Source organism: Klebsiella sp. H-Nf2 (genome assembly GCF_002806645.1).
GTDB classification, from domain to species: Bacteria; Pseudomonadota; Gammaproteobacteria; order Enterobacterales; family Enterobacteriaceae; genus Klebsiella; species Klebsiella variicola.
Window position 1 is genome coordinate 1 of record NZ_PIBL01000015.1, and the last position, 57671, is coordinate 57671.

Genomic DNA, 57671 nt, shown 5'->3' on the forward strand with positions numbered 1-57671 from the left:
TGAGACTTTAAGTCTCCTGAAGGAACGTTGAAGACGACGACGTTGATAGGCCGGGTGTGTAAGCGCAGCGATGCGTTGAGCTAACCGGTACTAATGAACCGTGAGGCTTAACCTTACAACGCCGAAGATGTTTTGGCGATTTGAGAGAAGATTTTCAGCGTGATACAGATTAATCGATGCGTCCGGGTGGCGTGTTGATAAAACAGAATTTGCCTGGCGGCAATAGCGCGGTGGTCCCACCTGACCCCATGCCGAACTCAGAAGTGAAACGCCGTAGCGCCGATGGTAGTGTGGGGTCTCCCCATGTGAGAGTAGGGAACTGCCAGGCATCAAATAAAGCAGAAAGCTCAGTCGAAAGACTGAGCTTTTTGTTTTGCGTTAAAAAAGAACCCCGTGCCGAAAGGTGCGGGGTTTTTTGCTGTGTGGGGTATATCTCCCCGGTGGCGCTGCGCTGACCTGGGCTACAAACCGGGGCTGACTGGTAGCCCGGATAAGGTGCGCAGCACCGCCTCCGGGGAGGCCCCTGTCTGCCGATGCCATTCATTAAAGTCTGTGTTAAGAAGCAATCCCTACCGATAAACTGCTAATGCCTCTCTAACCAACTTGCAATAAATGTCGCGATCTGTGGAACATCATTTAAATCCAACTGCGGAAGTGATGTCGCGATCGGCACATCGCTGGCCACGGCGATGGTATGCTCATCAATCACCAACTCTTCTACACAATGGCCGCTGTTTTGCCGAAAAAGTAGGATCTTCGGCACGGGTTCATGTTTAAACCCCTCCACTAAAACCAGGTCCAGTTTGCTGGCATCCATTCGACTGACAAGCCACGTGAGATCTAATTCCGGCGTCTCTGGCGTCTCCGTCATCAACGCCCAACGCTGTTCGCTGGCGACAATGGTCTGCGCAGCGCCCGCCTTACGTAATTCATAGCTATCTTTGCCGGGTTTATCGACGTCCATATCATGATGGGTATGTTTTATCAGCCCGGGACGCAGACCTCTGACGCACAGCTCAGGGATAAGACGCTTTAATAATGTTGTTTTTCCGGTACCGCTCCATGCGGCGATCGCCAGTAATGGGATCATGATGGCTCCTGCATCTGCTGCAAATCATCAAGCGTATTTACATTGATGAACGCTGATTTCACATCGCTGAAATTCACCGGGCGCCCACCCACTTGACGCATAAAGACCATTACCCGGCGTTCTCCACTGGTAAGGTAGGCCTCGAGGTCCGGGATGATTTGTCGATGCACGAGCGCAACGGCGGGATGATCCCGTTCGCCGTCATGGGCCCAAACGACCGGCGCAGCATCTTTCTGCTGTGCAAAGCGCTCCACCAAAAAGGACGGAATGAACGGCGTGTCGCAGGGGCAAAAAACAAACCATGGACTTGTAACCTGCTGCATCACAGCAAGCATTCCGGCCAGTGGTCCCTGATAATCCTCCTGTATATCTCTAAAGACCGGATATCCACTGGCACGCCACTGTTCAAGATGACGGTTGGCGCTAATGACTAACGCATCAACCTGCGGGGCTAATGCCTCTGCGACGTGACGCCAGAGAGGGCGTCCATTGAGCAGCTGTAATCCTTTATCAATGCCGCCCATTCGCGTGGCTCTGCCGCCCGCCAGCACGACGCCGGTTATCGCCTCGCTTTGCATATGAATATCGCCTCTTTCATTGTGGGATTGACCCTGTTAACTTGTCCCTATCAAGAGTAAGGAGCATGACCATGAAATGTAAACGTCTGAATGAAGTAATTGAACTCCTCCAGCCTGCCTGGCAGAAAGAGCCTGAACTGAATCTGATGCAATTTTTGCAGAAACTGGCGAAAGAGGCTGGCTATGATGGCGAACTGAGCGATCTTTCCGACGATATTCTGATCTATCACCTGAAGATGCGTGACTCTTCTAAAGATGCCATCATCCCAGGTATTCAGAAGGATTATGAAGAGGACTTTAAAACCGCACTGCTGCGCGCCCGCGGGGTAATAAAAGAGTAAAAGGTTGTAAGCGCTGCCGCGTAAAGTGCAATGAGATGATATCCTGAACTATTCGTACGATTATCGGATGTCAGGATGCACGGTAAGGCTTTTACTTTTCAGACGCTTCGCCCGGATACCATTATCGATGGGTTATTCGATCTGGGTATGCGGGTGGATTCCGGTCTCACTCCGCTAAACAGCTATGAGAACCGCGTTTATCAGTTCCAGGACGAAGAGCGCCATCGCTATGTGGTAAAGTTCTATCGTCCTGAGCGCTGGTCCGCAGAACAGATCCTTGAAGAACACCAGTTTGCGCTTCAGCTTGTAGAAGATGAAGTGCCTGTTGCTGCGCCGCTCTTATTTAACGACAGCACGCTTCATCAGCATCAGGGATTCTACTTTGCCGTTTTCCCAAGCCTTGGCGGTCGTCAGTTCGAAGCGGATAACCTTGATCAGATGGAATGGGTTGGCCGCTATCTGGGGCGCCTGCACCAGACTGGCCGCAAACAGCGCTTTACTGCCCGCCCGGAAATTGGCGTGCAGGAGTACCTGCTGGAACCGCGCCAGGTGTTTGAACAGGCGACGCTTATCCCCTCTGGCCTGAAGGCCGATTTTCTGAAGGCGACCGATAAACTCATTGCTGCCGTCATGGAGCAATGGCACGGCTGTGGGAACACGTTACGCCTGCACGGTGACTGCCATGCGGGTAATATCCTCTGGCGCGACGGGCCACTGTTTGTCGACTTAGACGATGCGCGAACCGGCCCGGCGATTCAGGATCTGTGGATGCTGCTTATCGGCGATAAGGCTGAACAGCGTATGCAGCTAGAGACCATCGTCGAGGCCTATGAGGAATTCAGCCCCTTTAACAGCGATGAAATCGCGCTAATTGAACCTTTACGCGCTATGCGGCTGGTTTATTATCTGGCGTGGTTGCTCAGACGCTGGGACGATCCCGCTTTCCCGGTCAATTTCCCCTGGTTAACCGGGGAGGATTACTGGCGGGGGCAGACGTCGACTTTTCTTGAGCAGGTGAAGGTTCTACAGGAACCCCCGCTTCAGTTAACGCCAATGTATTAATGTGATATATCCAGGAGAGAGTAAATCATGAAAAAAGTTTGGCTGGCGCTGGCTGGTATGATTCTGGCTTTTAGTGCATCCGCTGCCCAGATCACCGATGGCAAGCAGTACATCACCCTTGATAAGCCGATTGCTGGCGAGCCGCAGGTGCTCGAGTTCTTTTCATTCTATTGCCCGCACTGCTACCAGTTTGAAGAAGTGCTGCATGTTTCTGACAATGTGCGTCAGAAACTGCCGGAAGGCACCAAAATGACCAAATACCACGTTGAGTTCCTGGGCCCTCTGGGCAAGGATCTGACGCAGGCATGGGCGGTGGCCATCGCTCTGGGCGTTGAAGATAAAATTACTGCGCCGATGTTCGAAGCCGTGCAGAAAACCCAGACCGTGCAGAGCGTGGCTGACATTCGTAAGGTGTTCGTCGATGCTGGCGTGAAAGGGGAAGACTACGATGCCGCTTGGAATAGCTTCGTGGTGAAATCTCTGGTCGCTCAGCAAGAGAAAGCGGCAGCCGATCTGCAGTTGCAGGGGGTACCGGCTATGTATGTTAATGGTAAATACCAGCTGAACCCGCAGGGGATGGACACCAGCAATATGGATGTCTTCGTCGCTCAGTATGCGGATACCGTGAAGCAACTGGTAGAGAAGAAATAAAAAAAACGCCGGTCACTGACCGGCGTTACTTTAGCTGTTCTGGCAGTGACTACCTTTCTTTGTCCCGCATGATGTCAGTCAACTGACGGTCTTTCTCTTCCCATAGCCCATTCAGCCAGCGCTGGAAGCCGCGCTTAAAGTTCTTATCGTTAACGTAATCACCGTGCAGCTCTTCACCAATAGGGACCAGATTGATTCGTACTACAATGCGCGTCAGGCGGCCGCTCAGCATGTCGTAAAATGGCCTTGTATTGTTCTCCGGGTAGCACAGCGTGACATTCAGTAGTTTATCGAACTGCGAACCGAGTACGTTGAGCGCCATGGCGATGCCTGCCGCTTTAGGTGGTAGCAGGTTATCGTAAGGCGAGCGCGTCTCGCGTTTTTTGGCTTCGGTAAAACGCGAGCCTTCCACGAAATTGACGATAGTCGTCGGATGCGCGCGGAATTTTTCACACGAACGGCGGGTGGTTTCGACATCTTTACCGCGGCGTTCTGGATGTCTAATAAGGTAACTGCGCGAATAGCGGCGCATAAAGGGCATATCCAGCGCCCAGCAGGCGAGGCCGATGAAGGGTACCCATGCCAGCTGCTGTTTAAGGAAGTACTTATTCATCGGAATATGCTTGCGGAACAGCACGCACAACACCACGATGTCTGCCCAGCTATGGTGGTTACTGATCAGCAGATACCAGTTCTTTTTATTTAAGCCTTCCAGACCCTCGACGTCCCATTTAAGCCAGGGATTGAGATACAACAGCAGCGCCAGCCCTTCGCACCAGCAATACATCATAAAATTGCAAAAAACAGATATAGATCGCCATACCGCTGGAATGGGAACCAGCAGTTTAATCAGCCCGGCGACGATGATCGGTACAGAGCAGATAATGGTGACTAAGATGGTTAAGGCGATACTCAGCGGAAGTGTTATCGCAGCGAGTAATCTCGACATAGTTAGTTTATTCAGAAAGTTAGGCTGACAAAGAGCGCCTTTAAGCTGCGCAAGAGGCTGATTTTACCAGAAAACGCGGTAAATAACGGATCTTACGAGAACAGAAAAAAACAAGGATCTTCTATCCACATGGAACATTGGGTCATCAAATTGATGCCATGATCACCGATATGTTTTTAATTGTCTGATATATAAAGAGTAATACTATTTATTCGTTTTTTTTCAGGGGCGGATAAGCTGACGTTGTAAAACTATGCACAAAGTTATCCACAAACAAAGTTGTCCGGCGATCGCGACGATCGTCGAATCTTTTCCACGAAATGTGGGAAAAATTCAGGATTTCATGCCCGTCTGTGGCATCCTTTATCCATAATCTGATAAACAGGCACGGAAATTATGGTTCAGATCCCAGAAAACCCTCTCATCCTCGTTGACGGCTCCTCCTATCTTTATCGGGCGTATCATGCGTTTCCGCCGCTGACTAACAGCGCAGGGGAGCCGACCGGGGCTATGTACGGCGTACTGAATATGCTGCGCAGTTTGATCCTGCAGTATCAGCCGTCTCATGCCGTCGTGGTCTTTGATGCGAAAGGGAAAACCTTCCGTGATGAATTGTTCGAACACTACAAGTCCCACCGCCCGCCGATGCCGGACGATCTGCGTGCGCAGATCGAGCCTTTGCATAAGATGGTGAAAGCGATGGGGCTGCCGCTGATGGCGGTTCCGGGCGTCGAAGCCGACGATGTGATAGGCACCCTGGCACGGGAAGCAGAAAGGGCGGGCCGTCCGGTGCTGATCAGCACCGGTGATAAAGACATGGCTCAGCTGGTGACGCCGGGGATCACCCTGATCAATACTATGACTAACACTATCCTCGGACCGGATGAGGTCGTCACCAAGTATGGCGTCCCGCCGGAGCTGATTATCGATTTCCTGGCACTGATGGGCGATTCCTCGGATAACATTCCCGGCGTGCCGGGCGTGGGTGAGAAGACCGCCCAGGCGCTGCTGCAAGGCCTTGGCGGCCTTGATACGCTGTATGCGGAACCGGAGAAAATTGCTGAACTGAGCTTCCGCGGCGCGAAAACGATGGCGGCGAAGCTGGAACAGAACAAGGACGTGGCTTATCTCTCTTATCAGCTGGCGACCATTAAAACCGACGTCGAGCTGGAGCTCACGTGCGAAGAGCTGGAGGTGCAGCCGCCGGCGGCTGATGATCTGCTGGCGCTGTTCAGGCAGTACGAATTTAAGCGCTGGACAACCGACGTTGAGGCCGGGAAATGGCTGCAGGCCAAGGGCGGCAAACCGGCCGCGAAACCTGCAGAGCCTGCGGCAGCGGCACAAGCAGAAGCAGAGGATGAACCGGCCTCCGCCCTTTCAGCAGAGCACTATGTCACTATCCTTGATGAGGCCACGCTGGTCACCTGGATCGATAAGCTGAAGCAGGCGCCGCTCTTTGCCTTTGATACGGAAACCGACAGCCTGGATAACATCTCCGCCAATATGGTCGGTCTTTCATTCGCGGTTGAGCCGGGCGTGGCCGCCTATGTTCCCGTGGCGCATGATTATCTTGATGCACCGGATCAGATCCCCCGCGAGCGCGTACTGGCGTTGCTTAAACCGCTGTTGGAGGATGAGAAGCTGCTCAAGGTCGGGCAAAATCTCAAATACGATCGTGGTATTTTGGCCAACTACGACATTGAGCTGCGCGGGATTGCGTTCGATACCATGCTGGAATCCTACATTCTCGACAGCGTGGCGGGCCGTCACGATATGGACAGTCTTTCCGACCGCTGGCTGAAGCATAAAACCATTACCTTTGAAGAGATCGCCGGTAAAGGTAAGAACCAGCTCACCTTTAACCAGATTGCACTGGAGGAGGCTGGCCGCTACGCGGCGGAAGATGCCGACGTCACGCTCCAGCTGCATCTGAAGATGTGGCCGAAGCTGCAGCAGCATGAAGGTCCGCTGAATATCTTTAAGCATATCGAAATGCCGCTGGTGCCGGTGCTGTCACGTGTTGAACGCAATGGCGTGAAAATCGATCCCGCTGTGCTGCATGCGCATTCGCAGGAGATCGCTCTGCGTCTGGTAGAGCTGGAGCAGCGCGCGCATGATATTGCCGGGGAAGTGTTCAATCTCTCTTCCACCAAGCAGTTGCAAACGATTCTGTTTGAGAAACAGGGCATCAAGCCGCTGAAGAAGACGCCGGGCGGCGCGCCGTCCACGTCTGAAGAGGTCCTGGAAGAGCTGGCGCTGGATTATCCGTTGCCGAAAGTGATTCTGGAATATCGCGGGCTGGCGAAACTGAAATCGACCTATACCGATAAACTGCCGCTGATGATTAACCCCAAAACGGGGCGCGTGCATACCTCCTATCATCAGGCGGTCACTGCTACCGGCCGTTTATCGTCTACCGATCCAAACCTGCAAAATATCCCAGTGCGTAACGAAGAAGGACGGCGTATTCGCCAGGCGTTTATCGCGCCGGAAGATTACGTCATTGTCTCAGCGGACTACTCGCAAATCGAACTGCGTATTATGGCGCACCTGTCGCGGGATAAAGGCCTGCTGACCGCTTTCGCAGAAGGGAAGGATATTCACCGGGCGACGGCGGCTGAAGTGTTTGGCTTACCACTGGACAGCGTCAGCAGCGAACAACGCCGCAGTGCGAAAGCCATCAACTTCGGTCTCATCTATGGTATGAGCGCCTTCGGCCTGGCCCGCCAGCTGAACATCCCGCGTAAAGAAGCACAGAAGTATATGGATCTTTATTTCGAGCGTTATCCGGGCGTCCTGGAGTATATGGAGCGCACCCGCGCTCAGGCGAAAGAGCAAGGGTACGTTGAAACGCTGGATGGCCGTCGACTCTATCTGCCGGATATCAAATCCAGCAATGGTGCCCGTCGCGCCGGCGCGGAACGTGCGGCGATCAACGCCCCGATGCAGGGGACGGCGGCGGACATTATCAAGCGGGCGATGATTGCTGTTGATGAATGGCTGCGGAAGGAGCAACCTCGCGTGCGGATGATCATGCAGGTTCACGATGAACTGGTCTTTGAAGTGCATAAAGATGAGCTCGATGCCGTGTCGAAAAAGATCCATGAACTGATGGAGAACAGCACTACGCTGGCGGTACCGCTGCTGGTGGAAGTCGGTAGTGGTGAAAACTGGGATCAAGCGCACTAAGTATACAAAGTGCAAAGCGATTTTCTGTAAGTAAGCAACATAACTTATAGCGTTTTGTGAGGATCATTTGAATTTGCTATGTAAATAGTGAAAAAAAACTACAAAAAATGCTTTATCCGTGAGCGAAAGAAGAGTAGAGTTAATCGCGTAGGGTACAGAGGTAAGATGTTCTATCTTTCAGACCTTTTACTTCACGTAATCGGATTTGGCTGAATATTTTAGCCGCCCCGGTCATTTATGACCGGGGCGTTTTTTATTGCGCGAAAGAAAAGTTTGATGCAGTTAAAACCGCGTAATATGAACGTCCGGATAGGGCGCTACGCGCCGTTATCCGGAAAAAGCGGGGGTTACTCGGCGTCTTCGACGGCTTCTTGCGGCGGGATTTCGTTAAACCAGCTATCCAGCTTCTGTCGCAGCTTATCCACGCCAGATTTTTTCAGCGAGGAGAAGGGTTCAACCTGGACATCGCCATTGAAGGCCAGTACCGCTTCTCGCACCATATTCACTTGCGCTTTACGCGCGCCGCTGGCGAGCTTATCGGCTTTGGTCAGCAGGACCAGAACCTGAATATCACTTTCTACCGCCCATTCGATCATTTGTTGATCGAGATCTTTAAGGGGGTGGCGAATATCCATCAGCACCACCAGGCCTTTCAGGCACAGACGTTTTTCCAGGTACTCTCCCAGCGCACGCTGCCACTTGATCTTCATCTCTTCGGGTACTTGCGCATAACCATAGCCGGGCAGGTCAACCAGGCGTTTGCCATCGGCGACTTCGAACAGGTTAATCAGCTGCGTACGTCCAGGAGTCTTGGAGGTCCGCGCCAGGCTCTTCTGGTTGGTCAGCGTATTCAGCGCGCTGGATTTTCCCGCGTTGGAGCGGCCGGCGAACGCCACTTCAATACCGGTATCGGCAGGAAGATGGCGGATATCTGGCGCGCTAGTGACAAAGTGCGTCAGTTGATAATTCCAGTTGGTCAAGACGGTCGTCTCCGTTAAAACAGGCTATGGCAGGGATTATACCTGAACAGCAGAAAAAGGCTGTTTTTACCGCACGCCGTTCCTGTAAGTAAAAACCATATGGTTTGTGAGACATTGACTATTCTTCGTATAGGACATACCTGAGAATAATAAGACGATAAAGATATAATTCATTGAAAATAAAAGAGTTATAAAAATAGAGAAATCTGAAAATGTTTTTTTAACGGCCTGGCTGGTTGTCGATTTTTGTCAACAGGGTAAAGTAATACACAACGGCGGGGATGCTGAAAGGATTAAGACTCAGGACGAGGGGTCAGGAAGCGCCAGGAGGCGAAGACCACAGGATAGTCAGGATGACGCGCGTCTTGGAGACGTTTCAAAGGGAAAAGGAAGAAACAGGGACCGTTGGACGCTAAGGGAAAGACAGGGTAAGTCGTTAGCGAACAGGGAAAGAAGAAGCCCGTTAAGGGTGGTCAGTGAGGAAAAAGGCGACAGAGTAATCTGTCGCCTTTTTTCTTTGCTTGCTTTCTGCTAGATTCCGCCTCAATTCTATACTGAATAATACTGTCTGAAGATTACATACCATGAAAAAACCGACATCCGCCACCCGTGGCAAATCCGGCCGCAAGTCGCGTGAAGAAATAAATCAGGAAGCTCGCGATCGCAAACGGCAAAAGAAACATCGTGGCCACGCGGCGGGAAGTCGCGCGAACGGCGGCGATGCGGCTTCAGCGGGCAAAAAACAGAGCCAGACGCAAGACCCACGCGTCGGTAGTAAAAAACCGATCCCGCTGGGCGTGAGCGAAAGCAGCACCCCGGCCCCCAAGCAGCATAAACCAAAGAGCGAGAAACCTATGCTTTCACCGCAGGCTGAGCTGGAGTTGCTGGAGAATGATGAGCGCCTGGATGCGCTGCTGGAACGTCTGGAAGAGGGCGGCACCCTGAATGCTGAAGAGCAGAGCTGGGTGGACGCCAAACTGGATCGCATTGATGAGCTGATGCAGCAGCTCGGCCTCTCTTACGATGACGAAGATGAAGAAGAGGAAGAACGTCAGGAAGATATGATGCGTCTGCTGAAGGGTGGAAACTAACATTTGCATCCCATCGGATTCCCGGTACTGCTTATAACCCTTCTGGTTATATGTTATCTGCTGTGGTTATTCGTTAAACTACGACGGTTGTCGCGGCGTCAGAAATGGCTGCGCAACCGGCTCATGACCCGCGGTGCGGTGAGGCCGGGACGGCGTACCCGTCGGCGGCACCATCGGAAGGAGTGAGCATGTCTGAGCAGATAATCGACTGGGATCTGGCCCTGATCCAGAAATATAACTATTCCGGGCCGCGCTATACCTCGTATCCCACCGCGCTGGAGTTTTCACCGCAATTCGGCGCGGCGGAATTCGAAGCCGCTGTGGCCCGTTATCCACAGCGGCCCCTGTCGCTGTACGTGCATATCCCTTTTTGCCATAAGCTGTGTTATTTCTGCGGCTGCAATAAGATAGTCACCCGCCAGCAGCATAAGGCCGATCAATATCTCGATGTCCTTGAACAGGAGATCATCCGCCGCGCGCCGCTGTTTGCCTGTCGCCAGGTTAAACAACTGCACTGGGGTGGCGGCACGCCAACCTATCTCAATAAGGCGCAAATCAGTCGCCTGATGAATCTGTTGCGCAGCCACTTCCATTTCAGCGCGGAAGCCGAGATCTCCATTGAGGTCGATCCACGTGAGATCGAGCTGGATGTCCTCGATCATTTACGCACCGAGGGTTTCAACCGCCTGAGTATGGGCGTGCAGGACTTCAATAAAGAGGTTCAGCGTCTGGTTAACCGTGAGCAGGATGAAGCGTTCATCTTTGATTTGCTCAACCATGCGCGGGAGATTGGTTTTACCTCGACCAATATCGACCTCATCTACGGCCTGCCGAAGCAAACGCCTGAGAGCTTTGCCTTTACCCTGCAAAAGGTCGCTGAGCTCAATCCTGACCGCCTGAGCGTGTTTAACTATGCGCATCTGCCCACGCTCTTTGCCGCACAGCGGAAAATTAAAGATGCCGATCTGCCCTCCGCTGAACAGAAGCTGGAGATCCTGCAGGAGACCATCGGTTCACTGACGGCGGCAGGCTATCAGTTTATCGGCATGGACCACTTTGCTCGCCCAGACGATGAATTAGCGGTCGCGCAACGTCACGGCATACTGCACCGCAATTTCCAGGGCTACACCACCCAGGGGGATACCGATCTGCTGGGAATGGGCGTTTCGGCGATCAGCATGATTGGCGACAGCTACGCTCAGAACCAAAAAGAGCTGAAGCAATACTACCAGCAGGTGGCAGAGCAAGGGGACGCCCTGTGGCGCGGGATCGCGTTAACCCGTGATGACTGTTTACGTCGTGACGTGATTAAGGCGTTGATCTGTAATTTCCGTCTGGATATTGAGGCAGTAGAGGCGCAGTGGGATGTGGATTTTCAGTCTTATTTTGCGGAAGACCTGAAGCTACTGGCGCCGTTGGCACATGACGGGCTGGTGGCTGTGGATGATAAGGCCATTCAGGTGACGGCGAAAGGCCGCCTGCTGATCCGCAATATCTGTATGTGCTTTGACGCGTATCTACGGCAAAAGGCTCGGATGCAGCAGTTCTCACGGGTCATTTAATGTTTTCCCCCTCTCCGACGGAAGAGGGGGAACAATTAGCTGAACAGCCCGACCAGCGCAGCGCACAGAACGGCTGCGACTGCCGTCTGTGGCGTGTGACTCGCAGCGGCGCCGCTCGATATCATACTCACCAGTGATTCAAACATGATGCTCTCCCGTAATGCCGGGCACGATCATACTCAACTCATCGGAACAGTAAAGTACAAAATAGCAGCACTTTGCGCTGAACGGCTAATTTTCATCATGCCGTTAATCACTACTCCATTCCCAGCTCTTTTAGCTTACGCGTCAGGGTATTACGACCCCATCCCAGCAGGCGTGCGGCTTCCTGCTTGTGACCTTGCGTGTGGCGCAGGGCGGTTGTCAGCAGCGTGCGTTCCATTTCAGGTTGCGCTTCTGAGAGCAGGTTTTGATGACCGGAGCGCAGCGCCCGATCGGCCCACTGACCCAGCAGCGTCGCCCAGCTATCGGGCTGCATCTGCGTCGGGCTGTCCGGAACCGTGGTCTCAAACAGTTCGCTCGGCAGATCCTGCGTCAGCACTTCCTGGCCGGCGGCCATCACGGTGAGCCAGCGACAGGTATTTTCCAGCTGACGGACGTTGCCAGGCCACGCCAGGCGAGTCAGCGCTGTCTCCGTTTCCGGATGCAGCTGTTTGGCTTCAACGCCGAGCTCGCGGGCGGCTATCTGCAGAAAATGGCGAGCCAGACGTGGAATATCTTCCCGGCGCTCGCGCAGCGGCGGTAAATGTACCCGGATCACGTTCAGGCGGTGGAATAAATCTTCACGGAATTTCCCCTCCTGCACGCGCTGTTCCAGGTTCTGGTGGGTGGCGGCGATAATCCGCACATCAACCTTCACCGGCGCGTAGCCGCCCACGCGATAAAACTGGCCATCCGCCAGCACGCGCAGCAGACGAGTCTGCACATCAAGCGGCATATCGCCAATTTCATCCAGGAATAGCGTGCCGCCGTCAGCCTGTTCGAAGCGTCCCTGGCGGACGGTATTGGCGCCGGTAAAGGCCCCTTTTTCATGACCGAACAGCTCGGACTCAATCAGGTCCTTGGGGATTGCTGCCATATTGAGCGCGATAAACGGCGCTTTTGAACGTGGACTATGACGATGCAGGGCGTGAGCGACGAGCTCTTTACCGGTACCGGATTCGCCATTGATCAGCACGCTGATGGATGAGCGCGACAAGCGGCCAATAATGCGAAAGACATCCTGCATTGCCGGCGCTTCGCCGATGATGTCCGCAGTTGGGCTGCTTATCGGCGCATTTCGCGGCTGTTGCTGCTCCTGGTAGTGGCTTATCGCCCGATCGACCAGGGCGACGGCTTCATCAATATCAAAAGGTTTGGGCAGATAATCAAACGCGCCTTGCTGATAGGCGCTAACCGCAGCGTCCAGATCGGAATGTGCGGTCATTATGATGACCGGAAGCATTGGATGACGCTGCTTAATCTGTTTGAGCAGCGCCAGACCATCCATTCCCGGCATACGGATATCTGACAGCAGTACATCCGGGGTTTTGGTGGTGAGGGCATCTAGCACCTCATTGCCGCTTTCGAACGTTGTGCAGCTCAAGCCGGCTCCGGTGAGCGCGCGTTCAAGCACCCAGCGGATGGAGCTATCGTCATCAACGATCCAGGCTATCCCTCGTTGCATAAACACCTCTACTTCCGAATAGGCAGGTATACCGAAAATTCGGTATGACCCGGCCAGCTGGTGAATTCAATTTTGCCGGAGTGCTGATCGATAAGGCTGCGGGCAATAGATAAGCCCAGGCCGGTACCGCCTTCGCGGCCGCTGACCATCGGATAAAACAGCGTATCCTGGAGATGGGGCGGAATACCCGGGCCATTATCTTCAACGTCAATACGTGCGGCGAGGCGATAACGCACCCCGTGCAGCGTCAGCTGGAAAGCGGTGCGGGTGCGGAGAACAATTTCGCCCCCTTCCGGCCCCAGCGCCTGCAGCGCATTACGGACGATGTTCAGCAACACCTGTTCAATTTGATCCGGGTCGTGGGGCAGCTCTGGTAGGCTGGGGTCGTAATCACGGATTAACTTCACGTTGTCCGGTAACTCCATGGAGACCAGTTTCACTACCCGCTCGGCGACTTTATGGATACTTTCAGTAACGTGCATGCCCGGATGCTGTGGCCCAAGCAGGCGATCGACCAGATTTCTCAGCCGGTCAGCCTGCTCGATGATCACTTTGGTATATTCCGTTAGCGCCGGGTCGGGCAGGGCTTTGCTGAGCAGCTGTGCCGCGCCGCGCAGGCCACCTAACGGGTTTTTTATCTCATGTGCCAGGCCGCGGACCAGATCGCGGGCGGCGACCTGCTGTGCGTGCTGCAGTTGCTCCTGGCTCAGGCGGCGCTGGTTATCCATTGGCGCCATTTCCAGCAAAATAAAGCCTTCCGGTAGCCGCTGGGCGGTCAGAGACAGGATGTGTGAGCGGCCATCGATAACCAGCGTGACTTCGTTATCGGTAAAACCCTGGCCCGCCTGCAGACTCTCCTGCATCAGCCCAATATTCAATGAGAAATAGCTCAACAGCTCAGGTAACGGGGTGCCAAACAGCTTGCGTGAACTCTGCGCCAGCAGCTGCTGCGCCGCAGGGTTGGCAAAGTGCACCGCCAGGTCATCATCGACCAGTAAAATACTGTTGATTAGAGAGTTAAGGATCTGCCCAGCATCGGGCAGTGTGCCTGTTGCCATTCGACAGTCTCCTGAAAATGAGTGCACCAATTTAGTGCAGTATAGCTTTTTATCGGTAAAAAGCTCGCGAGATCAGCGTGTTGGTGGAGAAAAAAGCCCATCCTGAGATGGGCTGAAAGTTTCCACGGCAACAAAATATCCCGGGCATCCCGCGCCACAACACGACATACCCTGGATTTACAGCAAAATTAGACGCTGTAGTACAGTTCGAACTCAACCGGATGCGGAGTCATGCGTACGCGGTCGTTCTCTTCCAGACGCAGGGCGATGTAAGCATCGATAGCGTCATTGGTGAACACGCCGCCAGCCGTCAGGAACTCGCGGTCAGCATCCAGGGCCTGCAGGGCTTCTTCCAGAGAACCAGCAACCTGCGGGATCTCTTTCGCTTCTTCCGGCGGCAGGTCGTACAGGTTTTTGTCCATTGCTTCGCCCGGATGGATTTTGTTCTTGATACCATCAAGGCCAGCCATCAGCAGCGCTGCAAAGCACAGGTACGGGTTGGCAGCCGGGTCCGGGAAGCGCACTTCGATACGACGCGCTTTCGGAGAGGTCACCACCGGAATACGGATGGAGGCAGAGCGGTTACGCGCAGAGTAAGCCAGCATAACCGGCGCTTCGTAACCCGGGACCAGACGCTTGTAGGAGTTGGTGGTCGGGTTCGCCAGGGCGTTAATCGCTTTAGCGTGTTTGATTACGCCGCCGATGTAGAACAGCGCCTGCTCAGACAGACCTGCGTATTTGTCGCCGGAGAACAGGTTAGTCCCGTTTTTCGCCAGAGACATATGGCAGTGCATGCCGGAGCCGTTGTCGCCGAACATTGGTTTCGGCATAAAGGTCGCGGTTTTACCGAAGCGGTGAGCGACGTTGTGAACAACGTATTTGTAAATCTGAATTTCATCCGCTTTTTTGGTCATGGTGTTGAAGCGAGTTGCCACTTCGTTCTGACCTGCGGTTGCCACTTCGTGGTGGTGAGCTTCAACAACCAGACCCATCTCTTCCATGATCATACACATGGTGGAGCGGATATCCTGTGAAGAGTCTACTGGCGGAACCGGGAAGTAACCCCCTTTCACGCCCGGACGGTGACCTTTGTTACCGCCTTCGTATTTGGTGGAGGAGTTCCACGCACCTTCGATGTCATCGATCGCGACATGGGAGCCAGAGATAGAGGCGCCGAAGCGGACGTCGTCGAACAGGAAGAATTCTGGTTCTGGCCCGAACAGGACGGTATCAGCGATGCCGGTGGCGCGCAGGTACTCTTCAGCGCGTTTCGCGATGGAGCGCGGGTCGCGGTCATAGCCCTGCAGGGTGCCTGGTTCGAGGATATCGCAGCGGATGATCAGCGTCGGTTCTTCGAAGAACGGGTCAATGACCGCGGTGGAGGCGTCTGGCATCAGGACCATGTCAGATTCGTTGATACCTTTCCAGCCACCAATCGAGGAGCCATCAAACATTTTGCCTTCTTCGAAGAATTCGGCATTTACCTGATGAGACGGAATCGTGACGTGCTGTTCTTTACCTTTGGTATCGGTGAAGCGCAGATCGACAAACTTCACTTCGTGCTCGTTCAGCATCGTCAAAACGTGTTCAGCGGACATACTTAAACTCTCCCGGATTGGTCATTGTCGTCGTGGTAACGAAAACTTCATACTGCTTAAAAGTGGCGTTGTTGCCTTAAAAAATATAAAGCGAAATCTGTGCCAACTTTTAAATGCCCTATAAAACGCTGTATCATGCGCACCATAGTGCAAAAGGACTGCACCATGATGGAGATAATGCACCAAAATAGTGCCTCGGTGTGAACATTGAGCACCATTTTGGTGCAGTTTTTGTTACGGTGCCCTTTTATCGCTCCGTGAAAGCGGTCACAAAGAAACTCTGCAATACTTGTTTGCGGAGGATGTTTGTGATCCTGTTCAGTCCTTCGCTTAATACGTGTACAATAACGCGCTATTTCTAATGCCTGAGGCAAAGTTGTGATCGAAAATCTGCGTAATATCGCCATCATCGCGCACGTTGACCATGGTAAAACTACCCTGGTTGACAAGCTGCTACAGCAATCCGGTACGTTCGACGCACGTACTGAAGCACAAGAACGTGTGATGGACTCCAACGATTTGGAGAAAGAGCGTGGGATTACCATCCTCGCTAAAAACACCGCAATCAAATGGAATGATTACCGTATCAACATCGTTGATACCCCAGGGCACGCCGACTTCGGAGGTGAGGTTGAGCGTGTTATGTCCATGGTTGACTCTGTGCTGCTGGTGGTCGATGCCTTTGATGGCCCGATGCCGCAAACGCGCTTCGTGACCAAAAAAGCTTTTGCCCACGGCCTGAAGCCGATCGTGGTCATCAACAAAGTTGACCGCCCGGGCGCCCGTCCGGACTGGGTTGTCGATCAGGTGTTCGACCTGTTCGTTAACCTTGATGCGACCGACGAACAGCTGGACTTCCCGATCGTTTACGCGTCCGCGCTGAACGGTATCGCGGGTCTGGACCACGAAGACATGGCTGACGACATGACCCCGCTGTATCAGGCGATTGTTGATCGCGTGCCGGCGCCGGACGTTGACCTTGACGGTCCGCTGCAGATGCAGATTTCCCAGCTGGACTACAACAACTATGTTGGCGTCATCGGTATCGGCCGCATCAAACGCGGTAAAGTGAAGCCGAACCAGCAGGTCACTATCATCGATAGCGAAGGCAAAACCCGTAACGGTAAAGTCGGTAAAGTTCTGACTCACCTGGGTCTGGAGCGTATCGAGAGCGACGTAGCCGAAGCTGGCGACATCATCGCGATCACCGGTCTGGGCGAGCTGAACATCTCCGACACCATCTGCGATCCGCAGAATGTTGAAGCGCTGCCGGCACTGTCCGTTGATGAACCGACCGTAACCATGTTCTTCAACGTCAACACCTCTCCGTTCTGTGGTAAAGAAGGTAAGTTCGTTACCTCTCGCCAGATTCTGGACCGTCTGAACAAAGAGCTGGTGCACAACGTGGCGCTGCGCGTCGAAGAGACTCAGGACGCTGATGCATTCCGCGTTTCTGGTCGTGGCGAACTGCACCTGTCCGTTCTGATTGAAAACATGCGTCGTGAAGGTTTCGAGATGGCGGTTTCCCGTCCGAAAGTTATCTTCCGCGAAATCGACGGCCGTAAACAAGAGCCGTTCGAAAACGTGACGCTGGACGTCGAAGAGCAGCACCAGGGTTCTGTCATGCAGGCGCTGGGCGAGCGTAAAGGCGACCTGAAAAACATGAATCCAGACGGTAAAGGCCGCGTACGTCTCGACTACGTGATCCCAAGCCGTGGTCTGATCGGCTTCCGTTCAGAGTTCATGACCATGACTTCTGGTACCGGTCTGCTGTACTCCACCTTCAGCCACTACGACGACGTTCGTCCGGGCGAAGTGGGCCAGCGTAACAACGGCGTACTGATCTCTAACGGTCAGGGTAAAGCGGTTGCGTTCGCCCTGTTCGGTCTGCAGGATCGCGGTAAGCTGTTCCTCGGCCACGGTGCTGAAGTTTACGAAGGCCAGATCATCGGTATTCACAGTCGTTCTAACGACCTGACGGTAAACTGCCTGACCGGTAAGAAACTGACCAACATGCGTGCGTCCGGTACTGACGAAGCAACGGTTCTGGTTCCGCCGATTAAGATGACCCTGGAGCAGGCTCTGGAGTTCATCGATGACGACGAACTGGTAGAAGTGACCCCTACGTCTATCCGTATCCGTAAACGTCACCTGACTGAGAACGACCGTAAACGCGCGATGCGCGGTGCAAAAGAAGAGTAATTTTTCTTCTTGTTGTTCGCTAAACCCCGCCTCTTCGGCGGGGTTTTTTTATGGGCGGTCTCTGCCTGTCGTCGCGCTATTTCCGAGTTGCCGAGAGAGATCGGTCACATTTATACCTAAAGTTTGTGTGAGGAATTGCTTTCTTTTTTTGCGGAAGAGTAAGATGAGTTATCTGGTTTAAACCAAATGGATTAAACAATGACTGAAAATATCTCCACTGTTGAAAATGCGAAAGAGAAACTGGATCTGTGGCTTAAGCAAGGGCTGACGGCTGCGGGGGGAAAACTCCCTTCAGAAAGAGAGCTTGGTGAGCTACTGGGCATCAAACGGATGACGCTGCGTCAGGCGCTGCTTAGCCTGGAAGCGGAATCGAGGATTTTTCGTAAAGACCGTAAAGGATGGTTTGTCGCCCAGTCGCGTTTTAACTATAGCCCAGAGCTCTCAGCGAGCTTTCAGCGAGCCGCCATTGAGCAGGGCAGAGAACCCTCATGGGGCTTTAATGAAAAACAGCGAACCCGAGACTATCCCGACGTTGCTAAACCCCTGCTGGATGTTATTCCGTCTGATGATTTATATCTGGTAACCGGCTGGGGAGCGCTTGAAGGGCATAAAGTTTTCTACCACGAGACCTTTATCAACCCTAACGTCGCGCCAGATTTTATTGACCGGTTGAAGAACCAGTCTTTTTCCTCCGTCTGGGAGCGTGAATATCATAAGCCAGTGGTGATTAAAAAACTGGCTTTTAGACCCGTCAGAATGTCGGGCGATGTGAGCAAATTCATCGGCGGCTCTGCAGGTCTGCCGGCTATTCTGATAGAAAAACACCGTGCCGATAGTGCAGGTAATATTGTGCAGATAGATCTCGAATACTGGCGATTTGAGGCTGTGGATCTCTTTATTAACTTGTAGGTATTTTATGGTCACTAAAGATAACGCCGGGAAGATCCTTTCCCGTATTGATAACATACCACTCTACCTTCATGCCTATGCCTATCATTTGAATATGCGGCTTGAACGTATTTTACCTAATGATTTGCTGGTCATCGCAGATAGCCTGCATTTAAAAGGGGTAAAAATACATGTTCTTGATGGCGAGCGCTACTCGCTGAGCAATATGAATGATATCCAGTTAGCCGAGTTTGGAGATAAAGCAAAATCGTTGCAACTGGATATTCATATCGAGACCAGCGCCTCCGATAAACAAACAATCGATCAGGCCGTCACTATCGCTTTAAAAACAGGCGCATCATCCGTTCGCTTTTATCCTCGTTATGAAGGACATTTGCACGACGTTATTGAAAAAATTTCCACCGACATTCAATACATTAAACAAGCATATAGCCATACTGGCCTGACGTTTACCCTTGAGCAACATGAAGATCTGAAAAGCGTTGAACTGGTAAATTTAATTAAACACAGCGAAATGCCAACGCTATCGCTTCTTTTTGACTTCGCCAATATGATCAACGCCAATGAACGACCTCTTGAGGCGTTAGCGTTGATGTCACCTTACATTACGCAGGTTCATATTAAAGACGCCTGTATTATTGCTGAGAACGGTGGACTTGGGCATCGGGCCTGTAACTCAGGCCAGGGCGATATGCCATTTAAGGCGCTGCTGACGAAATTAATTTGTCTCGGCGATGACCAGCCGCAGGTCATGGCGTACGGCCTGGAAGAGGAGGTGGATTACTATGCACCCCCGTTCCGTTTTGCAACGGAAGGTGACAACCCGTGGATCCCGTGGCGGCAAATGAGCGAAACTCCGCTACCTGATGCTGACCAGCTTGAAGAGCGGCTGCTGAAAGAAAAGCAGGATGCGATTGCGCAACTGAAACATGTCGAAGATACATTGCAAATAATAAAAAACGAAGCGCTTACCGTGCTGGCACACTAAATTTATCGATAATTCGTTATACCGGGTCATCATTTTTAATAAATGATGATGGTCTGTTATCTTCCTTAAACCAAATGATGTTAAATCATTAGGGGATCCTATGCTCACAAAAAAGAAATGGGCTATATTCAGTTTATTAACCTTGTGCGGCGGCACCATTTATAAACTGCCCTCACTGAAAGATGCCTTTTATATTCCAATGCAGGACTATTTTCATCTGACTAATGGCCAGATAGGTAATGCCATGTCGGTGAACTCAGTGGTGACCACGATTGGTTTTTTCCTGTCAATTTACTTTGCCGATAAGCTTCCTCGCCGTTACACCATGTCGTTGTCACTGATTGCAACAGGCTTATTAGGGATCTATCTGACGACGATGCCTGGATATTGGGGAATTCTCTTCGTTTGGGCCTTATTTGGCGTTACCTGCGATATGATGAACTGGCCGGTGCTATTAAAGTCGGTAAGTCGGCTGGGCAACAGCGAACAACAGGGGCGGTTATTTGGCTTCTTTGAAACCGGGCGGGGGGTTGTCGACACGATTATTGCCTTCTCTGCTTTAGCTATTTTTACCTGGTTTGGTAGCGGTTTGCTGGGTTTTAAAGCCGGGATCTGGTTCTATGCTCTCATCGTGATTGTTGTCGGGATCATGCTGTTTTTTATGTTGAAAGAAAAGGATGAGGATGCGCCTGAGAAAGCTATCACCGAGAGCGCCACAGAGAAAAGTAGCATCTCTTCGGTATTAAAAGATAAAACCATCTGGCTCATCGCATTTAACGTCTTCTTCGTTTACGCCGTTTACTGCGGACTCACTTTCTTTATCCCCTTCCTGAAAAATATCTACCTGTTGCCAGTAGCGCTGGTGGGCGCCTACGGCATCATTAATCAGTATTGTTTAAAAATGGTTGGCGGACCGATTGGTGGCCTGATAGCCGATAAAATTCTTAAGTCGCCAAGCAAATATCTCTTTTATACCTTCTGTGTGAGTACCCTGGCCTTAGTGGCGTTAATATTGCTGCCCCATGAAAGTATGCCGGTCTATCTGGGTATGATCTGCACTCTGGGATTTGGTGCAATTGTGTTTACGCAGCGAGCGGTATTCTTTGCCCCGATCGGTGAAGCAAAAATCGCTGAAAACCGGACCGGCGCAGCCATGGCGCTGGGGAGCTTTATCGGTTATGCGCCGGCCATGTTCTGCTACAGCCTGTATGGCTACATTCTTGACCTCAACCCAGGTCTGGCAGGCTACAAGATAGTCTTTGGCATCATGGCGGGCTTTGCGCTCTGTGGCGCGTTCGTCTCGGTCATGTTAGTGAAACGAATTAGCGGTGGCAGGAAAATGCTGCGCGCTGCGACGGAATAACCTCCCGTCTCATTCTGTTTATTCAAAGCCGCGTTATGCGGCTTTGTTCGTCAGTGGCTGGCGGCCCACGCGGTTGTTTCAGGTTTATACATAGTCAAACCTCATCTTTCCCGCTAAAGTTAATTTTCCACGGCGCGGAAGGAGACAAAAATGCTCTATATCTTTGATTTAGGTAATGTGATTGTCGACATTGACTTCAACCGGGTATTGGGAACCTGGAGTGATTTAACCCGCATCCCGCTGGCGACGCTAAAGCAGCATTTCACCATGGGAGAGGCTTTCCACCAGCATGAGCGTGGCGAGATCAGTGATGAAGACTTTGCCACCGCCATGTGCCATGAAATGAATATGTCCCTCAGCTATGAGCAGTTTGCTCACGGCTGGCAGGCAGTATTCGTCGCGCTACGCCCGGAGGTGATTACCATCATGCATAAACTTCGTGCCCAGGGGCATCGGGTGGTGGTGCTCTCCAATACCAACCGTCTTCACACCACGTTCTGGCCTGATGAATACCCGGAAGTGCGCGCTGCCGCCGATCGCATCTATCTGTCACAAGAGATGGGAATGCGTAAGCCTGAAGCGCAAATTTACCAGCGAGTATTGGAAGAAGAGGGATTTTCCGCCGCAGATACGGTCTTTTTTGATGATAACGTCGATAATATAGCAGGGGCTAACCGGTTGGGGATCACCAGTATTCTGGTGACCGGGAAGAAGACCATCCCTGATTATTTTGCGAATCAGCTATGCTAAAAACCGTTCATCAAAAATTACACCACCATACCCGGCCGCTGCTGGCGTGGCTTAAGCTGCTGTGGCGGCGCATTGATGAAGACCATATGACCACCCTGGCGGGAAACCTCGCCTATGTGTCATTACTTTCCCTGGTGCCGCTGATAGCCGTCGTGTTCGCGCTGTTTGCGGCCTTTCCCATGTTTTCCGAAGTCAGTGTGCAGATTCGCCATTTTATCTTCGCCAATTTCATTCCGGCGACGGGCGATGTGATTCAGGGGTATATCGAGCAGTTCGTGGCCAATTCCAGCCGCATGACCGCGGTAGGCGCGTTTGGCCTGATCGTCACTTCGCTGCTGCTGATGTACTCGATCGACAGCGCGCTAAACACCATCTGGCGCAGCACACGCAGCCGTCCCAAAGTTTACTCCTTTGCCGTCTACTGGATGATCCTGACTCTTGGCCCGCTGCTGGCGGGTGCCAGCCTGGCGATCAGTTCGTATCTGCTGTCGCTGCGCTGGGCGAGCGATCTGGACGGCGTGATTGATAATCTGCTCCGCCTTTTCCCGCTGATCCTTTCCTGGGCGGCATTCTGGCTACTCTACAGTATTGTGCCGACCACCCAGGTGCGTAACCGCGATGCAGTGATCGGAGCGCTGGTGGCGGCGCTGCTGTTCGAGGCTGGTAAGAAAGCCTTTGCCCTCTATATCACCACCTTTCCGTCCTATCAGTTAATTTATGGCGTGATTTCGGTGGTACCGATTTTGTTCGTCTGGGTGTACTGGACCTGGTGTATCGTCTTGCTTGGCGCTGAAATTACTGTCACTCTCGATGAATACCGCAAACTTAAAACAGAAGAAACAGAACAACCATGATTGCATTAATTCAACGCGTATCCCGTGCAAGCGTTACCGTGGAGGATGAAGTGACGGGCGAAATTGGTCCGGGACTTCTGGTGCTGCTGGGGGTCGAAAAAGACGATGATGAACAAAAAGCGAATCGCCTCTGCGAACGCGTGTTGGGCTACCGCATCTTCAGCGATGCGGAGGGGAAAATGAACCTGAATGTTCAGCAGGCGGGCGGCAGCGTGCTGGTGGTTTCGCAATTTACGCTGGCGGCCGATACCGAGCGGGGGATGCGACCGAGTTTCTCGAAAGGCGCTGCCCCTGACCGCGCTGAGGCGCTGTATGAGTATTTCGTCGCCCGCTGTCGCCAGCAGGAAATGAACACCCAGACCGGAAGATTCGCTGCGGATATGCAGGTTTCTTTGGTCAATGATGGTCCCGTGACCTTTTGGTTGCAGGTATGACCCAGCTTCCGGGCAGGCTGCGGGTAACAAAAGAGAGTACGACTATGTATCACCTTCGTGTACCGCAAACAGCAGAAGAGTTAGAGAGCTACTATCAGTTCCGCTGGGAGATGCTGCGTAAGCCGCTGCATCAGCCAAAAGGATCGGAACGTGACGCCTGGGATGCGATGGCGCATCACCAGATGGTGGTGGATGAAGAAGGCAATCTGGTGGCCATCGGCCGGCTATATATCAATGCGGAAAATGAAGCCTCCATTCGCTTTATGGCCGTTCATCCCTCCGTGCAGGATAAAGGGCTGGGGACGCTGATGGCGATGACCCTGGAGTCGGTAGCGCGTCAGGAAGGGGTTAAGCGGGTCACCTGTAGCGCCCGCGAAGATGCGGTGGAGTTTTTCGCCAAGCTGGGCTTTGTGAATCAGGGTGAGATCACTACCCCGACCACCACGCCGATCCGTCATTTTCTGATGATTAAACCGATCGCGTCGCTGGACGATATTTTGCACCGCGGCGACTGGTGCGCACAGCTTCAGCAGGCGTGGTATCAGCATATCCCGCTGAGTGAAAAAATGGGCGTGCGTATTCAGCAGTACACCGGGCAGAAATTTATTACCACCATGCCCGAAGCAGGGAATCAGAATCCGCACCATACGCTGTTTGCCGGTAGCCTGTTTTCGTTAGCGACCCTGACCGGATGGGGGCTTATCTGGCTGATGTTGCGCGAGCGGCATCTGGGGGGCACCATCATTCTGGCGGATGCGCATATTCGTTACAGTCAGCCCATTAGCGGCCGCCCCAGCGCCATTGCCGACCTGGGTTCGCTGAGCGGCGATCTCGACCGTCTGGCGCGTGGGCGTAAGGCCCGCGTGCAAATGCAGGTAGAGCTTTTTGGCGACGAAAAGCAGGGCGCGGTTTTCGAGGGGATCTACATCGTGCTGCCGGCGAAGCCCTTTGGCTCGTATGAAGAGGGCGGTAACGAGGAAGAGTAAGCGCCCTCTGGCCGTTATCGTCCTGGCGATGCCACACGCCAGGCGATATCCCGCATAGCATCACGCGCGGCGTGGCTGACGCCCCCCAGCTGAAAGAAGCCGTGGATCACCCCCAGATAACGCTGACAGGAACTCTCCACCCCTTGCTCCGTCAGCCTTCGGTACAGCACTTCACCCTCATCGCGTAAAGGATCGAACTCAGCTGTCAGAATATGCACCGGTGGCAGCCCGTTAAAATCTTCTCGCCAGAGTGGACTGGCATCCGGATGGTTTGCCGGCGTCGAGGCGAGGTACATTTCGTAGCCGCTCAGTAGCGTGTCCCGGGTAATCACATAGTCATCGCCATTGCTGAGGTAGCTCGCCATGCTGGCAGTGGGGTCAAGCATCGGATAAATCAGAATCAGTTGTGCAGGATGCCACGCCGCTTTCGCTTTCAGGCGCAGAGCCGTGACCAGGGCGAGATGACCTCCGGCGCTGTCGCCGGCCAGCGTGATGCGCGAGGCATCAACGCCAAGCTGCTTTGCGTGCTGGTGAATAATCGTAGCACCTCGTTCTGCATCATCGTGCGCCGCCGGAAAGGTATACTCCGGCGCCAGGCGGTACTGCACAGCGATCACCCGGCAACCGCTGAACATGGCTAACTGACGGAGTTGGTTATCGTGGGTGGTAAAGCCGCCGCTGACAAAACAGCCGCCGTGGTAGTAGATAAGCGTGGGTAGCAGGCCGTCGGCAGTGGGCGGCGAAACGACGCGGAAGTGCATACCCTCCAGAGTGATATCCTCCACCCGCACTCGCGTTTCCGTCTCCCCGGCGAGTACCGCACTGGCGATATAGCCGGCCCTCCGATCATCAATATGTTGCTCGCGTGATGACGGACGACCTGCCGCAATAAATGCCTCAACCAGCGAAGCAATCCCTTTTTCCAGCGCCATATGAAGTTCCTTATACTGTTTTAATATCCAGTGTTATAACCTGGATTATGGCGAAAAGACAGGCCTGTTGAGGTCGCCTGTGCATTATGGAAAGCGGCTCGCAAAAAAGCGTTTACCTGGCAAAATCCTTTTTGTTTCCGATTTCAAAAGCTGTAGATTGCTCATAACTTCATCACTGGTGATATACTTGAGGTATATATGAGCATGATGGCTGAAAGGGATATGGGCAGAATTCTTCTCGATTTATCAGACGATGTCATTCAACGTCTCGATGACCTCAAAGTGCAGCGTAACATTCCGCGAGCGGAACTGTTACGTGAAGCGGTTGAACAATATCTGGAGAAACAAGATCGAGCTAAAGATACCATCTCCAGTGCGCTGGGTCTGTGGCAAGACTGCGAAGAAGACGGCATGGAATATCAACGTCAGCTACGCAAGGAGTGGTAAAGACCTCCGGATCTGCGCTTTTTGATACCAATATTCTTATTGATTTATTTAGCGGGCGTCGCGAAGCCAAACAGGCGCTGGAGGCCTGGCCACCGCAGAATGCGATCAGTCTGATTACCTGGATGGAGGTGATGGTTGGCGCTAAAAAATATCACCAGGAGCAGCGCACGCGAATGGCGCTAAGCTCCTTTAATATCATTAACATCTCACAGGATATTGCAGAGCGAAGCGTTGCGCTGCGGCAGGAGTATAAGCTTAAGCTGCCGGATGCCATCATTCTGGCGACGGCGCAACTCCATCGTCTGGAACTGATTACGCGGAATACGAAGGATTTTGCCGGTATTCCTGGCGTAGTCACGCCGTACGAACTACACCCTGAATAATTCGAGTGGCAGGAGGACGACAAGTGAGCGACAAACTCGTCTGAAACGAGTGCGTCCAGCCAAAGGCTGACCTCTGATGACAGTCAGTGGCTCGGGTAGTCATCCTTGCCTACGCTCGTATCGCAAGAAGGAAAACGGGCGACTAGAGCCGCCCGAAATCACACTGCAGAACTTACTCCCCTTCGCCGGGGAACATGAACGGGTTAATTGAGCTTCTGGCGAAGCCTTCCTGTTCCATGCGGGCGTCGAGCACCAGGGACGCCAAATCGTCGGCGACGGCTTCGACTTTCGGATCCTTCTCCTGATACATAATCTTCAGGTAGGTTCCACAGTCGCCACAGCTTTCGGCTTTCACCGCTGCCTGCTCGTTGTCCAGCGACCAGTAGTGCAGGTCGCGGCTCTGTTCACAGTTGCTGCACTTGACGCGCACCACGTGCCACTCGGTTTCACACAGGTTGCAGTGCAGATAGCGCAGCCCCTGAGTGGTGCCGATTTGCACGATGCTGGAGACCGGCATCGAGCCGCATACCGGGCAGAACTGACGCTGTTCACCGTATTCGGCGCGCGCTTTACCCGGGATCAGGCTGGCCATCTGCGCCCAGTAGAGCGACAGCGCGGCCCAGATGAACGGCGCTTTATCACTGCTGACGGAGGCGAAGTCGGAAACAAACAGCGCGCTGGCCATCTGCTCCAGCTCCTGCTCAGAGGCTTTTTCCAGATTCTCAATGACCGCCAGCGCCGGGCCGCTCATTTCCGGCTTCAGCTCGGCAATCATCGAGTGCAGCAGCTTGTGCCAGTGCTTGTCGCGCGGCAGGACGTGGATATCCAGCGGCGGTTTACCCTGTTCGCTGGCCGCTTTAATACGGGCCGTCAGATCCATTTGCAACGGATGGTCGTACAGCACCACTTCCTGGGCATGGGCGATCAGCGCGGCAAAGCGCAGGTAATCACCCAGGGGGTTGTTGGCGGCCAGCTCACGCAGGCGTTCAGCGCGGCGGTTGTACAGATTTTTCAGCCTGGGGAACAGTAGCGGCGGAATTGCTTCCGCCGTGCGTTTCTCGCTCGAACCCAGCTCGTCTTGCGGGATTATGCGAATACTCATTCAGATGACTTTTCCTGTTTCTGGCGGACCTCTCGGTACCAGCGCGGGTGATGTTTCTTCGCCCACGTTTTGGTAACCCAGCCTTCCACCATCGCGGTAATGGTGCCTTTCACCCAGAGGGCGGCGTAGATATGCACCATGATAACCACAATTAACGCCACTGCGGCAAATGAATGCAGCATCAGCGCAAATCGGATCACCGGGATTGAGAAAGCCGGCGCAAAATACGGACGCCAGATGATCACACCGCTCACCAGCAGCAGTACCAGCAAAATAATCGCCGCCCAGAACACGCATTTCTGGCCGAAGTTATAGCGCCCGGTATCGCCTACCTCCTCGTTGACGACGATCTTACGAATATTCTTCGCCCAAAAGATATCATCCCGATTGATTAGGTTGTGGTGCCAGTAACGGAAAAACATGATGATAAACGACGCGAACATCACCACCCCGACGAACGGGTGGAGAATACGCGCCAGCTGCGGCGTACCGAGAATATGCATCAGCCAGTTAAAGGACGGGAAGAAAAAGCCTAACCCGCTTACCGCCGCCAGGATGAAGCAGAAGGCGGTGACCCAGTGGTTGATGCGTTCCGGCGCCGTGTAGCGCACGATGGTGTCACGTCTTTTCATTTGCGCACCTCGTCTTTCTCTTCATGCAGGTTGTCCTCTTCCTCTTCCGCGCGGTTCGGACCGACGCCGACGTAGTGGAAGATACTGGCTGCGAAGGTCGCGGCGAAGCCGACGGCCGCCAGCGGTTTCCAGATGCCTTTCCAGAACTTCACGGTCTGGCTGATCTCCGGGTTTTCCGGCAGGCCATGGTACAGATTCGGCTTGTCGGCATGGTGCAGCACGTACATGACGTGGGTGCCGCCGACGCCGGCCGGATCGTACAGGCCCGCATTGTCATAACCGCGGGTTTTCAGCTCAGCCACGCGTTCGCCGGCCAGCGTTTTCATATCCTCTTTGGAGCCAAAGTGGATTGCGCCGGTCGGGCAGGTTTTCACGCAGGCCGGCTCCTGGCCGACGGTCACGCGGTCTACGCACAGGGTACATTTGTAGACGCGGTTGTCTTCCGGGTTCAGACGCGGTACATCGAACGGACAGCCGGCAATACAGTAGCCGCAGCCGATACACTGCTCGGACTGGAAGTCGACGATACCGTTGGCGTACTGAATGATCGCGCCTTCTGACGGGCAGGCCTTCAGGCAGCCCGGGTCCGCGCAGTGCATGCAGCCATCCTTACGGATGAGCCATTCCAGCTTGTCGTTTTGCTCCACTTCCGAGAAGCGCATCACCGTCCATGACTTGGCGGTCAGGTCCGCCGGGTTGTCATACACCCCGACGTTGTGACCGACTTCATCACGAATATCGTTCCATTCGGAGCAGGCCACCTGACAGGCTTTGCAGCCGATACAGGTGGTGACGTCGATAAGCTTCGCCACCTCCTGCTGGTGGTCCCGCGCCTGAGGCGCGGGGGTGAAACCGTTAGTCGCGGAACGACGAATAATATCTTGCGATTGATAAGCCATAAGTCGTCTCCGTTACACCTTTTCCACGTTCACGAGGAAAGCTTTGAACTCCGGTGTCTGCGTATTCGCATCACCGACGAACGGCGTCAGGGTATTGGCAATAAAGCCTTTTTTCGCCACGCCCTCATAGCCCCAGTGAATAGGAATGCCGATGGTATCGATGTCCTTACCGTCAACTTTCAGCGTGCGAATACGTTTAGTCACCACCGCCTTGGCTTTGATATAGCCGCGGTTGGAGGAGACCTTGACGGTATCGCCGTGGCCGATGCCAAGCTTATTCGCCAGTTTTTCACCAATCTCCACAAACTGCTCCGGCTGCGCGATGGCGTTAAGCAGCGCGTGTTTGGTCCAGTAGTGGAAGTGCTCGGTCAGGCGGTAAGTGGTGCCGACGTAAGGGAACTTATCGGCCTTACCCATCTGCTCGAGATCGCCTTTGAAGACGCGAGCGGCCGGGTTAGAGACCACGTTTGGATGCAGCGGGTTAGTCCCCAGCGGCGTTTCAAACGGTTCGTAGTGTTCCGGGAACGGTCCTTCCGCCATCTTATCGATAGCGAACAGACGGCCCATCCCTTCAGGCTGCATGATAAACGGACCGACGTCGCTGCCAGGCGCGGCGGCGCTGTAGTCCGGAATATCCACGCCGCCCCATTTCGCGCCGTCCCACTTCAGCAACTGACGTTTAGGATCCCACGGTTTACCCTGCGGGTCCGCGGAGGCGCGGTTATACAGGATGCGGCGGTTAAGTGGCCATGCCCAGGCCCAGCCCAGCGTGTTGCCGAGGCCTGACGGGTCGGCGTTATCGCGGCGCGCCATCTGGTTGCCGTCCGGCGTCCAGCTACCGGCGAAGATCCAGCAGCCGCTGGAGGTGGTGCCATCATCGCGCAGCTGTGCAAAGGAGCTCAACTGCTGCCCTTTCTTAACGATCACCGCGCCGGTCGCCGGGTCGGTGATATCCGCCAGCGCTTTACCGTTGCTTTCCATCGCCACTTCTTCCGACGCCGGCTCATGCGGCGTGGAGTAGTTCCACGTCATGTTGAGCACCGGCTCCGGCGCTGGTCCGCCCTCTTCGGCATACATCTTACGCAGGCGGGTGAAGATACCGGCGAGTATTTCACCATCGGTAGCCGCGATCCCTGGGGCATCCGCGCCTTTCCAGTGCCACTGCAGCCAGCGGCCGGAGTTGACGATCGACCCGTTTTCTTCGGCGAAGCAGGTGGACGGCAGACGGAACACTTCGGTCTGGATTTTCGACGGGTCAACATCGTTCGACTCACCGTGGTTTTGCCAGAAGGTGGACGTTTCGGTGTTCAACGGGTCGATGGTCACAAGGAATTTCAGCTTCGACAGAGAAGCCACCACCTTGTTTTTGTTCGGGAACGAGGCGACCGGGTTAAAGCCCTGGCAAATATAGCCATTCACTTTGCCCTGATTCATCATCTCGAAATACTGCAGAACGTCGTAGCTCTTATCCCATTTCGGCAGCCAGTCAAAGCCCCAGCTGTTTTCTGCAGTGGCTTTGTCGCCGAAGAAGGCTTTCATCATGGAGACGAAGAACTTCGGATAGTTGCCCCAGTAGTTAACCTGATCTTTCAGCAGCGGCTTCGGCGTGTTAGCCGTCAGGTAGGTCTGCAGGTCGGCCTGTTTTTCATTCGGCAGCGACATGTAGCCCGGCAGGCTGGTGGAGAGCAGGCCGAGGTCGGTCAGACCCTGGATATTGGAGTGACCGCGCAGGGCGTTGACGCCACCGCCTGCCATCCCCATGTTGCCGAGCAGCAGCTGAATCATCGCCATGGTACGGATGTTCTGCGCGCCGATGGAGTGCTGAGTCCAGCCGAGAGCGTACAGGAACGACGCGGTCTTATCCGGCGCGCTGGTTTCGGCAATGTATTCACAGACTTTGAGGAAGTCGGCTTTCGGCGTACCACAGATGTTTTCGACTACATCCGGGGTATAACGAGAAACGTGCTGCTTCAGCAGGTTCCAGACGCAGCGCGGATGTTGCAGCGTGGTATCGCATTTGGCGAAGCCGTTCTCATCCAGCTCATAGTTCCAGCTGGTTTTGTCGTACTGGCGTTTTTCTGCGTTATAGCCGCTGAACAGCCCGTCGTCGAAGCTATAGTCCTCACGCACGATCAGGCTGGCGTTGGTGTAGGCTTCGGTGTATTCGCGGTTGAATTTTTCGTTATTCAGCAGGTACAGGATCACGCCCGACAGGAAGGTAATGTCGGTACCGGAACGAATCGGGGTATAGAAATCTGCCACCGACGCCGTACGCGTAAAGCGCGGATCGATAACGATGAGCTTGGCGCCGTTATGAATTTTGGCTTCCATCGCCCAGCGGAACCCCACCGGATGCGCTTCTGCGGCGTTACCACCCATCACCACGATCAGGTTGGCGTTCTTAATATCCACCCAGTGGTTGGTCATCGCACCGCGACCAAATGTTGGAGCAAGACTTGCTACCGTTGGTCCGTGTCAGACACGCGCCTGGTTATCCACCGCCAGCATCCCGAGGGCGCGGGTGAATTTCTGCGTTAAATAGCCGGTTTCGTTACTGGAGGCGGAGGCGCACAGCATCCCGGTGGTCAACCAGCGGTTGACGGTGGTGCCGGCGTCGTTTTGCGCGATAAAGTTGGCGTCGCGGTCTTCTTTCATCAGCTTGGCGATGCGATCAAACGCTTCGTCCCAGCTGATTTGCTGCCATTTATCGGAACCTGGCGCGCGATATTCCGGGAATTTCAGGCGGCTTTCAGAATGGATAAAGTCCACCAGACCGGCCCCTTTCGGGCAGAGCGCACCACGGTTAACCGGATGATCCGGATCGCCTTCGATATGGAAAATGGATGCTTTGGCGTTTTTTGCGCCGTCGCCGAGGCTATACATCAACAGCCCACAGCCGACAGAACAGTATGTACAGGTGTTACGGGTTTCGCGCGTGCGCAGCAATTTGTACTGCCGTGTCTCCGCGAGCGCAGTTGCCGGGGCAAAGCCCAGCGCTGCTGCCGTGGTTCCCGCCATACCGCCAGCGCAGATCTTAAAGAACTGCCTTCTGCTGACCTGCATGGTTCGCTCCTTGTTTCGACATTGTCACATGTAGTTATTTACTTTGCGGTGAAGGCCGCAAAGGTTCAGAATTAGGGCTAATTTCCCTCATTCCAGAAGGGATAAAAACAGAATACCACATTGTGTGTATGCCTGTTCCAATACGGTTAAAGCAAAGTGAATAAGAAGCCTCTCGAACAAATCAAAAATGTGACGAATGTCACGGGATATCGCCAGGTCTCACTCTGGAAGCGCGAGGATCTGCAACACCCTCAGCCAGACGAGTTAGCCGAAGAAATTCCCGTCGCGCTGGTCTACAACGGTATCTCCCATGTGGTGATGATGGCTACGCCGAAAGACCTGGAGCAATTCGCCGTCGGCTTTTCCTTATCCGAAGGGATTATCGAGCATCGCCGGGAGATTTTCGGCATGGACGTGGTTTCAGTATGCAATGGCCTTGAGGTACAGATTGAGCTCTCCAGCCGACGTTTTATGGGGCTCAAAGCCCGGCGTCGCGCGCTGGCCGGGCGTACCGGCTGCGGTGTGTGTGGCGTCGAGCAGCTCAACGATATTGGTAAGCCGGTACAACCGCTGCCGTTCACCCAGACGTTCGATCTAGCCAACCTCGACCACGCCATGGCGCATCTTAACGACTTTCAACCGGTTGGCCGGCTCACCGGCTGCACCCATGCAGCCGCCTGGGTCCGGACGACTGGCGAGCTGGCGGGCGGTTTTGAAGACGTTGGCCGGCATGTCGCCCTGGATAAATTGCTGGGCCAGCGTGCGGAAATCGGCGAGGACTGGCAGCATGGCGCCGCGCTGGTCTCCAGCCGCGCCAGCTATGAAATGGTGCAGAAGGCCGCGATGTGCGGCGTCGAGATCCTGTTCGCGGTCTCGGCGGCCACCACCTTAGCGGTGGAAGTGGCCGAGCGCTGCAATCTGACGCTGGTGGGCTTTTGCAAGCCGGGCAGGGCGACAGTCTACACCCATCCGCAGCGTTTAATTGCGGGCTAAATATCAATCAATAAATTTGAACAATGACAGCAAATCCTTCCGCTTTTTGTTTAGCGATGTGCGGACTACTATTTAACACATCAAGGCACGGCGCCTTATCTAAACAACTAAATGAAAGGGTTTATATCATGAAAAGCATCAAAACTTTTGTCGCAGTAATCGCACTGGCCGCTTCTTTTGGTTCCTTCGCTGCTGAAACCGTGACCGCAACCGCCGCAACGATGGATGGTGCGGAAGCGAAAATCGCTGCTCAGGCGCAGGCTGCTGGCGCTTCGTCTTACAAAATTACCGAAGCCTTTACCGGCAACCGCGTGCATATGACTGCGGAACTGAACAAATAAGCATAAAGTTACTGTCGAAAGAGCGCCTTAGGGCGCTTTTTTTGTTTCGCTTCCCGCATCTGCGATATTACCGATATTTCCCTCTGCTACGAAAAAAATGTGGTAGTAATCACGTTTCCGCTCTTTTCTTAAATCCCCATATTTATGGCAAAGGAACGGTCTGCGCGCCTGAATATCTCGATATTTTAACGCTATGAAATATAAAGATATTAAAAACAGAAAGCGATGGAGATCACCTTCTTTAAATGAGATGTTTATCACAAAAATAAGCATGTCGCCGCTACTGTCAACTATTCACTGACGTAATTTAATACGCATTATGTGATCTTCATTGCAAATAGAAGGCTTGTACTCAGGGAAAAATGTTGTCAGGCAAATGAGCGAGGAAGCGTCATGAAAATTGGCATCGTTATTAGCGGCGGGGATGTTTCGGGAATGAATAATTTTATATTCCAGATAGCCAGGCAGGCTAATGCCGATATCACGCTGTTTAATGGCGGTATTCCAGGGCTACTGGAGAAAAGTCATCAGGATATGGCGTGGCGCGATCTGGTTGATTTCTCCATTACCGCAGTGCCGATCATTACCTCGGGGCGAACCAGTCGCAAACTGCAGCGCAGTGAATATGAAAGCATTGCTAAAAAACTTAAATCGCTGCGTATTGATGTGCTCATTATGGCCGGGGGTGATGGCAGCCTGCAGTTTCTGAATACCCTTAGTGAATTTGAGATTAATTGCTTTGGCGTGGGGATGACGATCGATAATGATGTGTATGGCAGTGATTATACGATTGGTTTTTCCACGGCCTGTGAGCAAATTATTAAAGAAGTCTCCCGTTTAAGAAATACCGGAAGAGCGCTGCCGGGTCGGGTTTTTATGGTTGAGATATTAGGAGGCTATTGTGGAGAACTAACGTTACAGTCCGCCATTAAATGTAATGCTGATATTGCCCTGATCCCGGAGGCACAAATGCCGCTGGCCATACTCGCGGAACGGATTACCCGGAAGCTGAGCACGCAAAATAGCGTCGTGATCCTCTGCTCAGAAGGCTATACCAAAGAGTACTCTCCCGGCTTTCAGGGGGCGATTGATACCATGATTAAACAGCTGGAACCACAAATAGGTGTCCGTATCCGTAAAACGATCGTCGGCTATGGCTTACGCAGCGGTGATCCAACCTGTGAAGAGATTTATCAGGGCACCATTATGGCCAGTGAAGTGGTTCGCTGTATTCAGTCAGGTATGAAAAATAAAGCCATAATAATTAATTCCAGTAACAAACCTATTCCGATTGATTTAGTCAGTATGAAAAAACGTCTGGTCGATACTGAAGGACATCATTATAAACTTGCCAAGCAACTCAATATTATTTGAGGAGACCCTCCATGCTGAAAATTTTATGCGTATGTGGCTGCGGCCTCGGTTCAAGCTTTGCCATTGAAATGACGGCGAAGGCAGTTTTAAAGAAGCTAGAAATTCCCGCTCATATTGAACACACCACCGTGTCCGAAGCCGGAGCCTTTAAATCGGATATGATTCTGACGCAAAAAACTTTTGCCGACATCTTAACCGCCGATGCCAGTGAAGAAGATATTAAACGTGTCGTGGTGTTGAATAAGCTTACTGATAAAGAGGAGATTGAAACCAAGATCGTCGCATTCTTAAAAGAACGTCATCTGAAGGTGGCTGATTATGAATAGCTTCGTTGCGTTTATCGTTAAGGATTTACTCGGTCAGGCATCCATCCTTATTGCTTTTATTGCCATGCTTGGCCTGATCCTGCAAAAGAAATCGCCAGGCAAAACCGCGGAAGGAACATTTAAAACGCTACTCGGTTTCTTAATTATGATGGCCGGGATAAACATCATTGTCGCCACACTAACCTTCCTGAACGATATCTTCACCCAGGGGTTTGGCATGAAAGGCTACATTACCGATGTGGCCGCCATCGCCGGGTTAGCGAATCGGGAATTAGGTTCGGAGGTGGCGCTGACGCTGCTGGTGATCTTTGCCGTCAATATTATTATCGCCCGTCTGACGCCGCTAAAATATATTTTCCTGACCGGCCAGGCGCTGCTGTGGATGGCGACAATTGGGGCTGTCATTGGCTATAAGTCCGGGCTCACCGGCGTACCGCTGATTTTAACCGGGGGCATCTTCGGCGGGGTGATGGCGGTCTTGATGCCGGCCCTGGCGCAGCCGGTGGTCAGGCGCATTACCGGGTCTGACGACGTGGCCCTGGGGCACTTCTGTACCATTGGTTATCTGGTGCAGGCTGCGGTCGCTAAGGTCGTCGGTAAAGGTTCCCGTTCCACGGAAGATCTTGAGCTGCCTGATAACTTTAAGTTTCTGCAGGATACCTATCTGGCCATGGCGGTGGTGATGGTACCGATGTATCTCATCCCGGCTATCGCGGCGGGCCCGCAGTATATCGCGCAGTTCTCCGGTGGCATTAATTACCTGATGTATGCCTTCATGCAGTCCATTCAGTTTGTCGCCGGGGTCTTTGTCCTCTATAGCGGCGTGCGTTTATTACTCAATGAGCTAGTGCCGGCTTTTCGCGGTATCGCGATGCGTATTGTCCCGGATGCAAAGCCGGCTCTCGATTGCCCGGTGCTGTTTCCCTATGCGCCAAATGCGGTGATTGTCGGATTTCTGGCGACGACTGTCGGCTCGATTATCGGCATGCTGGTTTTCCCGATGTTCGGCCTGGCGATGATCCTCCCCGGGCTGTTAACCAACTTTTTCGCCGGCGGCACGGCAGGGGTATTTGGCAATGCGCTGGGCGGACGTCGCGGGGCGATGATCGGCGGGGTTATCCACGGTCTGTTTATCACTTTTCTGCCGGCCATTCTGGTGCCCATGCTGGAGAGCTACGGCTTTACGGGCGTCACCTTCAGCGATTCTGACGTCATCAGTTCCGGTCTGGTATTAGGCCACGCCTTCCAGAATAACTGGCTCTTTGTCGCCTTGTTTATTGTGTTTGTCGCCGCACTGGCATGGTTTGTAAACGGTAAATCCGCTAAGCCGAAAGGGGAAAATGTTCATGAGTCTGTATAATTTTAATGAGATTTTAAACATCGCTCAGGAAAGAAATTTTAAAGCGATTGGTTCGTTTAACTTGCACTGTATTGAGATGTTACCGGCTTTTTTCAAAGCCGCGCAAAACAGCCACAGTCCGTTAATGATCCAAATTTCAACCGGTACCGCAGAGTATCTGGGGTATCGGTTATTGGTCGATGCCGTGTGTTCATTAGCAGACAGTGAAAATATCCCGACCTGCCTGCATCTCGATCATTGCTCCGATATTAAGGCCATCGAGACGGCAATCAATGCAGGTTTTTCGTCGGTGATGTACGACGGCTCTCACTTAAGCCTCGAGGAAAATATCGGCAATACGCGAATTGTGGTGGAGATGGCCCGCCCGCGCAATATTACGGTAGAAGGCGAGCTGGGGGCGATCGGCGGGTCAGAGGATGGAAAAGCGGTGGCTGCCGAAGATATCTGTTTTACTACCGTCGACGACGCGAAACGTTTTGTGGAGGAGACGCAGGTCGATATGTTGGCCGTCTCCGTGGGCACTGTGCATGGTCTGTACACCGGTAAAGCGCAGATACAGCATGCGCGGCTGAAGGCGATAAGCGAAGCGACTGGCGTGCCGCTGGTGCTGCATGGCGGCACAGGCGTCAGTGACGAAGATATGCGGCTGGCCGTCACTGAAGGGATTAATAAAGTGAACGTCGGAACGGAAATGAACGTACAGTGGGTCGACCGCTGTAAATCAACGTTCGAGAAAGGAAAAGTAAATGACAGCGTACGGAAATTTTTAATTCCCGCCAACCAGGCAGTGACTGCCGTATTAATGGAAAAAATGGCGCTATTTAAATAGCGTTTTTACCAACACTTATCTTTTGTTGCCCTGTCTTCCGCCAGGGAGGGAGCTTGCTATGTTTGAATCATTGAAAACACTGTGGAAAAAAGAGAAAAACCCGCTGCAGGATTATGATCAACAGTCCCGTCAGCTGGCGGAAGAGATCGCCAGACTGGAAGGCGAATTACAGCGCCAGCCCGATAATAGCGACGTGCAAAAAACATTGATGTTGACTTACAACCGGGCACTATCGGTATATGCCAAAAGTAAGAGCCACCGGCAGGATATCGATGCGCTGTTTCTGCAGATTGATAATTTACGCAATATTATTCGCCGCAATATTTAGGAACAGAGAATGACCATAAAAGAACTGCTTATTGAGGCCGATGCTATTCAGGTTGGCGTAGTGGAGTCCGACTGGCAGCGGGTAATAAAGTTGGCTGCCCGCCCGCTGGAGGCGAAAGGGTTTATTTCGGCGGAATATAGCCAGGCGGTGATCGACAATACCTTAAGTCATGGCGCTTATTACGTTTTTGATGAAGGGATTGCCATCCCCCATGCCCGCCCCGAGTGCGGCGTCAGACGAAACTGCTTTAGCCTGGTGGTGCTGGAAAAGCCCATCCCGTTTGCGGACAGTGAAAAGGCGGACATTGTCATTATGTTTGGCGCCCAGGACAGCAATGCGCATATCGAGGAGGGCATTCGTTCCATCGTCGCGCTGCTGGATAACAATGACACCATGGCCAAACTGCGGACGGCCCGCAGCCGGGAGGAGGTCGTCGCATTACTATGAACAGACATCTGACCCCCGGCTGCAAAACGGCCATTTTAATCAACGGCATTCCGGCGTCGGGGAAGAGCACCATCACCCGTTTGCTGGCGGAGACCTTTAGCCTGCCGGTGTTGACGATCGACGGCATCAAAGAGCCGTTTATGGCGCGCCTGGCCCCCGTCGACCGGCCACTGAATCGCGAGCTGGGCTGTGCGGCCTATGAGGTGATCTGGTCGATTGTCGGCGCGTCGCCTGCCAGCATGGTCTGGTTGATCGACGCCTGGTTCGGTTTTCAGCCCCGTGAAACTTTGCAGCAACTGTTACAGCTGGCGGGCGTGGAGCAGGTGCTTGAGATCTGGAACCATATCTCTCCGGAGATGGCCGTCGAGCGCTATGCCTCGCGGCTGGCGATGCGGCCGCCGGGCCACCCCGGAGAAGAGTATCTGCCGGAGCTGGCCCAGTTGGCCGGGCGTGCGCAGCCCATGGCTTTAGGGCCCGTACTGACGATAGACCAGCGGTACCCGCTGGAGATAAAACCGGTTATTCACTGGCTTGAAGGCGCGATCGCTGGAAAGCACGCCGGTTTGGCGGATTACGCTTACCCGTCCTAGGACATACCCGCCAGACGCAGCAGCGCCGTCACCACGGCGGCGGCGATAATCACGCCGATCAGCGGGACCTTGCGCCAGGCGAGGAACACGGCGAAAGCAACGCCCAGAACGCGCGCCATGCCGGCGAAATGAGCGCCTTCATAGAAGGTGGTGGCCAGGGCGACGGAAAAAAGCAGCACCGTCGCCGCATCGGAAAGCAGCGCCTGCGAGCGCTCGGAAAATGCCAGCCGATTGCCGAGCTTCGCGCCGCCGAGACGCATCAGATAGGTTCCCAGCGACAGGATGGCGATACCGGCGATAAACAGCGTCATATTGCCCATTATTTTTTCCTCGACAGTAAACCAAACAGCGAAAGCAGCACCGGCAGCCCGGTGGGCACAAACGGCACGGTGGCAAGCGCCAGCGCGGCGCCGCTGGCGGCGCGGATCAGCGTAGTGCGGTTTTTAAAGGCAGGTATCACCAGCGCCAGCAGGATCGCCGGGAAGACCGCATCAAGCCCGATGGTTTCCGGCGCCGGCAGCAGTTTTCCGACGGCCGCGCCGGTTAGCGTGCCGAGGGGCCAGATCAGCGCGACGCCGGCGCCGCACAGCCAATAGGCCGCTTTGCGCTGCGCGGGGGTGGGCTGTGACAAGCCAAAGACCACGCTCTCGTCGTTCATAATGTGGCACCCGATAAAGCTTAAGGCGCGCCGACCAACCAGTTCGCGTACGGTCACCCCGAACGGGATATGGCGCGCGTTGACTAACAGGCCGGCGGCGGCGGCAGCCAGTGGGCTACCGCCGCTGGCGACAATGCCGATAAACATAAACTCAGAGGCGCCCGCCAGCACGGACACCGAAAGCAAGAGCGGCACCCATAAGGGGAAGCCGTAAGCCACCGCCAGTGACCCATAGGACATGCCCACCACCCCGACGGCAAGGCAGACCAAAACGATCGCTTTTATCGTGTCTCCGCTGAGACTGGAGAGAGTTTGTTTCATATCACTTAGCCATATCGAACGAATTTCCATTATAATGAACACATAATAATCGTTTTTCAAGATGAACGAATCGTTCGATATAAAAAACAAGGGGCGGGTATGACACAGCCAATCAGCGTTATTGCCAAAAGCCTGGTGCGGGAGCGGGCGCGGACCGGTCTCTCGCTGGCGGAAGTCGCGCGTCGGGCGGGTATCGCAAAATCCACGCTATCGCAACTGGAGTCCGGCAACGGCAATCCGAGTCTGGAAACGCTGTGGTCGCTCTGCGTGGCGCTGGATATCCCGTTTGCCCGCCTGCTTGAGCCACAGGTGAACAAAACGCAGGTGATCCGCCGCGGAGAGGGGACAAAAGTGGTGGCGGAGCAGGCGAACTATCAGGCCATTTTGCTGGCCGCTTGTCCACCCGGCGCGCGTCGGGACATCTATTTACTGTTAACCCAGCCCGGCGCCGATCGTATTTCGCATCCGCATCCGCCGGGCTCGGTGGAACATATTATCGTTACCCAGGGGCGGGCGCGGGTAGGGCTGACGTCGGCGCCGGAAGAACTGGGCGAGGGCGACTATATCTGCTACCCGGCGGATCAGGAGCATGTTTTTCAGGCGCTGGAGCCGGATACGCAGGCCCTGCTGATCGCTGAGCAAAACTGACATCGCGCCGGCTGGCCGTCGCGCTCTCGCTGGACGCCATAGCCGTATTGCGGGAAACTAGCTTTTCCTATGCGAAAACAGGGATTTTTATGTCGCTGAAAGCCATTGCCAAACAACTTGGGATCTCCGTCACGACCGTCAGCCGGGCGTTGAACGGCTATGATGATGTGTCACAGGAGACCCGCGCCCGGGTTGAGGCTGAAGCGCAGCGCCGGGGCTATCGCCCCAACACTTTCGCCCGCCGTCTGAAAATGGGCACCATTGATGCCGTTGGTCTTGTCTTTCCTGTCCGCCCCGCGCCGCTCAACAATAACGTTTTTCTCGAGATGGTCGGGGAGATCAGCCATGAGCTGGCGCGCCATGACATTGATTTGTTGCTGATCGCCGATGATGAACAGGCGGATAAACATGGCTATATGCGCATGGTGCAGGGCCGTCGCGTCGACGCTTTAATCGTAGCCCATACCCTGGATGACGATCCGCGGTTGGCGCAGCTGCAGGCCTCTGGCTTTCCGTTTCTGGCGCTCGGTCGTAGCCGCCTGGCGCAGCCCTACGCCTGGTTTGATTTCGATAACTATGCCGGCACCTGCCGCGCCACCCGCCATCTGATTCAACAGGGCCACCAGCGTATCGCTCTGCTGGGTGAGAACAACAATCAGGCGTTTATTTCGCAACGGCGTAACGGCTACCTTGATGCCCTGCGCGAGGCGGGGTTATCCGATGCATGGCTGCGTAGCGTGCCGGCGACGCGCCGCGGCGGCTATCAGGCCACGCTGGAGCTGCTGCGCCTGCCGGAGCCGCCTACCGCGATTATCACCGACTGCAACACCCATGGCGATGGCGCCGCCATGGCGCTCGCCCATCTGGGCCGTTTAACCGGCGATAACCGCGTCGCCCTGGTGGTGTATGACGGGCTGCCTCAGGACAGCATCATAGAGACCGATGTCGCCGCGGTGATCCAGTCCACGCGCCAGGGCGTGGGGCGGCAGATTGCCGATATGGTGCGCCGCTTAATCGCCGGGGAAGATCTCGCCACGCTGCAGGTGCTATGGCAGCCGGAATTTTTCCCGGGTGAAACCGCCTGACCTGACCCTTTTTAACCCGTAATTCTGAAGCCGATCACGGATCCGAAACGTTTTGGTTGGCATCCGAAACGTTTCGGATCAACAGTAAGACATTCCTTGTTATGGAGATGTCTGATGTCTGATTCGCTGATTCACCTGCAAAGCGCCGGTGCCGATGTTGTCATTAAAACTCGCCCTTTCGCCGAAATTGTCTACTGGGGACCGCATTTAAGCCACTTTTCGCCGCAGGATGCCGACAGCCTGACGCGCCCGGTCGCCAACGGCAGACTGGATGTCGATTCGCCAGTGACCTTAATGGCGGAGCTGGGCCATGGCTTGTTTGGCGCGCCGGGCATTGAAGGCCATCGTCAGGGGCTGGATGCCTCTCCGCTGTTCACCACCAGCGAAGTGCGGCACGAGGGCCAGACGCTGACCCTGGTCAGCGAAGATCCGCAGGCCGGCTTGCGTCTGCACAGCGAGATCGCGCTGGATGCCAGCGGCGTGCTCAGCGTGCGCCATGGCGTGACCAATCTGCGCGCCAGCCCATGGCAGGTGGATCGCCTGGCGGTCACATTGCCGGTCGCCGAACGCGCTCGCGAGGTGATGGCTTTCCATGGCCGCTGGATCCGCGAGTTTCAGCCCCATCGTCTGGTCCTGGAACACGACAGCTTTATGCTGGAGAACCGCCGCGGGCGCACCTCTCACGAACATTTCCCGGCCCTGATCACCGGCAGCCGCACCTTTAGCGAGATGCAGGGTGAAGTCTGGGGCGTGCATCTGGCCTGGAGCGGTAACCATCGCCTGCGGGCAGAGGTGAAAACCGATGGCCGCCGCTATCTGCAGGCCGAGGCGCTCTATCTGCCGGGTGAAATGGCGCTGGCGGAAGGGGAAACCTTGTGGACACCGTACCTGTATGCCAGCTACTCGGCGAACGGGCTGAACGGTATGAGCCAGCAGTTCCATCGTTATCTGCGCGAACGGATTATTCGCTTCCCGGACAACAAGCCGCGCCCGGTGCATCTCAACACCTGGGAAGGGATCTATTTCGACCACGATCCGGACTACATCATGCGTATGGCTGACGAGGCGGCGGCGCTGGGCGTCGAGCGCTTTATTATCGATGACGGCTGGTTTAAAGGTCGTCACGACGACTGGGCGGCGCTTGGGGACTGGTATCTCGATGAGAAAAAATACCCCCACGGCCTGACGCCGGTTATCGATCACGTGAAATCGCTGGGGATGGAATTCGGTATTTGGGTGGAGCCGGAAATGATTAACCCGGATTCCGATCTGTACCGGGCGCACCCGGACTGGGTGCTGGCGCTGCCGGGCTATACCCCGCTGACCGGCCGCCATCAGTTTGTCCTGAACCTCAACATTCCGGAAGCGTTTGATTATCTGCTGGAGCGGATGAGCTGGCTGCTGGGCGAGCATGCGGTGGACTACGTGAAGTGGGATATGAACCGCGAGCTGGTGCAACCTGGGCATCAGGGACGCGCCGCCGCGGACGCGCAAACGCGCCAGTTCTACCGCCTGCTGGATACGCTGGTGGCCCGTTTCCCGCACATTGAATTTGAATCCTGCTCCTCCGGGGGCGGACGGATCGATTATGAAGTCCTCAAGCGCAGCCATCGCTTCTGGGCGTCTGACAACAATGACGCCCTTGAGCGCAACACTATCCAGCGCGGCATGAGCTACTTCTTCCCGCCGGAGGTGATGGGCGCGCATATTGGCAATCGCCACTGTCATGCCACTTTCCGCCAGCACAGTATCGCCTTCCGCGGCCTGACGGCGCTGTTTGGTCATATGGGACTTGAGCTGGATCCGGTGAGCGCTGATGAAGAAGAGCGCGCCGGATACCGGAAATATGCGGCCTTGCATAAACAGTGGCGCGACGTGATCCATCACGGCGTGCAGTGGCGGATGGATATGCCGGATGCCACCACCCTTGCCCATGGCGTCGTCAGTCCGGATAAAGCGCAGGCAATTTTCCTCGTCAGCCAGCTGGCGATGCCGGACTACACCCTGATGGCGCCGCTGCGCCTGGCGGGGCTGGAGGCGAGCGCCCGCTATCAGGTGACGCTCCTCGATCATCCGAACATTCAGATCACCGGCGAGGGCGGCCATACCATGCGGAAGCTGCCGGCATGGATGACGACGCCGCAGACGGTGAGCGGTGAGTGGCTACAGCAGGCGGGGCTGGCGCTGCCCATCCTCGACCCGGAAAGCGCCATTCTGATTGGCCTGCAACGCGTGTGATGGTATCGGGCCGCGTCGCGGCCCTTCTTGAGGAAAATATAATGAACCCGACCGTCTGTACCCACAAAAACAACCCCAACTTCTGGATTTTCGGGCTGTTCTTCTTTCTCTACTTCTTCATCATGGCCACCTGCTTTCCGTTTCTGCCGATCTGGCTGTCGGACGTCATCGGCCTGAATAAAACCGAAACCGGCCTCGTTTTCTCCAGCCTGTCGCTGTTTGCCATCTGTTTCCAGCCGGTCCTCGGGGTGATCTCTGACAAGCTGGGGCTGAAAAAACACCTGATGTGGATCGTGACCGTTCTGCTGGTGCTGATTGCTCCCTTCTTCCTCTATGTTTTCGCTCCGCTGCTGAAAACCAACATCTGGCTCGGGGCGCTGAGCGGCGGCGCCTATATCGGCTTTGTATTCTCCGCAGGCGCCGGCGCGATGGAGGCCTATATCGAACGGGTAAGCCGCAACAGCGGGTTTGAATACGGCAAGGCGCGCACCTTTGGCTGTCTGGGATGGGCGCTGTGCGCGACTACTGCCGGAATGCTGTTCAGCATTAATCCCGAATGGGTGTTCTGGATGGGGTCAGCCGCCGCGCTGCTGTTGGTGGTGCTGGTGGCCATCGCCAAACCGCAGGCCAGTCAGTCCGCGCAGGTAATGGACTCGCTCGGCGCCAATCGCCCGGCGATCGATTTAAAAACGGCGGTGCGCATGTTCCGCCAGCGTAAGATGTGGATGTTTATTCTGTATGTCATCGGCGTGGCCTGTGTGTATGACGTTTTCGATCAGCAGTTCGCCACCTTTTTTAAATCGTTCTTCGCGACCCCGGAAGCGGGCACCCGCGCCTTTGGTTTCGCCACCACCGCGGGAGAAATATGTAACGCCATCATTATGTTCAGCTCGCCGTGGATTATTAACCGCATCGGGGCGAAGAATACCCTGCTGATCGCCGGGATGGTGATGGCGGCAAGGATGATTGGCTCTTCCTTCGCCACCACCGCCGCGGAAGTGGTGGCGTTGAAAATGCTCCATGCGCTGGAGGTGCCGTTCCTGCTGGTGGGTGCCTTTAAATACATTACCGGCGTGTTTGATGTCCGGCTGTCGGCGACGATTTATCTGGTGGGATTCCAGTTCGCCAAGCAGGTGGCGGCGATCTTTCTCTCCGCCTTCGCCGGCAATATGTATGATCGGATCGGCTTCCAGGAAACCTATATGATCCTCGGCGGTATTGCGCTGACCGTCACCTTAATATCCGCGTTTACGTTAGCGGGTAAGGCGAAAACCGAGCCGCTTCGCGATAATGCGATGATTGTTTAATCTCCGAAATTTCATGACACAGGGATGTGCATGAAAGATAAGAAAATTGATATGTTAAATATGAGAAACACATGAAAGGGCTATGGATTATTTTTCTTCAGTAAAGAAGTATTAATACTTGAATAGTTAATCCCCTCATCCCCGTAATGAGTGGTAATGATATAATCACACCTCTGTTTTTCCTGCCTAAAAATATTGATATCTTTTGAGTTCATTAATTTCTCTCAAGGAGCGTAAATGAATAACGATGGCCAGTAAAATAAAAATGCGAGGCCAGAGTATGGATCTATGTAACGCAGCAACATGTGAACTGGATTACATTCTTGGCAGAGATCACAATTTATAGTGAACACCATTGTTAGAGGGTATGTTCAATCATCATGGCATCTATTAAAGACGTAGCGAAAAAAGCTGGGGTCTCGACGGCAACCGTATCGCGAGTGCTCAACAATCATCCCAGCGTCGTGCCGGAAACGCGGCAGGCGGTGCGTGATGCGATGGATTATCTCTGCTATGTCCCCAGCAAAAGTTCGTTTCAGCTTAGCGGTAAATGTTCAGGGCTGATTGGTGTGGTTTTGCCTAACCTGGTGAATCCTCACTTCTGTGAACTGTTGGCGACGGTGGAAGAAGAGGCCCGGTATATCGGCAAATCGGTGATCGTTAAAACGCATCAGAACCAGCCGCAGCAGGATAAACACATTATTCAGACCTTGGTGGGGATGGGTATTGACAGCTTGCTATGGGTGCCGACAGAAGCAGAAGTCGAACTTTCAGAATGGTTAAGTATTACCCGGATCCCGGTCGCCGTCGTCACCCAGGTGTCCCGGTTCTTTAACTCCGTATCGATTAACCAGGACCGGGGGGCAGAAAGTATTGCGGAACATTTTATTCATACAGGTCATCTTTCGTTTGGCTTTGTTGCCCAGGAAGGGGTTGATAATCGTAGGGTTTCATCGTATACCAAAAAAATAGCGAGTCATGGTTTAAAACTTGCTAAAGATAATTCGTTCTGGATAGCCAAAGGTGAGGGGGAAAAGATATCAGGCCATATTAGCATTCTTGATGATATTATTGCGAAACTCAGCGATCCGAAGCGAATCTGTACATGTCTGCTAGTGTATAACGATATTGCGGCAAACTATATTATCGATGGGCTAAAAGAAAAAGGTATCTCCATTCCTGAAGATGTTGCGATTGCCAGTTTTGACAATACCTTGCTGGCACAAACTAAAAAAATCACCAGCGTTGCACAGCCGGTAAATGAAATTGCTCACCTCGCGTTTCAGATGGTGAAGCATCAACAGCAGCCGGACAGTATTGAAATGCACGAAATTGTCTCTCGGTTAATTGTTCGTGAGAGCAGCGTAAAAATTAATATTACTTCCCTGTAAGGGATATATGTTTAGAAATGGCGCGACAATTTGCGCCATGGGCTCCTTTTAACAAAAAATAGGTATATTTATGTCTGCTACCGCAATGGAAAAGCCAAGTGCTTATGAAAAGCTGGGGTTGAGGGAGAAGATCGGCTACGGGATGGGGGACGCTGGTTCAGGAATGATATGGAGTGTACTGGCGCTCTATCTGACGTGGTTTTATACCGATGTCTATGGCCTCAATGCCGGGGTGGTGGGCACATTATTCCTCGTTATTCGCATCTTTGACGCTTTTAGCGATCCGCTGATGGGGGCAATCTGCGACCGCACCGTGTCACGCTGGGGAAAATTCCGTCCATGGCTATTATGGATGGCGCTTCCGTTTGGTCTGGGCGCGGTACTGATGTTCACGACCCCAGAACTCAGCATGAACGGTAAGATTATCTATGCCTGGGTTACCTATCTGGTCATGTCGCTGATTTATACCGCGATTAATATTCCCTATTGCTCCGTCGGCGGCGTCATTACCCTCAATCAAAAAGAGCGCATGGGTTGTCTGTCATGGCGATTTTTCCTTAATGGCCTGGCAACATTGATTATCTCCTCCTCTATTCTGCCGTTAACCGACTGGCTGGGTAACGGTGACCGTGCTTCCGGTTTCCAGCTGACCATGATCATTATGGGCGGGGCGGCAACGCTGATGTTCCTGTTCTGCTTTTCCAGCATTAAAGAGCGGGTGGTATCGGTTAAGCAAAACGAGTCGTTGAAGAAAGACCTACGGGATATTATCAAAAACGATCAGTGGCTCTTAATGATCTCTATTACCTTCCTGAACGTTTTCCCGGCATTTATCCGTGGTGGCGTAACTATCTATTATGCGACTTATGTCATGAAGGCGTCTGTCGGATTTATTACCTTCTTTATGGCGCTGGGTGTAGCCTGTAATATGCTGGGTAGTGTGCTTGCCAAACCGCTTACCGATCGCTTTGATAAGCTGGCGCTGTTCCGCATTATTAATATTATTCTCGGCATTCTGTCATTTGCGCTGTGGTTTATCGATCCGCAATCGTTGACCCCGCTGATGGCGCTATTTATCGTAATTAACGTTCTGCATTTAATTCAATCTGGCCCCATTCTGTGGGCGATGATGTCCGATGTCGATGACTACGGTGACTGGAAGTTCGGTAAGCGCCTGACCGGTATCTCTTTCGCGGGTAACCTTTTTATGCTCAAAATGGGGCTGGCGGTGGCTGGGGCAATCGTCGCCTGGATTCTGGCGTTTACCGGTTATGTCGCGAATGAGCCTCAGCAAAATAGTAAGACCATTCAAGGCATTATCATGATGTTCTCACTGTTGCCGATGGTGAGTTATTTCATCAGCGCGTATCTGGTGCGCTACTTCAAGCTGAATAACGCGTTCCTTGAAAAAATTAAAGCCGATCTTGCAAAACGTGAACTGGAAAAAGGACGTGGTTAATAGGTAGGGGGGTAGGGCATCAGTATTATTTATCATTCAATATCAGTCTTAATCAAATTAGAATATTTAAGTGATTTTCTGTTCATATCAGAGGAGGTTCTTTATGACGCATAATAATTATTATGACGTGACGCAGTGGCATATCGGTAATCCTTATAAGGATATTGGGGAAGTTATCAACAGTATTATCCTCGATATTAAAAAGCGGCAAACCGCAACCGATATTAATAACGGCGGAAAACCTGGCGCCGTTATCTATATTCCGCCCGGCGATTATCATCTGAAGACGCAGGTTTTTATCGATATCAGTTATTTAAAAATTATGGGGGCTGGACACGGTTTTGTCTCCTCAAGTATTCGTTTCAATACACCGGCTGACGAGTGGGCGAATTTGCATGATATTTGGCCGGGCGGGAGCCGTATTCTGGTCGATATTTGTGTGCATCCCGGCGATGAAGAACATGCTGGCGCTGCATTTTACGTGAAACGCAGCGGAGCGCCGCGAATTAGTTCGGTGGCGTTTGAAAACTTCTGTATTGATGGCCTGCACTTTATTGATGATGGGCTGGGAAACAACGATCCGGAAAATAGCTATATTAACGGCAAAACCGGGATTTATATCGCCAGCGCTCAGGATGCTTTCCGGATTACAGACATGGGATTTATCTATCTTGAGCATGGTCTCACGGCGTACAATAGTGATGCTATGGCGATCCATAATAACTTTATCGCCGAATGCGGCAACTGTATCGAGCTTCGTGGCGCCGGACAGGCTTCTAAAATAACCGATAACCTGATTGGCGCAGGCTATAGAGGCTATTCGATTTATGCCCAAAACTTCGGTGGGTTATTAATTTCTGGCAACAATATCTTTCCGCGTGGCGCCAGCAGCGTTCATTTCTCTGGCGTTGTTCGTTCTACCGTTACTGGTAATCGGTTGCACTCATTTTATCCAGGAATGTTGGTTCTGGAGAATAACTGTGCGGAGAATCTCATCGCTGCAAATCATTTTTTCCGCGATCGCGAACCCTGGCCGCCGATGCAGACCTATGACAACGGCCTGGATGATGCCTATGGTCTGCTGCATATCAATGGTAGTAATAACTCGGTTATTGCCAATCATATTTCCGAAACTATTGATATCCAGTATCTTCGGCCACAGGGAATAAAGCCGGTCATCATCCGGCTGGTTGCCGGTAAAGGAAATTACCTTGCGAATAATCATATTGTTGCGACCACGGAAGCGTCAGTGCAGCAGGCGCACCCTTCCGAAGAGGACGCTTGCTTTGCGGCGCAGGTCAGCGCTTTGCTGACGACGGATAGATTGAAAACCCTTGATGTGGTCGCGGTGCTGGTAGAAAAAGCGTCGTCTCAAAACACGATACTTGATTGCGGCAATAACAAACAGTTGATGATGGACAGAACGATGAATGCCATCAGGGCTACGCCATCTCCCGGCAATGTGGAAATGGAATAATCCGGCTGTAGACGCGACGGCGCAGAATAAGTCGTCCTACTCAGCGCTGAAAACGGCTGCCCCACTCAGCACAGCGAGGCAGCCATGATTTCACGCCAGATAAAACACTTCTTTGAGCTCCGCGCTCAGCGGGCTGTTATCCGGGTTGCTGGGCATCACCTCGCGCATGTATTTCCACCAGCGCTGGCACACTTCCGTGCTGGCGACCGCCTCCCAGCGGGCTTCCGACTCAATCTCCACCGTCGCGAACAACAGATGGCGTTCTTTATCGAGATAAATGGCGTAATGGTGCGCGCCGTGGTCCTTCAGCACTGCCTCCAGCTCCGGCCAGATGGGATTATGGCGGCGCTGGTACTCCTCGTGCGCGTCGGGGTTCACCTGCATGACGAAGGCTTTACGGATCATAAGGCCTCCAGATAGAGCTCGCGAACCTCATCGCGGCTGGCGGGGCGCGGGTTACACGGCGCGCACGGGTCGGCCAGCGCTTTATCCAGCCAGCCTTCGATATCGGCTTTGCTGACGCCAAGCTGGCTGAAGCCCTGGGGGATCCCCACACGTTTGCTCAGTGCGCGGATGGCGTTGATGGCCTCCATGCTGGCAGCTTCATCGCTCATGCCGCGGGTATCGACGCCCATCGCCTGCGCCACGCGGGCGAAGCGCGCCACCGCGTTCGGGCGGTTAAAGTTTTCGATGATCGGCAGCAGGATGGCGTTGCACACCCCGTGCGGCAGGTTGTGGGTGGCGCCAGGCTGATGGGCCAGGGCGTGTACCAGCCCGAGACCGGCGCTATTGAACGCCATGCCCGCCAGGTATTGGCCAAACGCCATCTGCTCGCGGGCCTGCAGATCGTGACCATCGTCTACCGCTTTCGGCAGCCACAGGTTGATCAGGCGAATGGCCTCGAGGGCGTTGGCGTCGGTCAGCGGATGGGCACCAACGGAGACAAAGGCCTCGATGGCGTGGGTCAGGGCGTCCATGCCGGTGGCGGCGGTAACGGCTGGCGGGATGTCGAGCATCACGCTGGCGTCGTCGACGGCGATATCCGGGATCAGGTTCGGGTCGATAATCACCTCTTTCACCTGCCGCTCGCTATCGATAATCACTGCGTTGCTGGTCATCTCCGCCGCCGTGCCGGCGGTGGTGTTGATGGCCACCAGCGGCACGCCAGCGTTTTTCACTTTGCCGACGCCGGAGTAGGCTGTGGAGGGGCCAGGGTTGGCGGTGAGGATTTTTATCGCCTTGGCGGTATCAATCGGGCTGCCGCCGCCGAAGGCGATCAGGTAATCGCAGTGTGCCGCCTGGTACGCCGCGTAGCCTTGCTGCACCAGCGCTTCGGTGGGGTTGGGAAACACGTCGTCAAACAGCTGGTAAGCCATCTGCTGTTCATCCAGCGCGGAAAACAGGCTGTCCAGCAGGCCCAGCTTCACCAGCTGGCCGTCGGTAACGATCAGCGCTTTGCCCCACTGTTTACCGGCCACCAGCCTGACCATATCGCCGATAGCGCCTGCCCCGTGGAGGCTGATTTTTGGTAATGCCAACATAAAACTCATGATAATTCTCCTTAATGTTGATTTTGGGAAATCCGTTTCCCCTCACCCCGCCCCTCTCCCGCAGGGATAGGGGAAAACCGGTCCCGGACTGCAGGCTGTCTGCGTGCGCCGGGCAGTATCCTCTCCCTTGGGGAGAGGGCCAGGGTGAGGGGGAAATTAACATCGTCTTCGCTGCATCATCCGCCGGGTAATAATCGGCAGGGAGATCACCACGATCAGCATGGCGCCGATAATCACCGACATCACGATACCGGGGACGTTTAGCAGGCTCAGGCCGAAGGTCACCAGCCCCATTAGAAAAGCGGCAATGATCACCCCGGGCATGCTGCCGGAGCCGCCGAGAATATTGACGCCGCCGAGCACCGCCATGGTGACAACCGCCAGCTCCCAGCCCATCGCCAGGGTGGGGCGGGTACTGCCGAGCCGTGAGGTCAGCAGGACCGCCGCCAGCCCGGCCATCAGCCCGACCAGCGCGAACAGCACCAGGTTATGACGCTTAACATTGATCCCGGAGAACCAGGCGCCAGTCGGGTTATTGCCGATGGCGTAGGTCCGGCGGCCAAAGTTGGTTTTATGCAGCAGGAAGGTGAAGGCGGCGGCGAGGAGGATAAACAGCGCAAACTCAAAAGAGAGCGCCCCCCATACGTACCCCTGGCCGAACCAGGCAAAGCTCTCCGGGTAGTGGTTGAGTGCCTGATCGCCCAGCAGGATATAGGTGATGCCGCGATACAGGCTCATGGTGCCGATGGTGATCACAATGGACGACAGGTTAAAGCGAGTCACCAGCAAGCCGTTGAACAGGCCGCACAGCAGACCTACGCCCAGGCCGATGACCACCAGCAGCGGGGTATCCATCCCCGCCGCCGCGCAGAAGCCCATCACCGTTGAGCTGAGCGCCATCGTCGAGGCCACCGACAGATCGATTTCCCGGGCGATAATCAGCATCGCCATCGGCAGGACGACGATCGCCTTCTCGGTAAAGGTAAAGGTCGCGTCCGACAGGTTCCAGATATTGAGGAAGTACGGGGAAGCCATCGCGTTGCCGATAAATACCGCCAGGGTGACCGCCAGTAAAAACCCTTCCCAGCACAGCAGGCGGCGCAGCGGCGACGGCGCGACCGGAGTGTTTTTCATCTCTTCAGATACCATCATTTTGCTCATGATTTCACCGCCTGTTTCTGCCGGGCTAACGCCGCATTGCGCAGGATTAACCGCCCGTGACTGCGATTGCCGCGCTCGTTGAGCAGCACCGCCATGACGATCACCGCCCCGGAAATCGCCATTTGCCAGAAGGGCGAGATGCCGATCACCGGCAGGGCGTTATTGATGACCCCGAGGAACAGCGCGCCGCACAGGCAGCCCAGCACCCGTCCGCTTCCGCCCATGGTGCTGATACCGCCGATTACGCAGGCCGCTACCACCTGCAGCTCAAAGCCGTTCGCCACGTCGACATAGGCGACAGCGAAGCGCGAGATCCACAGATAGCCGCAGAAGCCGGCCAGCGCGCCGGAGAGGCAGAAGCTGACGAACTGCATTTTTCCGGCGTTAATGCCGGTGTAGTACGCCGCCGTCGCGTTGCCGCCCGCGGTGTACAAGGCCCGGCCAGTGCGGCTGTAGCGCAGGAAATAACCTACCAGCAGCAGCGCGGCGATGGCGCACCAGCTCAGAAGCGGCAATCCCATGAGCGTGCTGCGCGGCAGGCTGAGAAAATCAGCGCTCATCTGATGTGAGTTAACCCAGCCGCCGTCAGTCAGCAGGAAGATAATGCCGCGATAAATGCTCATGGTGCCGAGGGTTACCACGATGGCGGGAATGCCGAGGCGCCAGACCAGCAGGCCGTTAATCATCCCCATCAGCAGGCCCAGCAGGGTTGCCAGCGCCAGCAGCGCCACCACCGGAATACCCGGATAGTGGGCGTTAAGCAGGGCGACGATCATCCCGGTCAGCGCCAGGTTGGCGGCCATCGACAGATCGATGCCTTTGGTGAGCAACACCATCATCTGGCCGAGGGCGAGGATGATAAGGATGGCGGTATCGTTAAACATCTCCACCAGATTGGCCGGTGAAATGAACGACGGCGCCCGGCTGCCGATGGCGCCGATCATCAAAATGATGACCACCGCCAGCAGCGCTTCGCGATGTTTAAGCCATGCGTGTCCCATCATGCCGCCTCCTGGCCGATGCCGCTGGCGGCGCTAACGATAGTTTCCGCTGTCGCTTCACCGGCCTGGTATTCGGCGACCATCAGCCCTTCGTGCATCACGATAATCCGGTCGGCCATGCCCATCACTTCCGGCAGCTCTGACGACACCATAATCACTGCCAGTCCCTGGCTGACCAGCTCGGACATAAACTGATGCACGGCGGCTTTTGAGCCGATATCGATGCCTTTGGTCGGCTCATCGAGGATGATCACCTCGGGCTGGGTCGCCAGCCATTTGCCGATCACCACTTTCTGCTGGTTGCCGCCGGAGAGGGTCTCCACCGGCTGGCGCCAGCTGAAGGCTTTAACCTGCAGGCGCGAGGCGTACTCTTCGGCCAGCCGCCATTCCCGGGTGTCGTTCAGGACGCCGTTAGGATTGAGCTTGCTGAGCTGCGGTAGACTGATGTTCTGGGCAATAGGCAGGGCGATGATCGCCCCCTGTTTCTGCCGCTCTTCCGGCACGCAGACGATGCCCGCGCGGATGGCATCGGCGGGCTGGTGAAAGCGCATGGTTCTGCCGTTCAGGCGGATCTCGCCGGAGGAGGGACGCGACACGCCGGAGAGCGCCTGCATCAGCTCGGTGCGTCCGGCGCCCACCAGGCCGTAAAAGCCGAGAATTTCGCCCTTGCGCAGGCGGAAGCTGATATGAGCAAACTCGGTAGGATGACAGAGATCGGACACCTCCAGCACCGTTTCCCCGGGCGTGCAGTCGACTTTCGGGTAGGTTTGGGTGATCGCCCGGCCCACCATCATCGACACCATCCGCTCTTCGGTGATGTCGCTTATCGCCCCGGAGCTGACGTACACCCCATCACGCAGGATGGTGTAATAATCGGCCAGCTCGAAAATTTCATCGAACTTATGCGAGATAAACAGGATCGCTTTGCCGTCCTGCTTCAGACGCTCAACGATGTGATAAAACTCCAGGATTTCATGCTGGGAGAGGGCGGCGGTCGGCTCATCGAGGATCACCACCTGGGCGTCGAAAGCCAGCGCCCGGGCAATCGCCACCATGTGCCGCTGGGCGATGCTGAGGGTTTTCAGCGTGGCCCGCGGGTCGATCTGGACTTCCAGCCGGGCGAGGATCTCGCTGGCTCTGCGGTGCATCGCTGGCCAGTCGAGTGTTTTTAACAGTCCCTTATACAGATACTGGCCGACGAAAATATTTTCACTGACCGAGAGTTCGTCAAACAGCACGGTTTCCTGGTGAATGGCGGTGATCCCTACCTTATGCGCCGACTCCGGCGTTGGCAGATGAATGGGGATCGCTTTATAGAGGATCTCGCCCTCTTCGGGCTGATAAATACCGGTCATCACTTTGACCAGTGTGGATTTCCCCGCGCCGTTTTCGCCGATTAAGGCGGTCACTTTGCCGGGCCAGAGATCAAGCTGCACGTTCTCAAGGGCGCGCACACCGGGAAAAATCTTGGTGATCCCCTTCAGCGACAGCAGTGGCGTTGATGCTGACATGATAGTTCTCCACAAAAATCACCCCTCACCCTAACCCTCTCCCCAAAGGGGCGAGGGAACGGCCCGGCGTCCGCTGGCCACATCGTGCAGAGGGCCAGCCTTTCCCCCTCTCCCCAGAGGGGCGAGGGAACGGTCCGGTGTCCGCTGGCCACATCGTGCAGAGGGCCAGCCTTTCCCCCTCTCCCTCCGGGAGAGGGCCGGGGTGAGGGAACAAGGGTTAGAAAATTTTCGAGAACTTATCGATGTTGCTCGCATCGTAGACGAACGGCTCGGCCATCGCACCATTCCCCTCAGCATCCAGCTTCACTTTGCCCAGCTTGCCCATACTGGCTTCGGTTTTGGTCGCCGTGCCTTTGACTAAATCGTCGGCCAGATAGGTGGCGGCGTAGCCCAGGTCAATCGGGTTCCAGATGGCGAAGCTTTTGCTGGCGCCGGACTTGATCGCGCCGGCCATTTCCGACGGCAGCCCCAGCCCGGTGACATAGACTTTGCCGATTTTGCCCTGGTCCTTCACCGCCTGCGCGGCGGCAACAATGCCCACCGATGACGGCGAAACAATGACTTTCAGGTCCGGATATGATTTCAGCAGGCCCACCGCTTCGCGGTAGCTTTTATCCGACAGATCGTCACCGTAGGCGACAGTGACCAGCTGCACGGACGGATACTGCGGCAGCACCTTTTTCATCTCCTCAATCCAGATGTTCTGGTTAGTGGAGGTTGGGGTGGCGCTTAACACGGCCACTTCGCCTTTCTCAACGTTCAGCGCCTTCAGCGCATCGGCGGCGAGCTTGACGTTGGTTTCGCCAATTAAGGCGTTATTCGAGGGGTTAAGATGGATCTGGCGGCCTGCCGGCGCCACGCCGGAGTCCCACGAGACCACCTTGATGCCGCGCTGCATCGCTTTTTTCAGCACCGGCACCACCGCGTCCGGATCGTTGGCGGAAATGGCGATCGCATCCACCCCCTGGGCGATCAACCCGTTCAGCACGTCGATCTGCGCTTCGGCGGTGGTAGTGGTCGGGCCGGTGTAGATCACTTTGACATCACCTAACTCTTTGGCTGCCTGTTGGGCGCCAACGTTGGCGGCTTCGAAGAAACCATTTCCCAGCGATTTCGCCACAAGGGCGATTTTAACTTCTGCTAAGGTGGAACCGGACAACGCCAGGGCGGCAACGGTGAGGATCAAGCTTGTCTTTGTTTTCATTGCTTTTACTCCACATGAGTTAGTTTTGTAGGGTTTGCAGGTGATGTTTCGCCCCGTCTCGGTGAGCGGGGCGCGATGTTGTTATGGATAAAGATCTAAAGCGGACTGCAGCGGCTGCACGTTGAAGCGTTTGCCAAGGGCGATAAGCTCTTCGCGGGTGATGGTCTGCTTCATCCCTCCCATCGACAAGACTTTCACCAGCACTTCGGCGGACTTCTCGGCGGTGTCGATCAGGCCGAAGGTCTCATCCAGCGTGGGGCCGCTGCCGAAGACGCCGTGGAACGGCCACAGCACCAGCGAGTGCTTTTGCATGGTTTCGGCGGTCGCCTGGCCGATTTCATCGGTGCCCGGCACCATCCACGGCAGAATGCCGACGCCGTCCGGGAAGACCACCAGACATTCGGTGCTACCTTCCCACAGCTTGCGGGTGAACAGATCGCTGTGGTTCTCCAGAACATAGGTCAGGGCGATCAGGTTGGTGGCATGGCAGTGCATGATCACCCGGTCTTTGCCGCCGGTCAGTTTGATACGCTCGCTGTGCGACAGGAAGTGTGCCGGCAGCTCGGAGGTCGGTACGGCATCCTCGGTGAGGCCCCACAGGATATGGTATCCCGCGCCATCGCTGTCGACCTTTACCACGCCGAGGTTAGCGGCCGGGTCGAGCTGGACGTTACGGAAGAATTTGCCGGAGCCGGTGACGATAAATGGCTGGTTGGCCAGGATTGGCATCGGCTGGCTGAGGGCGATGTAACGCGGTTTGGCGTGGAAATCCGCCGCATAAGGTTCGATATCCGCTTCATCCAGACGCAGCGTCAGGTTGCCGCCGTTGCGTTCGTCCCAGCCTTTCAGCCAGGCGTCGGAGGTGGCTTTGATCATGCCCTGGACGAACCAGGCGTCGATAATGGTCTGCATAGTCTTGTCTTTCCTGTTGATTCGGTGCGGGGTTGACCCCCTCACCCTAAATATGTGCGTGCCCCCGGATTGCGCCGTAAGCGGCTTATCCGGGCTACCGGTTCGTAGCCCGGGTAAGGCGTCAGCCGCGACCCGGGGAAGCCCGTGCATTACCCGCGCTGGCTCAGAACCGCATTCTCATAAGCCCGCACGTTGTCCAGCCACTGACTGCCCGCCGGCGTGTCGTGACGCTGACAGTACATCTCCCAGATAGCCTGCCACGGCAGCGATTTTTGCTCTTCGAGCAGCGCCAGGCGGGCGGTGTAATCGCCGTCGTTCTCCAGCTGACGAAGCTGAGCGGTCGGTTCCAGCAGGGCACGCAGCAGCGCTTTTTTCATATTGCGGGTACCAATTACCCAGGCCGCGATGCGGTTGATGGAGGCATCGAAGAAGTCGAGCCCGATGTGCACGCGGTCAAACAGGTTGTGGCGAATGATTTCGCTGGCGATGGCCTGGGTTTCATCATCCAGCAGCACCACGTGGTCGCTGTCCCAGCGCACCGGGCGGCTGACGTGCAGCAGCAGGCGCGGAATGTAGAGCATGGCGGCAGAGATTTTGTCGGAGATCACTTCCGTCGGGTGGAAGTGGCCGGCATCGAGGCACAGCGCGGTCTGGCGGCTGGTGGCGTAGCCCATATAGAACTCGTTGGAGCCGACGGTGTAGCTTTCGGCGCCGATGCCGAACAGCTTGCTCTCCACGGCGTCGATATGATGCGCTGGATCGAATTTCTCGCTGATCACCTCATCAAGGGCATTCAGCAACCGCTGGCGCGGCGCGAAGCGGTCAACGGTAATATCTTTCATGCCGTCCGGCACCCAGATATTCATCACCGAGGGGGTGCCCAGCTGTTCGCCGAAATAAGCCGATACGCGGCGGCTGGCTTTGCAGTGGTCGATCCAGAACTGGCGGATCTCATCGTTGGCGTGCGACAGGGTAAAGCCGTCGGCGCTCAGCGGATGCGAGAAGCAGGAGGGGTTGAAATCCAGACCCAGTTTGTTGGCTTTCGCCCACGTAACCCAGTTTTTAAAATGCTCCGGCTTAATCTCATTGCGCGCTACCGGCGCGTCGGATTCCAGGTAAATAGCATGCAGGTTGAGACGCTTTGGCCCCGGGATCAGGCTCAGCGCCTGCTCAAGGTCGGCGCGTAGCTCTTCAGCATTGCGCGCTTTGCCCGGGTAGTTGCCGGTCGCCTGGATGCCGCCGGTCAGGCTTCCCGCCGGGTTTTCGAAACCGGCGACGTCGTCACCCTGCCAGCAGTGCATGGAGACGGGCAGACGGTCCAGCTGGCGCAGGGCCTCCTCGACATCCACGCCGACGGCGGCGTAGCGCTGCTTAGCAATTTCCCAGGCTTGTTCAAGTTGA

Annotated in this window: 55 protein-coding genes and 2 rRNA genes (1 of these 57 running past the window's edge); 34 read left to right on the forward strand and 23 right to left on the reverse strand. The window is 54.6% G+C overall.

Translation table 11 applies throughout. The features are described 5' to 3' along the window. Positions 1 to 115: ribosomal RNA gene (locus CWM58_RS24395) — 23S ribosomal RNA — on the forward strand; the annotation flags it as partial. Between the two features lie 97 nt (positions 116 to 212). Further along, positions 213 to 328, forward strand: a 5S ribosomal RNA gene (gene rrf / locus CWM58_RS24400). Between the two features lie 255 nt (positions 329 to 583). Here the strand turns inward: rrf and mobB are convergent. Beyond that, positions 584 to 1090, reverse strand: a complete 507-nt coding sequence (mobB, locus tag CWM58_RS24410; RefSeq protein ID WP_100632108.1) for a molybdopterin-guanine dinucleotide biosynthesis protein MobB — start codon at positions 1088 to 1090, stop codon at positions 584 to 586. Beyond that, positions 1087 to 1668: a molybdenum cofactor guanylyltransferase MobA gene (gene mobA, locus CWM58_RS24415; protein WP_100682000.1), complete on the reverse strand. Its 582-nt coding sequence runs from the start codon at positions 1666 to 1668 to the stop codon at positions 1087 to 1089. Before mobA ends, mobB begins: the two co-directional genes overlap by 4 nt. Positions 1669 to 1739: 71 nt before the next feature. Between mobA and CWM58_RS24420 the strand changes: the two genes are divergently transcribed. The 3 genes from CWM58_RS24420 to dsbA all read left to right on the forward strand — a co-directional run bounded on the left by CWM58_RS24420 (position 1740) and on the right by dsbA (position 3722). Beyond that, positions 1740 to 2009, forward strand: coding sequence for a YihD family protein (locus tag CWM58_RS24420; RefSeq protein WP_061156277.1), 270 nt, complete (start codon positions 1740 to 1742; stop codon positions 2007 to 2009). A gap of 75 nt (positions 2010 to 2084) precedes the next feature. Then, entirely contained in the window at positions 2085 to 3071 is a 987-nt protein-coding gene (locus CWM58_RS24425) for a serine/threonine protein kinase (protein ID WP_100682001.1), read from the forward strand. Between the two features lie 27 nt (positions 3072 to 3098). Then, a complete protein-coding gene (gene dsbA / locus CWM58_RS24430) occupies positions 3099 to 3722 on the forward strand; it encodes a thiol:disulfide interchange protein DsbA (protein WP_008807917.1) in 624 nt (207 codons plus the stop codon). Positions 3723 to 3771: 49 nt separating this feature from the next. On the opposite strand, the gene CWM58_RS24435 is transcribed toward dsbA, so the two are convergent. Further along, positions 3772 to 4671 (reverse strand): acyltransferase, encoded by a 900-nt coding sequence (locus CWM58_RS24435; RefSeq protein WP_100682002.1) that lies wholly within the window; start codon positions 4669 to 4671, stop codon positions 3772 to 3774. Positions 4672 to 5067: 396 nt separating this feature from the next. Between CWM58_RS24435 and polA the strand changes: the two genes are divergently transcribed. Next, complete coding sequence (gene polA / locus CWM58_RS24440) at positions 5068 to 7860, forward strand: DNA polymerase I (RefSeq protein ID WP_100682003.1); 2793 nt, start codon at positions 5068 to 5070, stop codon at positions 7858 to 7860. 347 nt (positions 7861 to 8207) lie between these two features. Here the strand turns inward: polA and yihA are convergent, their stop codons facing one another. Continuing rightward, positions 8208 to 8840, reverse strand: a complete 633-nt coding sequence (gene yihA / locus CWM58_RS24445) for a ribosome biogenesis GTP-binding protein YihA/YsxC (RefSeq protein WP_074387468.1) — start codon at positions 8838 to 8840, stop codon at positions 8208 to 8210. A 584-nt stretch (positions 8841 to 9424) separates the two neighbouring features. Here yihA and yihI point away from each other — a divergent pair. Together yihI and hemN are read left to right on the forward strand one after the other, a co-directional pair. Further along, a complete protein-coding gene (gene yihI, locus CWM58_RS24450) occupies positions 9425 to 9931 on the forward strand; it encodes a Der GTPase-activating protein YihI (protein ID WP_061156272.1) in 507 nt (168 codons plus the stop codon). Positions 9932 to 10119: 188 nt separating this feature from the next. Then, a complete protein-coding gene (gene hemN / locus CWM58_RS24460) occupies positions 10120 to 11493 on the forward strand; it encodes an oxygen-independent coproporphyrinogen III oxidase (protein ID WP_100682004.1) in 1374 nt (457 codons plus the stop codon). A 35-nt stretch (positions 11494 to 11528) separates the two neighbouring features. On the opposite strand, the gene CWM58_RS28905 is transcribed toward hemN, so the two are convergent. The 4 genes from CWM58_RS28905 to glnA all read right to left on the reverse strand — a co-directional run bounded on the left by CWM58_RS28905 (position 11529) and on the right by glnA (position 15815). Beyond that, a complete protein-coding gene (locus CWM58_RS28905) occupies positions 11529 to 11639 on the reverse strand; it encodes a YshB family small membrane protein (protein WP_004152951.1) in 111 nt (36 codons plus the stop codon). Between the two features lie 110 nt (positions 11640 to 11749). After that, the gene (gene glnG / locus CWM58_RS24465; RefSeq protein ID WP_008807911.1) at positions 11750 to 13159 is read right to left on the reverse strand and encodes a nitrogen regulation protein NR(I); all 1410 of its coding nucleotides are present in this window, start codon (positions 13157 to 13159) and stop codon (positions 11750 to 11752) included. Positions 13160 to 13167: 8 nt separating this feature from the next. Beyond that, positions 13168 to 14217: a nitrogen regulation protein NR(II) gene (gene glnL / locus CWM58_RS24470; RefSeq protein ID WP_008807910.1), complete on the reverse strand. Its 1050-nt coding sequence runs from the start codon at positions 14215 to 14217 to the stop codon at positions 13168 to 13170. A 188-nt stretch (positions 14218 to 14405) separates the two neighbouring features. Continuing rightward, positions 14406 to 15815, reverse strand: coding sequence for a glutamate--ammonia ligase (gene glnA / locus CWM58_RS24480; RefSeq protein ID WP_061156270.1), 1410 nt, complete (start codon positions 15813 to 15815; stop codon positions 14406 to 14408). 378 nt (positions 15816 to 16193) lie between these two features. On the opposite strand from glnA, the gene typA reads away from it, so the two are divergent. The 8 genes from typA to fabY all read left to right on the forward strand — a co-directional run bounded on the left by typA (position 16194) and on the right by fabY (position 24301). Next, the gene (gene typA / locus CWM58_RS24490; RefSeq protein WP_061156269.1) at positions 16194 to 18017 is read left to right on the forward strand and encodes a ribosome-dependent GTPase TypA; all 1824 of its coding nucleotides are present in this window, start codon (positions 16194 to 16196) and stop codon (positions 18015 to 18017) included. Positions 18018 to 18215: 198 nt separating this feature from the next. After that, positions 18216 to 18926 (forward strand): GntR family transcriptional regulator, encoded by a 711-nt coding sequence (locus tag CWM58_RS24495; RefSeq protein WP_100682005.1) that lies wholly within the window; start codon positions 18216 to 18218, stop codon positions 18924 to 18926. Between the two features lie 7 nt (positions 18927 to 18933). Next, the gene (locus CWM58_RS24500; RefSeq protein WP_100682006.1) at positions 18934 to 19914 is read left to right on the forward strand and encodes a sugar phosphate isomerase/epimerase family protein; all 981 of its coding nucleotides are present in this window, start codon (positions 18934 to 18936) and stop codon (positions 19912 to 19914) included. A 100-nt stretch (positions 19915 to 20014) separates the two neighbouring features. Further along, positions 20015 to 21277, forward strand: coding sequence for an MFS transporter (locus tag CWM58_RS24505; protein WP_061156266.1), 1263 nt, complete (start codon positions 20015 to 20017; stop codon positions 21275 to 21277). Positions 21278 to 21427: 150 nt separating this feature from the next. Continuing rightward, complete coding sequence (gene yihX / locus CWM58_RS24510; protein ID WP_061156265.1) at positions 21428 to 22027, forward strand: glucose-1-phosphatase; 600 nt, start codon at positions 21428 to 21430, stop codon at positions 22025 to 22027. Next, positions 22021 to 22881, forward strand: coding sequence for a virulence factor BrkB family protein (locus tag CWM58_RS24515; RefSeq protein WP_074387464.1), 861 nt, complete (start codon positions 22021 to 22023; stop codon positions 22879 to 22881). Before yihX ends, CWM58_RS24515 begins: the two co-directional genes overlap by 7 nt. Next, complete coding sequence (gene dtd, locus CWM58_RS24520; protein WP_012543288.1) at positions 22878 to 23315, forward strand: D-aminoacyl-tRNA deacylase; 438 nt, start codon at positions 22878 to 22880, stop codon at positions 23313 to 23315. Before CWM58_RS24515 ends, dtd begins: the two co-directional genes overlap by 4 nt. 44 nt (positions 23316 to 23359) lie before the next feature. Next, on the forward strand, positions 23360 to 24301 hold the full coding sequence (fabY, locus tag CWM58_RS24525; RefSeq protein ID WP_165784254.1) for a fatty acid biosynthesis protein FabY: 942 nt from the start codon (positions 23360 to 23362) through the stop codon (positions 24299 to 24301). A gap of 14 nt (positions 24302 to 24315) precedes the next feature. On the opposite strand, the gene CWM58_RS24530 is transcribed toward fabY, so the two are convergent. Then, positions 24316 to 25233, reverse strand: a complete 918-nt coding sequence (locus CWM58_RS24530) for an alpha/beta hydrolase (protein ID WP_100682007.1) — start codon at positions 25231 to 25233, stop codon at positions 24316 to 24318. A gap of 204 nt (positions 25234 to 25437) precedes the next feature. On the opposite strand from CWM58_RS24530, the gene CWM58_RS24535 reads away from it, so the two are divergent. Together CWM58_RS24535 and CWM58_RS24540 are read left to right on the forward strand one after the other, a co-directional pair. Further along, complete coding sequence (locus CWM58_RS24535) at positions 25438 to 25680, forward strand: CopG family transcriptional regulator (protein ID WP_004150355.1); 243 nt, start codon at positions 25438 to 25440, stop codon at positions 25678 to 25680. Beyond that, entirely contained in the window at positions 25674 to 26063 is a 390-nt protein-coding gene (locus tag CWM58_RS24540) for a type II toxin-antitoxin system VapC family toxin (RefSeq protein WP_100682008.1), read from the forward strand. The genes CWM58_RS24535 and CWM58_RS24540 overlap by 7 nt, the downstream gene beginning before the upstream one ends. 172 nt (positions 26064 to 26235) lie before the next feature. On the opposite strand, the gene fdhE is transcribed toward CWM58_RS24540, so the two are convergent. From fdhE to fdnG, 4 genes are read right to left on the reverse strand one after another with little or no spacing between them, the layout of a single operon-like run. Continuing rightward, the gene (fdhE, locus tag CWM58_RS24545; protein WP_100682009.1) at positions 26236 to 27165 is read right to left on the reverse strand and encodes a formate dehydrogenase accessory protein FdhE; all 930 of its coding nucleotides are present in this window, start codon (positions 27163 to 27165) and stop codon (positions 26236 to 26238) included. Then, positions 27162 to 27797: a formate dehydrogenase cytochrome b556 subunit gene (gene fdoI / locus CWM58_RS24550; RefSeq protein WP_061156261.1), complete on the reverse strand. Its 636-nt coding sequence runs from the start codon at positions 27795 to 27797 to the stop codon at positions 27162 to 27164. The genes fdhE and fdoI overlap by 4 nt, the downstream gene beginning before the upstream one ends. Beyond that, positions 27794 to 28696, reverse strand: coding sequence for a formate dehydrogenase subunit beta (gene fdxH, locus CWM58_RS24555; protein WP_002882822.1), 903 nt, complete (start codon positions 28694 to 28696; stop codon positions 27794 to 27796). The genes fdoI and fdxH overlap by 4 nt, the downstream gene beginning before the upstream one ends. Positions 28697 to 28708: 12 nt before the next feature. Then, on the reverse strand, positions 28709 to 31759 hold the full coding sequence (fdnG, locus tag CWM58_RS24560) for a formate dehydrogenase-N subunit alpha (RefSeq protein ID WP_100682010.1): 3051 nt from the start codon (positions 31757 to 31759) through the stop codon (positions 28709 to 28711). 156 nt (positions 31760 to 31915) lie between these two features. Between fdnG and fdhD the strand changes: the two genes are divergently transcribed. The 9 genes from fdhD (at position 31916) to CWM58_RS24605 (ending at position 38347) form a co-directional block, all read left to right on the forward strand. Beyond that, positions 31916 to 32752, forward strand: coding sequence for a formate dehydrogenase accessory sulfurtransferase FdhD (gene fdhD / locus CWM58_RS24565; RefSeq protein WP_100682011.1), 837 nt, complete (start codon positions 31916 to 31918; stop codon positions 32750 to 32752). A gap of 128 nt (positions 32753 to 32880) precedes the next feature. Beyond that, positions 32881 to 33093, forward strand: coding sequence for a YdgH/BhsA/McbA-like domain containing protein (locus CWM58_RS24570; protein WP_004127125.1), 213 nt, complete (start codon positions 32881 to 32883; stop codon positions 33091 to 33093). Between the two features lie 393 nt (positions 33094 to 33486). Beyond that, entirely contained in the window at positions 33487 to 34467 is a 981-nt protein-coding gene (locus CWM58_RS24575; protein WP_061156258.1) for a 6-phosphofructokinase, read from the forward strand. 11 nt (positions 34468 to 34478) lie between these two features. Further along, on the forward strand, positions 34479 to 34793 hold the full coding sequence (locus tag CWM58_RS24580; protein ID WP_061156257.1) for a PTS sugar transporter subunit IIB: 315 nt from the start codon (positions 34479 to 34481) through the stop codon (positions 34791 to 34793). Continuing rightward, positions 34786 to 36153, forward strand: a complete 1368-nt coding sequence (locus CWM58_RS24585) for a PTS sugar transporter subunit IIC (RefSeq protein WP_004203642.1) — start codon at positions 34786 to 34788, stop codon at positions 36151 to 36153. Before CWM58_RS24580 ends, CWM58_RS24585 begins: the two co-directional genes overlap by 8 nt. After that, positions 36140 to 36982 (forward strand): class II fructose-bisphosphate aldolase, encoded by an 843-nt coding sequence (locus CWM58_RS24590; RefSeq protein WP_100682012.1) that lies wholly within the window; start codon positions 36140 to 36142, stop codon positions 36980 to 36982. Before CWM58_RS24585 ends, CWM58_RS24590 begins: the two co-directional genes overlap by 14 nt. Positions 36983 to 37040: 58 nt before the next feature. Further along, on the forward strand, positions 37041 to 37310 hold the full coding sequence (locus CWM58_RS24595) for a hypothetical protein (RefSeq protein ID WP_100682013.1): 270 nt from the start codon (positions 37041 to 37043) through the stop codon (positions 37308 to 37310). Between the two features lie 9 nt (positions 37311 to 37319). After that, positions 37320 to 37757, forward strand: a complete 438-nt coding sequence (locus tag CWM58_RS24600; RefSeq protein ID WP_100682014.1) for a PTS sugar transporter subunit IIA — start codon at positions 37320 to 37322, stop codon at positions 37755 to 37757. Beyond that, positions 37754 to 38347, forward strand: a complete 594-nt coding sequence (locus tag CWM58_RS24605; RefSeq protein ID WP_074387455.1) for an AAA family ATPase — start codon at positions 37754 to 37756, stop codon at positions 38345 to 38347. The genes CWM58_RS24600 and CWM58_RS24605 overlap by 4 nt, the downstream gene beginning before the upstream one ends. On the opposite strand, the gene CWM58_RS24610 is transcribed toward CWM58_RS24605, so the two are convergent. Next, positions 38344 to 38667: an AzlD domain-containing protein gene (locus tag CWM58_RS24610; protein ID WP_061156253.1), complete on the reverse strand. Its 324-nt coding sequence runs from the start codon at positions 38665 to 38667 to the stop codon at positions 38344 to 38346. The genes CWM58_RS24605 and CWM58_RS24610 overlap by 4 nt on opposite strands. Then, positions 38667 to 39326 carry an AzlC family ABC transporter permease gene (locus CWM58_RS24615; protein WP_100682015.1) on the reverse strand — a complete coding sequence of 220 codons (660 nt, stop codon included), beginning with the start codon at positions 39324 to 39326 and terminating at the stop codon, positions 38667 to 38669. Before CWM58_RS24615 ends, CWM58_RS24610 begins: the two co-directional genes overlap by 1 nt. Positions 39327 to 39425: 99 nt before the next feature. On the opposite strand from CWM58_RS24615, the gene CWM58_RS24620 reads away from it, so the two are divergent. The 7 genes from CWM58_RS24620 to CWM58_RS24650 all read left to right on the forward strand — a co-directional run bounded on the left by CWM58_RS24620 (position 39426) and on the right by CWM58_RS24650 (position 48931). After that, positions 39426 to 39974 carry a helix-turn-helix domain-containing protein gene (locus CWM58_RS24620; RefSeq protein WP_002882865.1) on the forward strand — a complete coding sequence of 183 codons (549 nt, stop codon included), beginning with the start codon at positions 39426 to 39428 and terminating at the stop codon, positions 39972 to 39974. Between the two features lie 89 nt (positions 39975 to 40063). Then, positions 40064 to 41059, forward strand: a complete 996-nt coding sequence (locus CWM58_RS24625; RefSeq protein ID WP_100682016.1) for a substrate-binding domain-containing protein — start codon at positions 40064 to 40066, stop codon at positions 41057 to 41059. Positions 41060 to 41173: 114 nt separating this feature from the next. Beyond that, the gene (locus tag CWM58_RS24630; protein ID WP_100682017.1) at positions 41174 to 43297 is read left to right on the forward strand and encodes an alpha-galactosidase; all 2124 of its coding nucleotides are present in this window, start codon (positions 41174 to 41176) and stop codon (positions 43295 to 43297) included. 41 nt (positions 43298 to 43338) lie between these two features. Further along, entirely contained in the window at positions 43339 to 44604 is a 1266-nt protein-coding gene (locus CWM58_RS24635) for an MFS transporter (protein WP_016162041.1), read from the forward strand. A gap of 380 nt (positions 44605 to 44984) precedes the next feature. Next, complete coding sequence (locus CWM58_RS24640; RefSeq protein ID WP_100682018.1) at positions 44985 to 45995, forward strand: LacI family DNA-binding transcriptional regulator; 1011 nt, start codon at positions 44985 to 44987, stop codon at positions 45993 to 45995. A gap of 70 nt (positions 45996 to 46065) precedes the next feature. Next, on the forward strand, positions 46066 to 47454 hold the full coding sequence (locus CWM58_RS24645; RefSeq protein ID WP_100682019.1) for a glycoside-pentoside-hexuronide (GPH):cation symporter: 1389 nt from the start codon (positions 46066 to 46068) through the stop codon (positions 47452 to 47454). Positions 47455 to 47557: 103 nt separating this feature from the next. Then, positions 47558 to 48931: a NosD domain-containing protein gene (locus tag CWM58_RS24650; protein WP_061156247.1), complete on the forward strand. Its 1374-nt coding sequence runs from the start codon at positions 47558 to 47560 to the stop codon at positions 48929 to 48931. Between the two features lie 90 nt (positions 48932 to 49021). Here the strand turns inward: CWM58_RS24650 and rhaM are convergent, their stop codons facing one another. The 8 genes from rhaM to rhaA form a co-directional block, all read right to left on the reverse strand. Then, on the reverse strand, positions 49022 to 49336 hold the full coding sequence (rhaM, locus tag CWM58_RS24655) for an L-rhamnose mutarotase (protein WP_002882870.1): 315 nt from the start codon (positions 49334 to 49336) through the stop codon (positions 49022 to 49024). Then, complete coding sequence (gene fucO / locus CWM58_RS24660; RefSeq protein WP_061156246.1) at positions 49333 to 50481, reverse strand: lactaldehyde reductase; 1149 nt, start codon at positions 50479 to 50481, stop codon at positions 49333 to 49335. Before fucO ends, rhaM begins: the two co-directional genes overlap by 4 nt. A gap of 156 nt (positions 50482 to 50637) precedes the next feature. After that, positions 50638 to 51642 carry an ABC transporter permease gene (locus tag CWM58_RS24665; RefSeq protein WP_100682020.1) on the reverse strand — a complete coding sequence of 335 codons (1005 nt, stop codon included), beginning with the start codon at positions 51640 to 51642 and terminating at the stop codon, positions 50638 to 50640. Continuing rightward, positions 51639 to 52646 carry an ABC transporter permease gene (locus CWM58_RS24670; RefSeq protein ID WP_165785847.1) on the reverse strand — a complete coding sequence of 336 codons (1008 nt, stop codon included), beginning with the start codon at positions 52644 to 52646 and terminating at the stop codon, positions 51639 to 51641. The genes CWM58_RS24665 and CWM58_RS24670 overlap by 4 nt, the downstream gene beginning before the upstream one ends. Then, on the reverse strand, positions 52643 to 54154 hold the full coding sequence (locus tag CWM58_RS24675) for a sugar ABC transporter ATP-binding protein (RefSeq protein ID WP_100682021.1): 1512 nt from the start codon (positions 54152 to 54154) through the stop codon (positions 52643 to 52645). The genes CWM58_RS24670 and CWM58_RS24675 overlap by 4 nt, the downstream gene beginning before the upstream one ends. A gap of 217 nt (positions 54155 to 54371) precedes the next feature. Continuing rightward, complete coding sequence (rhaS, locus tag CWM58_RS24680) at positions 54372 to 55358, reverse strand: rhamnose ABC transporter substrate-binding protein (RefSeq protein WP_100682022.1); 987 nt, start codon at positions 55356 to 55358, stop codon at positions 54372 to 54374. 81 nt (positions 55359 to 55439) lie between these two features. Then, a complete protein-coding gene (gene rhaD / locus CWM58_RS24685) occupies positions 55440 to 56270 on the reverse strand; it encodes a rhamnulose-1-phosphate aldolase (protein ID WP_008807883.1) in 831 nt (276 codons plus the stop codon). Between the two features lie 149 nt (positions 56271 to 56419). Further along, a protein-coding gene (rhaA, locus tag CWM58_RS24690) for an L-rhamnose isomerase (protein WP_032741520.1) crosses the window boundary here: on the reverse strand, positions 56420 to 57671 show its 3' portion. Its footprint extends 8 nt past the window's final position; 1252 of the gene's 1260 nt are visible here — the last part of the coding sequence; the start codon falls outside the window, past its right edge; it ends in the stop codon at positions 56420 to 56422.

Coding starts and splice junctions, on each gene's coding strand:
- mobB (WP_100632108.1), bottom strand. CDS start 1,090: ATGATCCCATTACTGGCGATCGCCGCATGGAGCGGTACCGGAAAAACA.
- mobA (WP_100682000.1), bottom strand. CDS start 1,668: ATGCAAAGCGAGGCGATAACCGGCGTCGTGCTGGCGGGCGGCAGAGCC.
- CWM58_RS24420 (WP_061156277.1), top strand. CDS start 1,740: ATGAAATGTAAACGTCTGAATGAAGTAATTGAACTCCTCCAGCCTGCC.
- CWM58_RS24425 (WP_100682001.1), top strand. CDS start 2,085: ATGCACGGTAAGGCTTTTACTTTTCAGACGCTTCGCCCGGATACCATT.
- dsbA (WP_008807917.1), top strand. CDS start 3,099: ATGAAAAAAGTTTGGCTGGCGCTGGCTGGTATGATTCTGGCTTTTAGT.
- CWM58_RS24435 (WP_100682002.1), bottom strand. CDS start 4,671: ATGTCGAGATTACTCGCTGCGATAACACTTCCGCTGAGTATCGCCTTA.
- polA (WP_100682003.1), top strand. CDS start 5,068: ATGGTTCAGATCCCAGAAAACCCTCTCATCCTCGTTGACGGCTCCTCC.
- yihI (WP_061156272.1), top strand. CDS start 9,425: ATGAAAAAACCGACATCCGCCACCCGTGGCAAATCCGGCCGCAAGTCG.
- hemN (WP_100682004.1), top strand. CDS start 10,120: ATGTCTGAGCAGATAATCGACTGGGATCTGGCCCTGATCCAGAAATAT.
- CWM58_RS28905 (WP_004152951.1), bottom strand. CDS start 11,639: ATGTTTGAATCACTGGTGAGTATGATATCGAGCGGCGCCGCTGCGAGT.
- glnG (WP_008807911.1), bottom strand. CDS start 13,159: ATGCAACGAGGGATAGCCTGGATCGTTGATGACGATAGCTCCATCCGC.
- glnL (WP_008807910.1), bottom strand. CDS start 14,217: ATGGCAACAGGCACACTGCCCGATGCTGGGCAGATCCTTAACTCTCTA.
- glnA (WP_061156270.1), bottom strand. CDS start 15,815: ATGTCCGCTGAACACGTTTTGACGATGCTGAACGAGCACGAAGTGAAG.
- CWM58_RS24495 (WP_100682005.1), top strand. CDS start 18,216: ATGACTGAAAATATCTCCACTGTTGAAAATGCGAAAGAGAAACTGGAT.
- CWM58_RS24500 (WP_100682006.1), top strand. CDS start 18,934: ATGGTCACTAAAGATAACGCCGGGAAGATCCTTTCCCGTATTGATAAC.
- CWM58_RS24505 (WP_061156266.1), top strand. CDS start 20,015: ATGCTCACAAAAAAGAAATGGGCTATATTCAGTTTATTAACCTTGTGC.
- yihX (WP_061156265.1), top strand. CDS start 21,428: ATGCTCTATATCTTTGATTTAGGTAATGTGATTGTCGACATTGACTTC.
- CWM58_RS24515 (WP_074387464.1), top strand. CDS start 22,021: ATGCTAAAAACCGTTCATCAAAAATTACACCACCATACCCGGCCGCTG.
- dtd (WP_012543288.1), top strand. CDS start 22,878: ATGATTGCATTAATTCAACGCGTATCCCGTGCAAGCGTTACCGTGGAG.
- fabY (WP_165784254.1), top strand. CDS start 23,360: ATGTATCACCTTCGTGTACCGCAAACAGCAGAAGAGTTAGAGAGCTAC.
- CWM58_RS24530 (WP_100682007.1), bottom strand. CDS start 25,233: ATGGCGCTGGAAAAAGGGATTGCTTCGCTGGTTGAGGCATTTATTGCG.
- CWM58_RS24535 (WP_004150355.1), top strand. CDS start 25,438: ATGATGGCTGAAAGGGATATGGGCAGAATTCTTCTCGATTTATCAGAC.
- fdhE (WP_100682009.1), bottom strand. CDS start 27,165: ATGAGTATTCGCATAATCCCGCAAGACGAGCTGGGTTCGAGCGAGAAA.
- fdoI (WP_061156261.1), bottom strand. CDS start 27,797: ATGAAAAGACGTGACACCATCGTGCGCTACACGGCGCCGGAACGCATC.
- fdxH (WP_002882822.1), bottom strand. CDS start 28,696: ATGGCTTATCAATCGCAAGATATTATTCGTCGTTCCGCGACTAACGGT.
- CWM58_RS24570 (WP_004127125.1), top strand. CDS start 32,881: ATGAAAAGCATCAAAACTTTTGTCGCAGTAATCGCACTGGCCGCTTCT.
- CWM58_RS24575 (WP_061156258.1), top strand. CDS start 33,487: ATGAAAATTGGCATCGTTATTAGCGGCGGGGATGTTTCGGGAATGAAT.
- CWM58_RS24580 (WP_061156257.1), top strand. CDS start 34,479: ATGCTGAAAATTTTATGCGTATGTGGCTGCGGCCTCGGTTCAAGCTTT.
- CWM58_RS24585 (WP_004203642.1), top strand. CDS start 34,786: ATGAATAGCTTCGTTGCGTTTATCGTTAAGGATTTACTCGGTCAGGCA.
- CWM58_RS24590 (WP_100682012.1), top strand. CDS start 36,140: ATGAGTCTGTATAATTTTAATGAGATTTTAAACATCGCTCAGGAAAGA.
- CWM58_RS24595 (WP_100682013.1), top strand. CDS start 37,041: ATGTTTGAATCATTGAAAACACTGTGGAAAAAAGAGAAAAACCCGCTG.
- CWM58_RS24600 (WP_100682014.1), top strand. CDS start 37,320: ATGACCATAAAAGAACTGCTTATTGAGGCCGATGCTATTCAGGTTGGC.
- CWM58_RS24605 (WP_074387455.1), top strand. CDS start 37,754: ATGAACAGACATCTGACCCCCGGCTGCAAAACGGCCATTTTAATCAAC.
- CWM58_RS24610 (WP_061156253.1), bottom strand. CDS start 38,667: ATGGGCAATATGACGCTGTTTATCGCCGGTATCGCCATCCTGTCGCTG.
- CWM58_RS24615 (WP_100682015.1), bottom strand. CDS start 39,326: ATGAAACAAACTCTCTCCAGTCTCAGCGGAGACACGATAAAAGCGATC.
- CWM58_RS24620 (WP_002882865.1), top strand. CDS start 39,426: ATGACACAGCCAATCAGCGTTATTGCCAAAAGCCTGGTGCGGGAGCGG.
- CWM58_RS24625 (WP_100682016.1), top strand. CDS start 40,064: ATGTCGCTGAAAGCCATTGCCAAACAACTTGGGATCTCCGTCACGACC.
- CWM58_RS24630 (WP_100682017.1), top strand. CDS start 41,174: ATGTCTGATTCGCTGATTCACCTGCAAAGCGCCGGTGCCGATGTTGTC.
- CWM58_RS24635 (WP_016162041.1), top strand. CDS start 43,339: ATGAACCCGACCGTCTGTACCCACAAAAACAACCCCAACTTCTGGATT.
- CWM58_RS24640 (WP_100682018.1), top strand. CDS start 44,985: ATGGCATCTATTAAAGACGTAGCGAAAAAAGCTGGGGTCTCGACGGCA.
- CWM58_RS24645 (WP_100682019.1), top strand. CDS start 46,066: ATGTCTGCTACCGCAATGGAAAAGCCAAGTGCTTATGAAAAGCTGGGG.
- CWM58_RS24650 (WP_061156247.1), top strand. CDS start 47,558: ATGACGCATAATAATTATTATGACGTGACGCAGTGGCATATCGGTAAT.
- rhaM (WP_002882870.1), bottom strand. CDS start 49,336: ATGATCCGTAAAGCCTTCGTCATGCAGGTGAACCCCGACGCGCACGAG.
- fucO (WP_061156246.1), bottom strand. CDS start 50,481: ATGAGTTTTATGTTGGCATTACCAAAAATCAGCCTCCACGGGGCAGGC.
- CWM58_RS24665 (WP_100682020.1), bottom strand. CDS start 51,642: ATGAGCAAAATGATGGTATCTGAAGAGATGAAAAACACTCCGGTCGCG.
- CWM58_RS24670 (WP_165785847.1), bottom strand. CDS start 52,646: ATGATGGGACACGCATGGCTTAAACATCGCGAAGCGCTGCTGGCGGTG.
- CWM58_RS24675 (WP_100682021.1), bottom strand. CDS start 54,154: ATGTCAGCATCAACGCCACTGCTGTCGCTGAAGGGGATCACCAAGATT.
- rhaS (WP_100682022.1), bottom strand. CDS start 55,358: ATGAAAACAAAGACAAGCTTGATCCTCACCGTTGCCGCCCTGGCGTTG.
- rhaD (WP_008807883.1), bottom strand. CDS start 56,270: ATGCAGACCATTATCGACGCCTGGTTCGTCCAGGGCATGATCAAAGCC.